Annotated in this window: 48 protein-coding genes, 5 tRNA genes and 1 riboswitch (1 of these 54 only partly in view); of the genes, 23 read left to right on the top strand and 30 right to left on the bottom strand. The window is 64.7% G+C overall.

Features of this window, described 5'->3' with window-relative positions:
• Positions 1-1,188, top strand: partial view of a polysaccharide pyruvyl transferase family protein gene (locus ACTHNR_RS26970; RefSeq protein ID WP_440551965.1) — the 3' portion only. The gene continues 39 nt to the left of window position 1, outside the view; 1,188 of the gene's 1,227 nt are visible here — the last part of the coding sequence; its start codon lies off the left edge, out of view; it ends in the stop codon at positions 1,186-1,188.
• 90 nt (positions 1,189-1,278) lie between these two features.
• Here ACTHNR_RS26970 and pdxR read toward each other — a convergent pair whose 3' ends face one another.
• Positions 1,279-2,772, bottom strand: coding sequence for a MocR-like pyridoxine biosynthesis transcription factor PdxR (pdxR, locus tag ACTHNR_RS26965; protein WP_440551963.1), 1,494 nt, complete (start codon positions 2,770-2,772; stop codon positions 1,279-1,281).
• A gap of 158 nt (positions 2,773-2,930) precedes the next feature.
• Here pdxR and ACTHNR_RS26960 point away from each other — a divergent pair, with 158 nt between their 5' ends.
• Together ACTHNR_RS26960 and ACTHNR_RS26955 are read left to right on the top strand one after the other, a co-directional pair.
• Positions 2,931-3,581, top strand: a complete 651-nt coding sequence (locus tag ACTHNR_RS26960; protein ID WP_440551961.1) for an FMN-binding negative transcriptional regulator — start codon at positions 2,931-2,933, stop codon at positions 3,579-3,581.
• Between the two features lie 149 nt (positions 3,582-3,730).
• A complete protein-coding gene (locus ACTHNR_RS26955; protein ID WP_440551959.1) occupies positions 3,731-4,366 on the top strand; it encodes a LysE family translocator in 636 nt (211 codons plus the stop codon).
• Positions 4,367-4,426: 60 nt separating this feature from the next.
• Here ACTHNR_RS26955 and ACTHNR_RS26950 read toward each other — a convergent pair.
• The 4 genes from ACTHNR_RS26950 to ACTHNR_RS26935 form a co-directional block, all read right to left on the bottom strand.
• Positions 4,427-4,500, bottom strand: a tRNA-Cys gene (locus ACTHNR_RS26950).
• A 111-nt stretch (positions 4,501-4,611) separates the two neighbouring features.
• Positions 4,612-4,687, bottom strand: a tRNA-Gly gene (locus ACTHNR_RS26945).
• 61 nt (positions 4,688-4,748) lie between these two features.
• Positions 4,749-4,824 (bottom strand) — tRNA-Gly (locus ACTHNR_RS26940).
• 104 nt (positions 4,825-4,928) lie between these two features.
• Positions 4,929-6,164, bottom strand: a complete 1,236-nt coding sequence (locus ACTHNR_RS26935; RefSeq protein WP_440551956.1) for a gamma-glutamyl-gamma-aminobutyrate hydrolase family protein — start codon at positions 6,162-6,164, stop codon at positions 4,929-4,931.
• A gap of 246 nt (positions 6,165-6,410) precedes the next feature.
• Between ACTHNR_RS26935 and ACTHNR_RS26930 the strand changes: the two genes are divergently transcribed.
• From ACTHNR_RS26930 to guaD, 7 genes are all read left to right on the top strand, one after another.
• Positions 6,411-7,790, top strand: a complete 1,380-nt coding sequence (locus ACTHNR_RS26930) for an amidase (protein WP_440551954.1) — start codon at positions 6,411-6,413, stop codon at positions 7,788-7,790.
• Positions 7,791-7,918: 128 nt separating this feature from the next.
• Positions 7,919-8,437: a disulfide bond formation protein B gene (locus ACTHNR_RS26925; protein WP_440551951.1), complete on the top strand. Its 519-nt coding sequence runs from the start codon at positions 7,919-7,921 to the stop codon at positions 8,435-8,437.
• Between the two features lie 291 nt (positions 8,438-8,728).
• Positions 8,729-10,270 carry a xanthine dehydrogenase small subunit gene (xdhA, locus tag ACTHNR_RS26920; protein ID WP_440551949.1) on the top strand — a complete coding sequence of 514 codons (1,542 nt, stop codon included), beginning with the start codon at positions 8,729-8,731 and terminating at the stop codon, positions 10,268-10,270.
• A complete protein-coding gene (gene xdhB / locus ACTHNR_RS26915; RefSeq protein WP_440551947.1) occupies positions 10,267-12,744 on the top strand; it encodes a xanthine dehydrogenase molybdopterin binding subunit in 2,478 nt (825 codons plus the stop codon). Before xdhA ends, xdhB begins: the two co-directional genes overlap by 4 nt.
• A gap of 18 nt (positions 12,745-12,762) precedes the next feature.
• The gene (gene xdhC / locus ACTHNR_RS26910; RefSeq protein WP_440551945.1) at positions 12,763-13,833 is read left to right on the top strand and encodes a xanthine dehydrogenase accessory protein XdhC; all 1,071 of its coding nucleotides are present in this window, start codon (positions 12,763-12,765) and stop codon (positions 13,831-13,833) included.
• Entirely contained in the window at positions 13,814-14,854 is a 1,041-nt protein-coding gene (locus ACTHNR_RS26905) for an adenosine deaminase (RefSeq protein ID WP_440551943.1), read from the top strand. Before xdhC ends, ACTHNR_RS26905 begins: the two co-directional genes overlap by 20 nt.
• 135 nt (positions 14,855-14,989) lie before the next feature.
• Positions 14,990-16,297 carry a guanine deaminase gene (gene guaD, locus ACTHNR_RS26900; protein WP_440551941.1) on the top strand — a complete coding sequence of 436 codons (1,308 nt, stop codon included), beginning with the start codon at positions 14,990-14,992 and terminating at the stop codon, positions 16,295-16,297.
• A gap of 7 nt (positions 16,298-16,304) precedes the next feature.
• Here guaD and ACTHNR_RS26895 read toward each other — a convergent pair whose 3' ends face one another.
• On the bottom strand, positions 16,305-17,555 hold the full coding sequence (locus tag ACTHNR_RS26895) for an NAD(P)/FAD-dependent oxidoreductase (RefSeq protein ID WP_440551939.1): 1,251 nt from the start codon (positions 17,553-17,555) through the stop codon (positions 16,305-16,307).
• Between the two features lie 141 nt (positions 17,556-17,696).
• On the opposite strand from ACTHNR_RS26895, the gene ACTHNR_RS26890 reads away from it, so the two are divergent.
• Positions 17,697-18,434, top strand: a complete 738-nt coding sequence (locus tag ACTHNR_RS26890) for a class I SAM-dependent methyltransferase (RefSeq protein WP_440551936.1) — start codon at positions 17,697-17,699, stop codon at positions 18,432-18,434.
• Positions 18,435-18,467: 33 nt separating this feature from the next.
• Here the strand turns inward: ACTHNR_RS26890 and ACTHNR_RS26885 are convergent, their stop codons facing one another.
• From ACTHNR_RS26885 to ACTHNR_RS26805, 17 genes are read right to left on the bottom strand one after another with little or no spacing between them, the layout of a single operon-like run.
• On the bottom strand, positions 18,468-18,899 hold the full coding sequence (locus ACTHNR_RS26885) for a hypothetical protein (protein WP_440551935.1): 432 nt from the start codon (positions 18,897-18,899) through the stop codon (positions 18,468-18,470).
• A gap of 59 nt (positions 18,900-18,958) precedes the next feature.
• Entirely contained in the window at positions 18,959-20,200 is a 1,242-nt protein-coding gene (locus ACTHNR_RS26880; RefSeq protein ID WP_440551933.1) for a beta-ketoacyl-[acyl-carrier-protein] synthase family protein, read from the bottom strand.
• The gene (locus tag ACTHNR_RS26875; RefSeq protein WP_440551931.1) at positions 20,197-21,423 is read right to left on the bottom strand and encodes a beta-ketoacyl-ACP synthase; all 1,227 of its coding nucleotides are present in this window, start codon (positions 21,421-21,423) and stop codon (positions 20,197-20,199) included. The genes ACTHNR_RS26880 and ACTHNR_RS26875 overlap by 4 nt, the downstream gene beginning before the upstream one ends.
• Positions 21,423-22,154 carry a 3-ketoacyl-ACP reductase FabG2 gene (locus ACTHNR_RS26870; protein WP_440551929.1) on the bottom strand — a complete coding sequence of 244 codons (732 nt, stop codon included), beginning with the start codon at positions 22,152-22,154 and terminating at the stop codon, positions 21,423-21,425. Before ACTHNR_RS26870 ends, ACTHNR_RS26875 begins: the two co-directional genes overlap by 1 nt.
• Complete coding sequence (locus ACTHNR_RS26865; protein ID WP_440551927.1) at positions 22,151-22,681, bottom strand: hotdog family protein; 531 nt, start codon at positions 22,679-22,681, stop codon at positions 22,151-22,153. The genes ACTHNR_RS26870 and ACTHNR_RS26865 overlap by 4 nt, the downstream gene beginning before the upstream one ends.
• 37 nt (positions 22,682-22,718) lie before the next feature.
• Positions 22,719-23,897 (bottom strand): beta-ketoacyl-[acyl-carrier-protein] synthase family protein, encoded by a 1,179-nt coding sequence (locus ACTHNR_RS26860; RefSeq protein ID WP_440551925.1) that lies wholly within the window; start codon positions 23,895-23,897, stop codon positions 22,719-22,721.
• Positions 23,894-26,350: an MMPL family transporter gene (locus ACTHNR_RS26855; RefSeq protein WP_440551923.1), complete on the bottom strand. Its 2,457-nt coding sequence runs from the start codon at positions 26,348-26,350 to the stop codon at positions 23,894-23,896. Before ACTHNR_RS26855 ends, ACTHNR_RS26860 begins: the two co-directional genes overlap by 4 nt.
• Positions 26,350-27,057, bottom strand: coding sequence for an outer membrane lipoprotein carrier protein LolA (locus ACTHNR_RS26850; RefSeq protein WP_440551921.1), 708 nt, complete (start codon positions 27,055-27,057; stop codon positions 26,350-26,352). The genes ACTHNR_RS26855 and ACTHNR_RS26850 overlap by 1 nt, the downstream gene beginning before the upstream one ends.
• Positions 27,045-27,476 carry an acyl-CoA thioesterase gene (locus ACTHNR_RS26845; RefSeq protein ID WP_440551919.1) on the bottom strand — a complete coding sequence of 144 codons (432 nt, stop codon included), beginning with the start codon at positions 27,474-27,476 and terminating at the stop codon, positions 27,045-27,047. The genes ACTHNR_RS26850 and ACTHNR_RS26845 overlap by 13 nt, the downstream gene beginning before the upstream one ends.
• Positions 27,477-29,090, bottom strand: coding sequence for an HAL/PAL/TAL family ammonia-lyase (locus tag ACTHNR_RS26840; protein WP_440551917.1), 1,614 nt, complete (start codon positions 29,088-29,090; stop codon positions 27,477-27,479).
• Positions 29,077-30,795 carry a glycosyltransferase family 2 protein gene (locus tag ACTHNR_RS26835; protein ID WP_440551916.1) on the bottom strand — a complete coding sequence of 573 codons (1,719 nt, stop codon included), beginning with the start codon at positions 30,793-30,795 and terminating at the stop codon, positions 29,077-29,079. The genes ACTHNR_RS26840 and ACTHNR_RS26835 overlap by 14 nt, the downstream gene beginning before the upstream one ends.
• Positions 30,792-32,486 carry an AMP-binding protein gene (locus ACTHNR_RS26830; RefSeq protein ID WP_440551913.1) on the bottom strand — a complete coding sequence of 565 codons (1,695 nt, stop codon included), beginning with the start codon at positions 32,484-32,486 and terminating at the stop codon, positions 30,792-30,794. The genes ACTHNR_RS26835 and ACTHNR_RS26830 overlap by 4 nt, the downstream gene beginning before the upstream one ends.
• A complete protein-coding gene (locus ACTHNR_RS26825; protein WP_440551911.1) occupies positions 32,483-33,112 on the bottom strand; it encodes a hypothetical protein in 630 nt (209 codons plus the stop codon). The genes ACTHNR_RS26830 and ACTHNR_RS26825 overlap by 4 nt, the downstream gene beginning before the upstream one ends.
• Positions 33,113-33,116: 4 nt before the next feature.
• The gene (locus ACTHNR_RS26820; protein ID WP_440551909.1) at positions 33,117-33,362 is read right to left on the bottom strand and encodes an acyl carrier protein; all 246 of its coding nucleotides are present in this window, start codon (positions 33,360-33,362) and stop codon (positions 33,117-33,119) included.
• Positions 33,363-33,364: 2 nt separating this feature from the next.
• Complete coding sequence (locus tag ACTHNR_RS26815) at positions 33,365-33,664, bottom strand: phosphopantetheine-binding protein (protein WP_440551907.1); 300 nt, start codon at positions 33,662-33,664, stop codon at positions 33,365-33,367.
• Positions 33,639-34,445: a lysophospholipid acyltransferase family protein gene (locus ACTHNR_RS26810; RefSeq protein WP_440551906.1), complete on the bottom strand. Its 807-nt coding sequence runs from the start codon at positions 34,443-34,445 to the stop codon at positions 33,639-33,641. The genes ACTHNR_RS26815 and ACTHNR_RS26810 overlap by 26 nt, the downstream gene beginning before the upstream one ends.
• Entirely contained in the window at positions 34,442-35,146 is a 705-nt protein-coding gene (locus ACTHNR_RS26805) for a beta-ketoacyl synthase chain length factor (RefSeq protein ID WP_440551905.1), read from the bottom strand. The genes ACTHNR_RS26810 and ACTHNR_RS26805 overlap by 4 nt, the downstream gene beginning before the upstream one ends.
• Positions 35,147-35,537: 391 nt before the next feature.
• A riboswitch (yybP-ykoY riboswitch) is annotated at positions 35,538-35,796 on the top strand.
• A gap of 3 nt (positions 35,797-35,799) precedes the next feature.
• On the opposite strand from ACTHNR_RS26805, the gene ACTHNR_RS26800 reads away from it, so the two are divergent.
• Entirely contained in the window at positions 35,800-36,369 is a 570-nt protein-coding gene (locus tag ACTHNR_RS26800; RefSeq protein WP_440551902.1) for a TMEM165/GDT1 family protein, read from the top strand.
• Between the two features lie 48 nt (positions 36,370-36,417).
• On the opposite strand, the gene ACTHNR_RS26795 is transcribed toward ACTHNR_RS26800, so the two are convergent.
• Positions 36,418-37,125: a DUF4136 domain-containing protein gene (locus tag ACTHNR_RS26795; RefSeq protein WP_440551901.1), complete on the bottom strand. Its 708-nt coding sequence runs from the start codon at positions 37,123-37,125 to the stop codon at positions 36,418-36,420.
• 202 nt (positions 37,126-37,327) lie between these two features.
• Here ACTHNR_RS26795 and pepN point away from each other — a divergent pair, with 202 nt between their 5' ends.
• The 4 genes from pepN (at position 37,328) to ACTHNR_RS26775 (ending at position 42,409) form a co-directional block, all read left to right on the top strand.
• On the top strand, positions 37,328-40,030 hold the full coding sequence (gene pepN / locus ACTHNR_RS26790) for an aminopeptidase N (RefSeq protein WP_440551899.1): 2,703 nt from the start codon (positions 37,328-37,330) through the stop codon (positions 40,028-40,030).
• A 189-nt stretch (positions 40,031-40,219) separates the two neighbouring features.
• The gene (locus tag ACTHNR_RS26785) at positions 40,220-41,236 is read left to right on the top strand and encodes a class 1 fructose-bisphosphatase (protein WP_440551897.1); all 1,017 of its coding nucleotides are present in this window, start codon (positions 40,220-40,222) and stop codon (positions 41,234-41,236) included.
• 60 nt (positions 41,237-41,296) lie between these two features.
• A tRNA-Thr gene (locus tag ACTHNR_RS26780) sits at positions 41,297-41,372 on the top strand.
• 314 nt (positions 41,373-41,686) lie between these two features.
• Complete coding sequence (locus ACTHNR_RS26775) at positions 41,687-42,409, top strand: DUF3800 domain-containing protein (protein WP_440551894.1); 723 nt, start codon at positions 41,687-41,689, stop codon at positions 42,407-42,409.
• A gap of 400 nt (positions 42,410-42,809) precedes the next feature.
• Here the strand turns inward: ACTHNR_RS26775 and ACTHNR_RS26770 are convergent, their stop codons facing one another.
• The gene (locus tag ACTHNR_RS26770) at positions 42,810-45,044 is read right to left on the bottom strand and encodes a two-partner secretion domain-containing protein (RefSeq protein WP_440551892.1); all 2,235 of its coding nucleotides are present in this window, start codon (positions 45,042-45,044) and stop codon (positions 42,810-42,812) included.
• Positions 45,045-45,223: 179 nt separating this feature from the next.
• On the bottom strand, positions 45,224-46,165 hold the full coding sequence (locus ACTHNR_RS26765; RefSeq protein WP_440551890.1) for a LysR substrate-binding domain-containing protein: 942 nt from the start codon (positions 46,163-46,165) through the stop codon (positions 45,224-45,226).
• Between the two features lie 129 nt (positions 46,166-46,294).
• Here ACTHNR_RS26765 and ACTHNR_RS26760 point away from each other — a divergent pair, with 129 nt between their 5' ends.
• Positions 46,295-47,419, top strand: a complete 1,125-nt coding sequence (locus ACTHNR_RS26760) for an aldo/keto reductase (RefSeq protein ID WP_440551888.1) — start codon at positions 46,295-46,297, stop codon at positions 47,417-47,419.
• 65 nt (positions 47,420-47,484) lie between these two features.
• On the opposite strand, the gene metE is transcribed toward ACTHNR_RS26760, so the two are convergent.
• On the bottom strand, positions 47,485-49,761 hold the full coding sequence (gene metE / locus ACTHNR_RS26755) for a 5-methyltetrahydropteroyltriglutamate--homocysteine S-methyltransferase (RefSeq protein WP_440551886.1): 2,277 nt from the start codon (positions 49,759-49,761) through the stop codon (positions 47,485-47,487).
• A 124-nt stretch (positions 49,762-49,885) separates the two neighbouring features.
• On the opposite strand from metE, the gene ACTHNR_RS26750 reads away from it, so the two are divergent.
• The 3 genes from ACTHNR_RS26750 to ACTHNR_RS26740 all read left to right on the top strand — a co-directional run bounded on the left by ACTHNR_RS26750 (position 49,886) and on the right by ACTHNR_RS26740 (position 51,862).
• Positions 49,886-50,809: a LysR family transcriptional regulator gene (locus ACTHNR_RS26750; protein WP_440551883.1), complete on the top strand. Its 924-nt coding sequence runs from the start codon at positions 49,886-49,888 to the stop codon at positions 50,807-50,809.
• Between the two features lie 269 nt (positions 50,810-51,078).
• A complete protein-coding gene (locus ACTHNR_RS26745) occupies positions 51,079-51,228 on the top strand; it encodes a hypothetical protein (RefSeq protein WP_440551880.1) in 150 nt (49 codons plus the stop codon).
• 40 nt (positions 51,229-51,268) lie between these two features.
• Entirely contained in the window at positions 51,269-51,862 is a 594-nt protein-coding gene (locus tag ACTHNR_RS26740) for a chorismate mutase (protein ID WP_440551879.1), read from the top strand.
• A gap of 70 nt (positions 51,863-51,932) precedes the next feature.
• Here ACTHNR_RS26740 and ACTHNR_RS26735 read toward each other — a convergent pair whose 3' ends face one another.
• Together ACTHNR_RS26735 and ACTHNR_RS26730 are read right to left on the bottom strand one after the other, a co-directional pair.
• Positions 51,933-53,090 (bottom strand): exonuclease domain-containing protein, encoded by a 1,158-nt coding sequence (locus ACTHNR_RS26735; RefSeq protein ID WP_440551877.1) that lies wholly within the window; start codon positions 53,088-53,090, stop codon positions 51,933-51,935.
• Positions 53,091-53,218: 128 nt separating this feature from the next.
• The gene (locus ACTHNR_RS26730) at positions 53,219-53,422 is read right to left on the bottom strand and encodes a cold-shock protein (protein ID WP_115536799.1); all 204 of its coding nucleotides are present in this window, start codon (positions 53,420-53,422) and stop codon (positions 53,219-53,221) included.
• A gap of 379 nt (positions 53,423-53,801) precedes the next feature.
• Between ACTHNR_RS26730 and ACTHNR_RS26725 the strand changes: the two genes are divergently transcribed.
• Together ACTHNR_RS26725 and ACTHNR_RS26720 are read left to right on the top strand one after the other, a co-directional pair.
• Positions 53,802-54,071, top strand: a complete 270-nt coding sequence (locus ACTHNR_RS26725) for a hypothetical protein (protein WP_440551875.1) — start codon at positions 53,802-53,804, stop codon at positions 54,069-54,071.
• A gap of 515 nt (positions 54,072-54,586) precedes the next feature.
• Positions 54,587-55,732, top strand: coding sequence for a porin (locus ACTHNR_RS26720; protein ID WP_440551873.1), 1,146 nt, complete (start codon positions 54,587-54,589; stop codon positions 55,730-55,732).
• Positions 55,733-55,846: 114 nt separating this feature from the next.
• Here ACTHNR_RS26720 and greB read toward each other — a convergent pair whose 3' ends face one another.
• Positions 55,847-56,407: a transcription elongation factor GreB gene (gene greB / locus ACTHNR_RS26715; RefSeq protein ID WP_440551872.1), complete on the bottom strand. Its 561-nt coding sequence runs from the start codon at positions 56,405-56,407 to the stop codon at positions 55,847-55,849.
• Positions 56,408-56,533: 126 nt separating this feature from the next.
• On the opposite strand from greB, the gene ACTHNR_RS26710 reads away from it, so the two are divergent.
• Positions 56,534-56,610 (top strand) — tRNA-Arg (locus tag ACTHNR_RS26710).
• Positions 56,611-56,670: the final 60 nt, after the last annotated feature.

Here is a 56,670-nt window from a genome sequence, read left to right as displayed (position 1 = left end):
GGCGCGTTCGATCGTCACAACTTCGGCGATATGCTTTTCGCGCACATCGTCGCGCGCATGTTGCCGGGGCGTCGGCTGCGCTTCGCCGGATTGGCCGAGCGAGACCTGCGCACATACGGCGGCCATGTCGTCGAATCGATCTCGACGCTGGCGTCGGCGTGCCGGGAGCGAACCGTCGACATCGTTCACGTCGGCGGCGAACTGCTCACCTGCGACGCCTGGGAGGCAGCCGTCATGCTGTCGTCCGCTCAACACGCGAAATCGATCATCGGCGAGCAAGCCGCATGGCAAAAGAAGCCGGTCGAATGGGCGGAAGCACATCTCGGTTTGTCGACTCGCGCGCCCTACGTGTTATCGCGAACGTTGTTCCCACAGGCTCGCCGGGTACTGTTCAATGCGATCGGCGGTGTCGATCTCGATCGCCGAGACAACGCGATGCGCGCGCAAGTCATCGAGGCGCTTCGTCTCGCGAACGATGTCACCGTGCGCGACTCCTTGACCCGCGATACGCTCGACGCCGCGGGCATTGCGACGCAACTTCTGCCCGATCCCGCCGTCATGGTGGCGGCGCTTTTCGGCGACGACGTTCGCCGCCGCGCCGAGGCAGAGCTTGTATCATCGATCCGCCATACCTGCCCTAACGGCTATATCGCCGTTCAGTTCAGCGCGGATTTCGGCGACGACCGCACCCTGAGCGACATCGCGGCCCAACTGGATATCGCGGCCCAATCGCACGGCTTGGGCATCGCCTTCTTCGCCGCGGGCACGGCACCGTGGCACGACGATCTCGCGGTCTACGAACGCACGCGGCAACGGATGCGAACCTCGTCGGTGCACTGCATGTATTCGGCAGATATCTGGGACATCTGCGCGCTCATCGCAAGCAGCCGAGTCTATTGCGGCAGCAGTTTGCACGGCCGGATCGTAGCAGCCGCGTTCGGGTTGCCGCGCGTCAACGTGCGTCATCCGGCACGCACCGAACCGCGCGGCAAACAAAGCGCGTTCGCCCTAACTTGGGACGACCCGACTATACCGGCCGAAGTGGACGTCGGTCAGGTAGCACGAGGCATCGACGACGCACTGCGTGTCGAGCGTGCGCAGTTGCGGCGACTGGCCCGAACGCTCGTGCACACGTATCAAACGGGATTTGCACGCGTGCCGGCGATACTAGCCGGGCCCGATGATTGATCGGGCGCTATCGACGAGGCCATGGCTGGGAGCGGCGAATGCGCGCTTTCATTCGCTCGACAGGACCAGGGCGACAACCACGCACTTTACTTAAGAGCGCGTAGACACATCGTCGATCACGGCCGCCAAACGCCGCGCCGCCGCCTTCATTTGCGCGTGGCCAAATCCGCCGAAACCCAAAACGAGACCAGGCCGCGCAGTCCGCTGCGCGAACATCGGCGAAACGGGGCGCACGGAAACGCCCTCACGCGCCGCCAGCTCGGCCACCTTACGGTCGTCGATGCCCCTCGCCAGCCACAGAACGAGATGCATGCCCTGATCGCCTGGTTCCACCCACGCCACGTCGTCGGACAGCAACGCACCGATCGTTTCGATCAATCGAGCCCGGTAATCCGCGTAGACGTTGCGAATTTTGCGGACGTGCCGTTCCAAGTGCCCCTGCGCCATGAATTCCGCCAACACGTATTGATCGGCGTTGGGCGGATGACGATCCATCAACACGCGCGCCCCGCAAAATGCGTCGACCAGATCGTCGGGAACCACCGCATACCCCAGCCGCAGCGAAGGAAACAAAATTTTGCTGAACGTGCCGAGATACACCACATGGTCCGGATCCACCCCTTGGAGCGAAGGAAATGGGTGGCCTTGATATCGGAGTTCGCTGTCGTAGTCATCCTCGACGATCCACGCTTGGTTGGCGCGCGCCCACGCCAGCAACGCGGTTCGTCGCGCCATGCTCAGGGGCATGCCCAAAGGATACTGATGCGACGGGGTGACGAATGCGGCCCGAGCGTGCGGGGCCATCCTGATACCGGCATCGACATCGATACCCTCTGCATCCACCGGCACGCGAACCATCGTTTCGCTATGTCCCGTGCGCTCGAGAACAGCCGTGACGCCCCGGTAGGCGGGATTCTCCACCCACACCTCATCGCGGGACGCCAGCAACACCTGACTCGCCAGAAAGAGCCCTTGCTGCGTGCCGCTCGTGACGATCACTTGGTCGGGCTCGCAGCGCACGGAACGTGATTTGCGCACGTATCCAGCAATCGCATCGCGCAGCGGCAAGGCGCCTAGCGGATCGGCGTAGCCGGCGGGCGCGCCCGGCCCTTTGGCGCGAACGCGGTTCCCGAGCCTGCGCCAAATGTCGGCGGGCGCGGTCAGCCCGACCGGGACGGAAACTGCAAACGGCACGGGAGGAAGCGGTCGGAATTCCCGCGCGATTTGCGCGAATGCCGCCGCGGGTTCGGGTAGGCGCCGCTTCGCCGGGCGCTGTTGGGGCGCGCGCGGCTCGACGGCCTGCCCCGCCTCGGTCAACGCCGGCGCGACGCGCGTGCCGGCGCCGGCGCTCGCCTCCAGAAAGCCTTCGGCGATCAACTGCTCATAGGCATCGATCACCGTGCCGCGCGAGACGCCCAGCGATGCCGCCAGGAGCCGCGTGGAGGGCAGCGTATCGCCAGGCTCGACTTCGCGTTTGCGCACCGCTTCGCGCAACGCCTGCGCAACTTGGCGGCTCAAGCCGCCAGCCGCTCGGTCCAGTTTGCCGATCGCCGGAATCTGGGCGACGCGTGCCGTTCTAGCCATGATTCTGGTCCTGCGCAAATGAGTGAAATTGGACCTGTAGCATAGGCCAGATTTTATTCACAATGCTTTATCGGCATGGCAGCAGGATGATCACGGATCGAATGGAGCCAGCCGGATTTCCCCGCCATTCGAGTCATTCACCTACTTGTGAAACAGCCATGTATGTACCCGCCGATTTCAACGAATCTCGCACCGAGGTCCTGCACTCGCACATCGTCGAGCACCCTTTCGGCACGCTGATTACCCACGGCAAGAGCGGACTCGACGCGAATCACATTCCGTTCGAACTGGCCGCGCAAGAAGGTGGACATGGCGTATTGCGTGCACACGTTGCACGGGCCAATCCGGTCTGGCAGGACGTCGAAAGCGGCAACGAGGTGCTCGTCGTGTTTCGCGCGGCCGACGCCTACATCTCGCCGAATTGGTATCCAAGCAAGCACGAGCTTCATCGGCAAGTGCCGACTTGGAACTACATCGTCGTCCACGCGCACGGTCGCATTACGATTCGGGACGACGAAAAGTACGTGCGCGGCGTGGTGGCGCGTCTCACCCGCACGCATGAAGCGGCGCAGCCGCGGCCCTGGAAGATGAGCGACGCGCCGGCCGACTATATCGACACGTTGCTCAAGTCGATCGTTGGGTTGGAGATCGAGATCACGCGGCTGGTCGGCAAGAGCAAACTAGGTCAGAACAAAGAGGTCCGCGACATTAAGGGCGCCGGCGAAGCGTTGCGGGCACGCGGGCAGTTTCAAATCGGCGATGCGATGCTGAACGAGGCCGCGCTCAAGGAAAGGGGAAACGCCGAGTAGCGTCGTCCGTCTGCACGATCGGCACGCAATTCACACACAATCGACATGCCATCGACGCACGACTGGCCTGGCCAAATGCCGGGCAACTGACTCTGTCCTCCGGCCTACAACCGGCGAAAATTGAGCGGCGCTGCTTTTTCCGAGGCCCCATGTCGATCCACACTTTCTTTTCCGCCAATCTGATGCTGGCCTACTTGGCCTATTTCGTCGGCACCGCGAGCCCGGGGCCGAGCAATCTCGCGATCATGTCGATCGCGGCCAATGACGGTCGCAAAGCCGCATTGGCGTTTGCACTGGGCGTCATCTCCGGGTCGATGTTTTGGGCGACGGTCGCGACCGTGGGCATTTCCGCGGCGCTGATCGCTTATTCTCGCTTCATCGTCGCCATCAAGATTTTCGGCGGCCTGTACTTGCTGTGGCTCGCCTATAAATCCGGGCGCACCGCGCTTTCGACCCGTGTCGCGGCGGCATCGAAGCCGAACCGCCCGGCATCGTTCAAGGCCCTCTACCTGAAAGGCGCGTTGCTGCATTTGACCAATCCGAAGGCCGTCCTCGTCTGGGTGTCGATCGTCGCGCTCTCGTCCAATAGCGAGGGCTCGACGCACGGCGCCGTCATTCCGGGTTGCGCGCTCATCGGCTGCTCGGTCTTCAGCGGCTATGCATTCCTCTTTTCCATGGAGTCGGCTCGCCGTTTCTACACGCGCACTCGTCGCGCCTTGGAAGGATGTCTTGCCGTCGTGTTCGGCGTGGCCGGCATCCGGCTGCTCGCGTGGTCGTCAAGATAAGGCCAGCAACCGACAAAGAAAAAACCCCTGACGAGCCGAAGCTGGTCAGGGGTTTTTACTTGGAGGCGCGAGCCGGAGTCGAACCGGCCTACACGGCTTTGCAGGCCGCTGCATAACCGCTTTGCTATCGCGCCGAAAGCGGATTTGCCCGAGCATCCGCAACCGCGCGGCTGCGCAACATCCGGGTTTCAGTTCAGCCGGCCTAAGCCGCTAAACAAAAAGGGAAGCTTAGCTTCCCCTATACCTGGAGCGGGAGACGAGTCTCGAACTCGCGACCTCAACCTTGGCAAGGTTGCGCTCTACCAACTGAGCTACTCCCGCGTATTCCCTTCTACTGCACCGGACATCGCCCAATCACACCTGCGATGCACCGTATCGAAACTGGAGCGGGAGACGAGTCTCGAACTCGCGACCTCAACCTTGGCAAGGTTGCGCTCTACCAACTGAGCTACTCCCGCAGTGTGCTGCCCTGATGCACTTGCCAACTCGTGTGCACCGGAGAAGCGAGATTATGTATAAACCGCTGAATCGTGTCAACACTTTTTGCAGCGAAACGCCGTCTTCAAAACCTCGTCTCGCGCGACGCACGCAGGAACGTATCGAGCAGCGGCGTGCAATCGAGCAACTCCGGGCCGCCCGCGCGATGAAATTCGGGGTGCCATTGAACGCCCACGACGAACGGCGCGCGCCGGTACCGAACGGCCTCGATCAAGCCGTCCCCCGCCGACACCGCCTCGACGTTCAGTTCGCGTCCGAGCGTCTTCACGGCCTGGTGGTGGATGGAATTGACCAAGGCCTCGCGACGCCCGGGGAACATGCTCGCCAACGACGAACCGTCGGGAAAGCGCACCGAGTGGCGATGCTGGTCGTAGAACTCATTGACGTGAACGCCGGCCGTCGGCACTTCGGTGGCGATGTCTTGATAAAGCGTGCCGCCGAACGCGACGTTGATGAGTTGGCATCCGCGGCAGATGCCGAGCACAGGCTTGCCCGATTCGATGAATTCGTACAGCAGCTCGAGCTCGTACATGTCTCGCACGCGGTCGCCTGGCCACTCGGCCCGCATGTCGGTCGCCGCGTAAGTTTGCGGCGAGACATCGGCGCCGCCTTGCAAGAGCAGGCCGTCCAGATGCTTGGCGTAGTCGCGCAAGCGAATATTGCTCGGGTGCAGCATCCCTTGATGGCCGACCGTAGGGATCATGAACACCATCACGTCGCGCGACATCACCCAGTGCGCGACCGATTCCTCGAGGTACTGCAGTGTCTTGCCGCGCAGGCCGCGGGCGCCCGGCTCTGGATGGAAGATCCGCGCCGACACGCCGATGCGCAGCGTGCGCTGGGTAATGCGCTGCCCCGCCCGATCGAAGAGCTGGCGCGCGCGAGCCGCGATCGTCCGGCCAAGTACGGTCCACGCCGAATCGGATTGCCGCAGGTACGCCGGTTGAGTTTGCGAGACGGCGCCTGCCGGCGGCGGCCTGGGCGTATCGAAATCGGGCGGCGCGCCGAAGCCGGGCGGCGGTGAGCCGGGCGCGCCGGCGCCCGAGGCAACGTGAGCCAAGCGCTCCTGGGCCTCGGTTTCCTTGGCGGCCGACTGGCGCGCCTGCTCGGCGTCGACATCGTGCGCCGACGGATTTACGGCCACCGGCTCCACCGACGAGGCGGATTCGAGCGCGTCGCTGGATGCCAGCGACGTAGCGGTCGGTTGATCGGAAGAACTCGGCGGGACAGCCGGAGACGAAGCGGAAGGCGAAGATTCCAAGCCGGGGCGGCCGGCGTTCGGCGGCGTGTTTTCGCTCATGACGATGGCAAGCGCGTTTCGCACGCGAAGCGATGAAAGGACTTCATTATCCGTCAGGCCGTCGATCCGCCGCAAATCGCCGTCCTGTCCGCAAAAAATGGGGCCAACGGCTACAATGGCCCGATCGACGATGCCCGCGGCTCGCCTCGGACTCGCGCACCGCATCATGCCGCGCGCGCGACGCGTTTCGCTTCGCTTCGCACGCATATCGCGCCGCCCCCCCGCGGTGCTTCCTTTCGATATCACATGGCTACCGATTTCGCTCCGTTCCCTCCGCTCGCCCAGCTCGCCGCCGATCTGGCCGCCGGCCGCACGACGAGCCGCGCCTTGGTCGAGACCGCGCTCGAACGCATCGCCGACCCAGCCGGACAAGGCTCGACCGTCTTCCTCGAAGTGGATGCGCAGCAGGCACGCACCAGCGCGGATGCCCTCGATCGTCTGCGTGGCGCGGGCGCCGTGCTGTCGCCGCTCGCGGGCATCCCCATCTCGGTGAAGGATTTGTTCGACGTGCAAGGACAGGTCACGCGCGCGGGCTCGCGCGTGCTGGCCGATGCCGCCCCGGCGAGCGCCGACGCCCCCGCCGTGGCGCGGCTGCGTCGCGCGGGCGCCGTGATCGTCGGGCGCACGAATATGACGGAGTTCGCCTACTCCGGGCTCGGTCTCAATCCGCATTACGGAACGCCGCTTTCGCCTTATCGCCGCACGGAGCCGGGCGAGGCGCGCGTAGCGGGCGGGTCGTCTTCGGGGGCGGCCGCGTCGGTGGCCGACGGCATGGCGGCCGTCGCGCTCGGCAGCGACACGGGCGGCTCGCTGCGCATTCCGGCGGCAATGTGCGCATTGACCGGGTTCAAGCCGACCGCCAGCCGCATCCCGCGACAGGGGGCGGTACCGCTGTCGACGACGCTCGACTCGTTCGGTCCGATCGGCGTATCGGTGTCGTGCTGCGCGCTCGTCGACCGCCTCCTAGCGGGCCTGGAGCCGCAGGTGCCCGAAGCCCGACCGCTCGAAGGCCTTCGGCTCGGCGTACTGACGCATTACGTCACGGACGAACTCGACCCCGAAGTGGCCGCCGCCGTCGACGCGGCGACGAAGCATCTCGAAGCGGCCGGCGCAATTTTGTCGGATGTGCGCTTCGCGCCGCTCGACCAGTTAGCCACGATCAATCGGTTCGGCTTTTCCGGGATGGAAGCCTACGCTTGGCATCGTTCGCTCGTCGACACGCATGCCGAGCGCTACGACCCTCGCGTGCTCGTGCGCATCAAGAAAGGCCAAGCGGCCCTTGCCGCCGATTACATCGAATTGCTCGAGGCGCGCGCGGCGTTGATGGAGGCGGCCCAGCGCACGCTGTGGCGGCGCTTCGACGCGATCGTCGCCCCGACGGTGCCGATCGTGCCGCCGCGCGTCGCCGATTGCGATGCCGACGATGCCGCCTACGCCCGCATCAACGCGCTCGTCCTGCGCAATCCGAGCGTCTTCAACCTACTCGATGCATGCGCGATTTCGTTGCCCTGCCATCCTCGCGGCCAAGCGCCGGTTGGCCTGATGCTGGCTGGCGCGCCGCACGCGGACGATGCGCTGCTCGCCACGGCGGTGGCGGTCGAGCGCGTACTCGAATCGATCCGGTGACGATCGAGCGAAGCCGGCGCGGCGCCCCAATCGGCGCCGCGCGCGATCGACTTTTCGAAAGCACACTAGAATTCAACGATTTTCGTCGGCCTCAATAACGGTTTGCCCATCCGGAACGTCCGCATCTCATGAACGATACGTCTTCGCTGCGCCGCGAGCGCAGCCTGCTCGTGCTGCTCGGCCTGATCTGCCTTGGCCTCGTCGGCGGCGCCCTTTATCTGCAATACGCGAAGCACGAAGACCCCTGCCCGCTGTGCATCATCCAGCGCTACTTGTTCCTGCTCATCGCGCTGTTCGCCTTCGTCGGCGCCGCGCGCAAAGGCTGGCGCGGCATCGCGCTCTTCGAGACGCTGATCGCCATCACGTCCGCGGCCGGCATCGCCGGGGCGGCGCGGCACTTGTACATCCAGCTGAACCCCGGTTTCAGCTGCGGCTTCGATGCGCTGCAGCCGGTCGTGGACAGCCTGCCGCCCGCCCATTGGCTGCCCAGCGTCTTCAAGGTCGCCGGCCTATGCGAAACGGTCTATCCGCCGATTCTCGGCATCCTGCTGCCGGGTTGGGCGCTCATCGCGTTCGTTTTGATTTTCTTCCCCGTAGTCGCCAGTCTGCGGCGCCGACGCGGACAACGCCGGTTTCGCACGATCTGAGCCTCTCGCGGCCGATGGGAAGGGGTTTGCATCGCCCAGACTAGGGTTAACGCTTACTTTCGTACACTAGGTCGCCGCCCCCTTTTTTTTCGCCCCCCGCGGCCGCGCTCGCCGATACCCCGCATCGGACGTGTCGTCATGGCGGCCCGCTGATAGCGCCCATCAGCCCGAAGCGATGTCTTCCCGCCGCGACGGTGCTATCTTCGGTCATGGATGGCGATCCACGTGCGCACGGCTTCCTCGGGGGCCGTCGCGTAACGCGCGCCTGATCCCATCATTCAGGATTCGGCTATGACGACGCATCCCATCCGCTTCTATTATCGCGGCGCCGTCCGCGAAGTCTCGGGGCTCCCCGTCACGCGCACCGTGCTGCAGCACCTGCGCGAGGATTTGCGCTGCACGGGCGCCAAGGAAGGCTGCGCGGAAGGCGATTGCGGCGCGTGCACGGTCGTCGTCGGCGAATTGGACGCGCGCGGTTCGCTCTCGCTGAAGGCCGTCAACGCGTGTATCCGATTCTTGCCGACGCTGGATGGCTGCGCCCTATTCACCGTCGAAGACTTGCGCGCCGCCGACGGTGCGCTGCATCCGGTTCAGCAAGCGCTCGTCGACTGTCACGGCTCGCAATGCGGCTTTTGCACGCCGGGCTTCGCGATGTCGATGTGGGCGCTCTATGAAAACCATCCGGCCGGCGCCGGCCTGCCCACGCGCGAGGACATTGCCACCGCACTGTCGGGCAACTTGTGCCGCTGTACCGGGTATCGTCCGATCATCGACGCGGCCCAGCAGATGCTCGATACCCAGTGCCATGCGCGCATCGCGCTCGATCGCGAAAGCGTCGTGCGCGCCTTGCGGGGGATACGGCGTACGCCCGGGGAAACGTTCGCCTACGCGGGCGCCGATGTGCGCGGCAGCGCGTTCGGTCCGTCGCGGTTTTGGGCGCCCACTTCGATCGAATCCTTCGCGACGCTGCGCACCGAGCATCCGGATGCGCTCGTGCTGGCCGGAAGCACCGACGTCGGCCTTTGGGCGACTAAACAACTGCGCAATCTGGGCGATCTGCTTTACGTTGGGCGTGTGGCCGAGTTGTCGACGATCGAGCGCGATGCAGCAACGCTGACGATCGGTGCGGCCGTCACGCTCGAGCAGGCGTACGCGGCGCTCGTCGTCGACTATCCCGAACTCGCCGAACTCGGCAAGCGCTTCGCGTCGTTGCCCGTGCGCAATGCCGGCACGCTCGGCGGCAATGTCGCCAACGGTTCGCCGATCGGCGATTCGATGCCGGCGCTCATCGCCCTCGATACGCGGATCGTGCTAAGACGCGGGCAGGACACGCGCGAGCTGCCGCTCGACGCGTTTTACCTCGGTTATCAGAAAACGGCGCTCGAAGCGGGCGAATTCGTCGTTGCGCTGCGCGTGCCGCGCCCTGGGCCCATCTTGCGTTTTCGCATGTACAAGGTGGCCAAGCGCTACGACCAGGATATTTCCGCTGTCTGCGCGGCGTTCGCGCTCGAGGTGGCCGAGGGCGGCATCGTCCGCGCGCGGGTGGCGTTCGGCGGGATGGCGGCCACGCCCAAGCGGGCCGCGCATGCGGAAACGGCGCTCGCCGGCTGCGCATGGAGCGAGGAAACGGTACTGCGCGCCATGGACGCGCTCGCGCTCGACTATCAGCCGCTGACGGACCTGCGCGCATCGAGCGGCTATCGCATGACCGTCGCGCGCAACCTCCTTTGGCGGTTCTGGCTCGAAACGCGCGACGATGCGCCGCTTGCCCTCGCCGAAGTGGATGCGTTCGCGTTCAACGATGCCTACGTACAGGGCAAGGAAGCGCCATGAACCTTGACAGGGATGCGGATACCCCCGCGCACCGCAGGTCGCCCGAGATCGAGATCGACAGGCCGGCCGTCGACGCCCATGCCGATGCGGCTATCGGGGCGCCGTTGCCGCATGAATCGGCCGCACTGCACGTAAGCGGCGAGGCGTACTACACCGACGATCTGCCCGAACTCGCGGGAACGCTCCATGTCGCACTCGGGCTCTCGCGCCATGCGCACGCGCGCATCGTCTCGCTCGATTTGACCGCGGTGCGCGACGCGCCCGGCGTCGTCGCCGTACTGAGCGCGGCCGACATCCCAGGCGAAAACAACTATGGCCCCGTCGTACACGACGATCCGATTCTTGCCGACGAACTCGTTCAATATCTCGGCCAGCCGGTCTTCGCCGTGGTCGCCACGTCATATGAACTCGCGCGACGCGCCGCCGCGCTCGCCACGCGCGACGATGTCGTGCGCTACGAGCCGCTCGAGCCTGTGTTGACCGTAGCCGACGCGCGCGCTCGGCAACACTATGTGCTGCCGCCGCTTAGGCTGACACGGGGTTCGCCCGCGGCGCGCATCGCCGGGGCGCCCCACCGCATCGCCGGCGAATTCGAAGTGGGCGGGCAAGAACAGTTCTATCTGGAAGGACAAGTCGCCTACGCGATTCCGACGGAAGGCGACGGGGTGCGCGTGTTCAGCTCGACGCAACACCCGAGCGAAATGCAATCGGTGGTCGCGCACATGCTGGGCTGGCCCGCGCACAGCGTCGTATGCGAATGCCGGCGTATGGGCGGCGGTTTCGGCGGCAAGGAATCGCAGTCGGCACTGTTCGCTTGCGTCGCGGCGCTCGCCTGCGCGCGGTTGCGCCGCCCGGTCAAACTGCGGGCCGACCGGGACGACGACTTCATGATTACCGGCAAGCGGCACGATGCGCTATACCGCTATGAAGCCGGCTACGACGACAATGGACGCATTCTCGGCGCACGCGTCGAAATCGCGCTACGGGCAGGATATTCCGCCGACCTCTCGGGGGCCGTCGCCACACGCGCCGTTTGCCACGTCGACAATGCCTACTTCCTGTCGGACGTGGAAATCGTCGCGCTCTCGTGCAAGACGAACACGCAATCGAACACGGCCTTTCGCGGCTTCGGCGGTCCGCAAGGCGCGCTCGTCACCGAGGTCATGCTCGACGGCATCGCGCGGGCGCTCGGCCGCGATCCGCTCGATGTCCGCGTCGCCAATTTCTACGGGGTCGGGACGCACGATGTGACGCCGTACGGCCAACGCGTCGAAGACAACGTTCTCTCGCCGCTAGCGGCGCGCCTCGTCGAAACGAGCCAGTATCGCGCTCGTCGCGATGCGATCGCCGCGTTCAACGCGACGAGCCCCGTGCTCAAGCGTGGCCTCGCGTTTTCGCCGGTCAAGTTCGGCATCTCGTTCAACGTGGAATTCCTCAATCAGGCCGGCGCGCTCGTGCATGTCTATCGCGACGGCTCGGTGCTGGTCAATCACGGCGGCACGGAGATGGGCCAAGGCGTCAACACGAAAGTCGCGCAAGTCGTCGCGCACGTGTTCGGCCTCGCACTCGCGCAAGTGCGCGTCACCGCCGCCGATACCTCGAAGGTAGCCAACACGTCGGCCACGGCCGCATCGACAGGGAGCGATCTCAACGGCAAAGCCGCCGAAGCCGCGGCGTTGAAGATACGCGAACGGCTTGCCGAGGCGGCGGCGCGCATACTCGGCGGTCCCGCCTCCGAGGTTCGGTTCGAACACGGCAACGTCATGGCGCAAGGCGGCACGATCGCGTTCGCCCAGCTCGTCAACGCCGCCTATCTCGCTCGCGTGCAATTGTGGTCCGACGGCTTCTACGCGACGCCCAAGATCCATTGGGACGCCGGCACGATGACGGGGCATCCCTTCTACTACTTCGCCTACGGCGCGGCCGTCTCCGAGGTCGTCGTCAACACACTGACGGGCGAAAGCAAGCTGCTGCGCGCGGACCTGCTGTACGACGTCGGCCGCTCGATCAATCCGGCCATCGACATCGGCCAAATAGAAGGCGGCTTCATCCAAGGCATGGGCTGGCTCACGACCGAGACGCTCTGGTGGAACCGCGAGGGACGCTTGATGACGCACGCCCCGTCGACCTACAAGATTCCCGCGATTAGCGATACGCCGGCCGCTTTCGACGTGCGCCTTTACGCCAACGAGAACGTCGAGCCGACTATCTTCCGATCGAAGGCCGTCGGTGAGCCGCCATTGCTGCTCGCGTTCTCCGTCTTTCTCGCGCTGCGCGATGCGATCGCCGCCGCCGCGCCGCAGGCACGGCGCGCGCCGCCGCTCGATGCGCCGGCCACGCCCGAGGCTATCCTTGCAGCGCTCGCAAGGTTCGTCGGCCCGCACGACGATGGCACGAACCATGCACCCACTATCGATACAGCCGATACCGCCGAACGCGCGCCCACCGCGGCGGGCGTCTCGGGCACGGCTTGAACGGAGTACGACGAACGCATGCAATCCTGGCTGACCGAACTGCAGCAATTGCTTACCCACGGCGACGCCGTCGTGCTCGTGACGGTCGCGCGCGTCGAAGGCTCGACGCCGCGAGAGGCCGGCGCCAAGATGATCGTTACGCGGGAAAGTGCGCGGCACACGATCGGCGGCGGGCACCTCGAATGGCGCGCGATCGAAATCGCGCGAGAAGTACTGCGCGACGGCATGCGCTCACCGCATATGCGCCGCCTGGAGCGTCTCTCGCTGGGCCCGAGTCTAGGCCAATGCTGCGGCGGCGCCGTCGTGCTCGCGTTCGAGCGGCTCGATATCGGCGATCTCGATTGGGTCGCCGCGCTGGCCAAGCGTCTACATGCCGGCAAAGCGACGCAGCGCAGCGTATCGTTCGGACCCTCGCGCGAAGCCGTTCGGCTGGCCGACGCCGATGCCGGCATCCAGGCGCCGGATTGCCTGCTGTGGGACGGCGCGGGATTTGACGAAGGCAACGCGTTGCTCACCGAAACGATCGTCTCGCGCGAGTTTCCGGTCGTGTTGTTCGGCGCCGGTCACGTGGGCGCGGCGCTCGCGCGGGTGCTCACCACGCTGCCGTGCCGCGTGCGTTGGGTCGACGAACGCGACGCGCCATTTCCGCCGTCATTCGTTGGGGCGCCATCCTCGAACGTGACGATCGACGCGAACGACGCGCCCGATGAAGCTGTCGATGAGGCGACTCCCGGCACGGCCTTCATCGTGATGACGCACAACCACACGCGCGACCTCGCCTTGGCCGAACGTATCTTGCGGCGCGACGATTTTCTGTTCTTCGGGATGATCGGCTCGCGCACGAAACGCAGGCAATTCGAGCACCGTCTGGCGGCATACGGAATCGATCCGGTGCGCATTGCGCGTATGGTCTGCCCGATCGGCGTGGAAGGCATCGTCGACAAGTCGCCCGAAGTCATCGCCATTTCCGCCGCCGCGCAATTGCTGCAAGCCGTCGAAGCCGCACGAGCGTCCAGCTCCGCTCCCAAGGCCGACACACCGTTTTCCATGCCTGAACCGCTGACCGACCATGACACCAATACTCGCTGAAAAAATCGCCGGCGCGCCGAAAGCCGAGCTCCATATCCATATCGAAGGCTCGCTCGAGCCCGAAGTGATCTTCGCCCTCGCCAAGCGTAACGGCGTCAAGCTTTCATACGAATCGATCGAGGCGCTGAAGAAGGCGTACGAGTTCACCGACCTCCAATCGTTTCTCGACATCTACTACGCCGGCGCCAGCGTGCTGCTGACGGAAGACGATTTCTACACGATGACGAACGCGTACGTCGAACGCGCGCTCGCCGACAATGTCGTGCACGCCGAAATCTTCTTCGATCCGCAAACGCACACCGAGCGCGGCGTCGCCATCAGCACCGCGGTGGCCGGCATCGAGCGCGCCTTGGCGGAAGGCGAGCAGCGCGGCCTCACGAGCAAGCTGATTCTCTGCTTTCTGCGACACCTTTCCGAAGACGATGCGCTTGCAACCTACGAAGCGGCATTGCCGCTGTTCGACACCTACGCGCACCGCCTCATCGGCGTCGGCCTCGATTCGTCGGAGCGGGGCCATCCGCCTTCGAAATTCGAGCGAGTCTTCGCCAAGGCCAAAGCCCGCGGCCTGAAGCTCGTCGCGCACGCGGGCGAGGAAGGGCCGCCTTCGTACATACACGAGGCGCTCGATTTGCTGAGGGTCGATCGCGTCGACCATGGCGTGCGCAGCATCGAAGATCCGGCGCTCGTCGCGCGCTTGGCCGATTCGCGCGTCGCGTTGACGGTCTGTCCGCTCTCGAACATCAAGCTGAAAGTATTCGACGACATGAAACAGCACACGCTCAAGCAATTGCTTGCGCAGGGCGTGGCCGTAACCGTGAATTCCGACGATCCCGCTTACTTCGGCGGATATGTAAACGCCAATTATTTCGCCACGGTGGAGGCGCTCGATCTGAGCGAGCACGACGTTTATACCGTGATCCGCAACGGCTTCGAGGCATCGTTCGTTACGCCGGCCGAGCGGCAAGCGCTCATCGACAAGCTCGACGCCTACTGGGGGCGGCCAAGCTCGACGGCGCATTGATTTTCCGACGCTGACCGCGTCAAGCGGGCCGCCTTCGCCGCACCGCGCGAGCTTTCGTTGCGTAGGCAACGAAGGCGTCGCTCGGCCGGGCGTTGGCCGATCCGCCATTTTCACCGCAAAGAGAGACGTTTGACCATGAATCAAGACGATAAGCGCACCGCGTTCCGCGCAAAACTACTGACCTTCGTCGGCGACCCGGCCATCCGCGCGGGCGGCACGTGTTTCGAGGAAGACGGGCTGCTCATCGTCGAAGGCGAACGCGTCGTCGCCGCGGGCGCTTATCACGCGCTGCGCGCGCAGCTCACACCCGACACGACGCTCGTCGAATGGCCGGGCAAGCTGATCGCGCCGGGGTTCATCGATACGCACGTGCATTATCCGCAAACGGAGATGATCGCGTCGCCGGCGGCGGGCCTGCTGCCCTGGCTCGACACCTACACGTTTCCAACCGAACGCGGCTTCGCGGACCCGGAGCATGCCTCGAACGTCGCGGAATTCTTTCTCGATCAGTTGCTCGCCTCCGGCACGACGACGGCGCTCGTCTATTGCACGGTCCACAAGGGTTCCGCCGATGCCTTGTTCCAAGCGAGCGAAGCGCGCAACCTGCGCATGGTGGCCGGCAAAGTGCTGATGGATCGCAATTGCCCCGAGTTCTTGCGCGACACGGCCCAATCGGGATACGACGACAGCGCCGCGCTCATCGAGCGTTGGCATAAGCGCGGGCGGCAACTCTACGCGCTCACGCCGCGATTCGCCCCGACTTCCACGCCCGCGCAGCTCGAAGCGTGCGGTACGCTCGCGCGGCTGCATCCGGACGTCTTCATTCAAAGCCACGTGTCGGAAAACACCGACGAAGTGAAATGGGTGGCCGATCTGTTTCCGGGGCGCCGCAGCTACCTCGACGTCTACGAGCACTACGGCCTGCTGCGCCGGCGCGCCGTCTACGGACACTGCATCTATCTCGACGACGAAGATCGCGCCCGAATGGCGCAGACGGGCGCGGTCGCCTCGCACTGCCCAACGTCGAACCTGTTTCTCGGCAGCGGCCTGTTCGATTTCGAGAAGGCGGGGCGATCGGGCATGCCCGTCACGCTCGGCACCGATGTCGGCGGCGGCACGTCGTTCTCGATGCTTCAGACGATGAACGAAGCCCATAAGGTCGCGCGCATGACGGGCCATCACTTGACAGCGGCCCGCATGTTCTGGCTCGCGACGGCTGGCGCCGCCCAAGCGCTCGGGCTGGAGGAGACGATCGGCACGCTGCGCCCCGGCTCGGAAGCCGACTTCATCGTGCTCGATCCCGAAGCAACGCCGCTCCTCGCTCGGCGCACGGCGCTGGCTCAATCGCCCGAGGAGTGGCTGTTCGCATTCGCGATGCTCGGCGACGATCGCGCCATTGCCGCCACCTACGCCGCGGGCCAATGCGTGCATCGGCGTCAGTGACGCGCCACTACGCCGGTGCGCCCGAGCAGACCTCATGCAGCGCCGTCAATCGACGCACGGGATCCGCGACGTACGGATTGGTTTCATCCCACGCATACCCGGCCAGGATTGCGCTGATCATGCGGCGAATCTTCGGCGTTTGCTGCGCGTAAAAGATGATGTCCTGCAATTCGCCCGTGTACCAGCGCTCCACGAACGCTCGGAACGTGTCGATGCCTTTGCGTAGCGGTGCGTCGTAATCGGCGGCCCAGTCGACGCGCTCGCCGCCGAGCTGCCGAAGCAGCGTCTGAGCCGCCAGATGCGCGGAACGCAACGCGATCGTGACGCCCGACGAGAATACCGGGTCGAGAAACTCGCCCGCGTTGCCGAGCAATGCGAAGCCCGGCCCATGCAGCCGCTCCACGTTGGCCGAATAGCCGGCGATGCGATTGACGGGCATGAGGAACGGCGCATCGCCGAGCAGTCGACCGATCGTCGGTTCGGCGCGGATCAGTTCTCTTAGCTTCGCTTCGCGCCGCGCTTCCGGCACGTCGAGAAAATCGGCTTCGGCGACGCAACCGACGGACGTGCGGCCGCCCGCCAGCGGGATCATCCAATACCAGACGTCGCGCCGCTCGGGGTGCACGGCCACGCAGATCTTGTCGCGATCGGTGCTGCCGGCAGGCAGCGCATCTTGCACATGCGAAAAGAGCGCCGCTCGCGCAGGCATGCGCGACGGCGTCTCGAGACCGAGCATACGCGGCAGCACGCGGCCGAACCCGCTCGCATCGAGTACGAATCGTGCGGCTACACGGTAGGCGTTGCCCTTTTCGTCTTCCACCTCGAGCACCGGTTCATCGCCCGTGCGCATCGATCGCACGGTATGGCCGAAGCGCACTCGCACGCCTTGATCGGCCGCGCGGCGTATCAGCAATTGATCGAACACGGCGCGCTCGACTTGATAGGTCGTGCCCCAGCCTTCGGAATGCTTATCGCGGAAATCGTACGACGCGGCTTTTTCGCCGTGCACGAAGGAGGCGCCGTTCTTGTATTGGAAACCGGCTTCCACCACGGCTTGAAGCATGCCCGCCTCTTCGAGATAGGCCATGCTCTGCGGCAGCAAACTTTCACCGATCGAAAAGCGCGGAAAGTGCTGACGCTCGAGCACGAGCACCGATCTTCCCGCGCGCGCCAACAGGGCGGCGGCGACGGCCCCCGCCGGTCCCGCTCCGATGACTGCGACATCGGTCTGCTCGAGTTCCCCGAATTCTGTACCCATCGCTGTATTCCTTTTTTAGCGTCTACTTCAACTATGCAACCCACCGTGAACACGTCATCCGTCGTTTTCGATGCACGCCTCGATGCGTTGCCATTACAATCCGCGGCATCACAACGAAAAATCCGCTGCGGGGAAGCCGACGTGCCATCCAATTCGCTACCTACCTTGCGCCCCATTCCGACGTTCGTTCCCGAAACGGCCTTCGGCGTCTGGTTCTTGCGCACCCACACGTGGGAGCACCATGTGCTGCGCGTCGCCATCAACGATCTGAAGCGGCTCATCGACGCGCCGGTACCGCGCTCGCCCGTGATCGTCGACGTCGGCTGCGGCCAAGGCATCTCGTTCAAGCTGCTTGCCCAGGCGTTCGCGCCGAGCCGGATCGTCGGCATCGATTGCCACGAACCTTCGCTCGCGCTCGCCAGAGAGGCCGCTGGGCGCTTGCCCGTCGACATCGAGGTGATGCAAGGCGACTGCGCCGCGTTGCCGCTTCCCGACGCAAGCGCCGACATCGTCTTTTGCCATCAGACGTTTCATCATCTCGTCGAGCAAGAGCGCGCCCTCGAAGCGTTCCACCGCGTGCTGAAACCCGGGGGCCTGCTGCTCTTCGCCGAATCCACCGACGCCTACATCAAATCGTGGGTCATCCGCCTCTTGTTCCGGCATCCGATGCACGTGCAAAAGAGCGCTGAGGGCTATCTCGGCATGCTGCGCGCGGGCGGCTTTCACTTCACCGAACGCAACGTGTCGCTGCCTTATCTCTGGTGGAGCCGCGCGAAGGATTTCGGCCTGTTCGAACGGCTCGGGCTTCATCATCCGAAGCCGGGCAAGCGACGCGAGACCCTCGTCAACGTCGCCGCCCGCAAGCCCCTTACCTCTTGAGCTTGACGATCGCGCCCTTGAGCGCGATGCCGCTCACTTCGCTTCCAGCGTGGCGAGCTTGCCCCGCACCTTGATTGAAGCTGCGCTGATACTCGTTGCGCAAACGAAATCGGTGGACGACGAGCTGTGCGTGCCATGAAAGCTCGTCTCGATGTCGATCACCGCGTTCGCACCGTGGCCGAGCGCATCGTCCCTAAGCGAGGCGAGCGCGGCCTTCAGCGCCGCATTGCAGGATACGGTCTCGCCGTCGAGCTTGCGCGCGACGCGAATCGACGCGCTCGCATCGCCCTTCGACGCGACAACGACCGGATGCGCCGCATCGCCGAAATAAAAGGCGACTTGGTTGTCCGCAGGCTGTCCGACGAGCGCTCCCTTGATGGGATACGTCGTGGTGTGCGTGTGGGCGAAGGCGCCATGCGCCATCGTGGCCATGGCCGACAGGGCGATCAACTGCTTCACTTTCATCGGACTGCTCCTCTTGTTGTTGTCGCGTCAAAAAAAGAACCGGGTACCGCGTTGCATCGTCATGCGCCCTCGCAGGCGCCGAACGTCAAACTCGCACAACTGCCGCCGAAGCCGAACGACACGGACATTGCGGCAGCGATCGAAGCCGCGCGCGTGGAACGCACGAGCGGCCGACCTTCGGCGCACGGATCGAGCGACTCGATGCCCGCGCTGCCCGCGATAAAACCTTCACGCATCATCAAAAGCGTGTAGATCGCCTCGTGCACGCCGGCGACCGCGAGCGGGTGCCCCGTCAGCGCCTTCGTCGACGAAAACGGCGGCATGTCCTCGCCGAAGACGGCCGCGAGCGCATCGAGCTCCTGCGCATCGCCGAGCGGCGTTGAAGGCGCGTGCGTGTTGACGTAGTCGGGACGCGTGCCGGCTTCGAGCAGCGCGGCGCGTATCGCACGCGCCATGCCGATCGGGCCGGGCGCCACCATCGACTGGGCTTCGGTCGCCTGACCGAAGCCGGTCAGCTCCGCATGGATCGTCGCACCGCGCGCTCGCGCATGCTCGAGCGACTCGAGCACCAGCACGCCGGCGCCCGAGCCGAGCACGAAGCCGTCACGCGCCACGTCGTACGGACGGGACGCGCGCTTGGGCGTAGCGTTGAACGCTCTAGAGAGCACGCCCATCGCATCGAACATGAGCGCCGTGTTCTCGTGCAGCGCTTCGCTGCCGCCGGCCAGCACGATCGATTGCCGCCCGGCGCGAATCAACTCCATCGCCTGGCCGATCGCGAGCGCCGATGTCGTGCATGCCGACGAAGGCGAGTAGCACACGCCTTCCAAGCCGAATACGTGAGCGACATTCGCGGACGCGGTGCTGCTCATGGCCTGCGGCACGACGAACGGAGGCGCGCGCTCGATGCCGCGCGCGGCGACGAGTTCGATCGCGGCGTCGTAAGACGACAACGCCCCGGAGCCGGAGCCGATCACCGCCCCGACGCGCGGCGAGCGTAGCGCAGACGATGCCAGGCCCGCATCGTCGATCGCCAAGCGCGCCGCGTGGCAGGCAAAGCGCGCCGTATCGCCCATGAAGCGCTCGAACTTGCGCGGAAAGACGGGTTCGCCCTCGAGCGTGGCGGCGCCTGCGACTTGACTCGCGAAGCCGCGCTCGGCCCATGCATCGATCCGTGCGAGCCCCGATCGGCCGGTGCGCAAAGCGTCGGCCACGGCATCGAGCGTATTGCCGAGGCACGACACGATGCCCATGCCGGTGACGACGACGCGCTGTGCGTCGGAGCGCGCAGTCGCGATCATCGCCACCGCTTGAAGATCAGCGACGTGTTGATGCCGCCGAACGCGAAGTTGTTGCTCATGACGTACTCGGCGTCGATCGCGCGGCCTTCGTGCACGATGTAGTCTAGCGGCGCGCAAGCCGGATCGACCGTCGTCAAGTTCAACGTCGGCGCGTACCAATTGCGTTTCATCATTTCGATGGTCCACCAGGCCTCGAGCGCGCCGCATGCCCCGAGCGTGTGACCGACGTAGCTCTTGAGCGAACTGATCGGCATCGCGTTGCCGAACACGTCGGCGGTCGCGGCGCTTTCGGCCACGTCGCCGCGATCGGTCGATGTGCCGTGCGCATTTACGTAGGCGATCGCCTCGGGCCGCAGCCGCGCATCGTCGAGCGCCAAACGCATCGCCTGCGCCATCGTCCCCGCGGTCGGCTGGGTCATATGCGCGCCATCCGAGTTGCAGCCGAAGCCGACGACTTCCGCATGGATCGTGGCGCCGCGCGCCCGCGCATGGTCGTACTCCTCCAGCACGAGCGTGGCTGCTCCCTCCCCGACCACGAGCCCGTCCCGTTGAGCGTCGAATGGCCTAGGCGTGAGCTCCGGCGTTTCATTGCGCGTACTCGTCGCGTACAGCGTGTCGAAAACGGCGACGGCCGGTCCCGACAATTCCTCCGCGCCGCCGGCCAGCATCAGCGCTTGCTTGCCCGTCGCGATCGCCTCGTAGGCGTAGCCGATCGCTTGGCTGCCCGAGGCGCAGGCGCACGACGTCGGAATGATGCGGCCCTTCAGATCCCAGAACAGGCTGACGTTGACGGCCGCGGTATGCGGCATCATCTGGACGTAGCTGTTGGACGTCACATCCTGCATGGACCCCGTCTGGAGCATCGTGCCGAACGCGCGGATCGGCTGCACGGAGCCCGAAGACGAGCCGTAGGCAACGCCCATGCGACCATCCGCAATGGACGGATCGCCGGCCAGCCCCGCGTCGAGTAACGCGAGTTCGCTCGCGCGCACCGCGTACATCGACACCGGGCCCATCGACCGCGTTTTCTTGCGCGGATACTCGGGCGGCGCCGTGAATTCAGGCAGCGGACACGCAAGGCGCGTATGAAGGGAAGAGAAATAGTCCCACTCGGGCATGCGGCGCACGGCGTTGCGTCCGCTGTGCAGTGCCGCCTCGATCTCGCTCCAGAGCGTGCCCAAGGCTGTCACGCCGCCCATTCCGGTGATGACGACGCGCTTCATCAGATCATCCCGCCGTTCACGCCGATGACTTGGCGCGTGATGTACGACGCCGCATCCGACATTAGAAAACCGACGGCCGCCGCCACTTCGTCGGGACGTCCCACGCGGCCCATCGGCACTGTTTGCAGCGCCTGGTCGAGATGTTCGAGCTGCGCGATCATCTCCGTATCGACGAGTCCCGGCGCCACGCAGTTGACCGTGATGCGGCGCGAAGCGAGTTCGACCGCGAGCGCTTTCGTCGCGCCGATCAAACCGGCCTTGGCCGCGCTGTAGTTCACCTGGCCGCGATTGCCCATCACCCCCGAGACCGAGGCGATCGTCACGATGCGGCCGCCCTGCTTGGCGCGCACCATCGGCATCGTCAGCGGATGCACGACGTTGTAAAACCCGTCCAGGCCCGTTTCGATGACGGCGTCCCAATCGTCGTCGGTCAGCGCCGGAAAGGCCGCATCGCGCGTCAATCCCGCGCACAGCACGATGCCGTAGTACGCGCCATCGCGTGCGACATCGGCTTCGAGCGCGGCGCGGCACGCGGCCCGCTCGCGCACATCGAATCGCAGCAGGCTCGCCCGGCCGCCTTGCGCGGCAATCGCGTCGACGACCGCCTGCGCCTCGTTCACACCGCTCCGGCAATGCACGGTGACGGCGAACCCGTCCGCGGCGAGGCGATACGCAATCGCGCGGCCGATGCCGCGGCTTGCGCCGGTAACGAGAACGCGCCGGCTGGTCATGACGAGAAACTCCCTTCGATGAATGCTTGAAAATCGGTCGGTTGGTACACCTTGACGACGGCTTGCGCGACGCAGCGCTCCCCTGCCGCGATCGTGCATTCGTAAGCGCCGTGGCCCTGCTCGCTCTTGAGCAGTTCTTTCGCCTCGATGCGCAGCCGCGCGCCGCGCTCGAACGAAGGCGCATGGGCTTCGTAGCGGCTCGCGCCGAGCAGCACGCCCGGGCGCGCGCGGCCGCCCGCGCGCATGGCGATGAGGCCGACGTGCGCGGCAATCGCTTGCGCCATGAGTTCGATGCCGATCCAAGACGGCATCGCGCCGTGCGCATCGGCGTACCACGCTTGCGAATCCACGCTCGCGAGCACGGTCACGGCGTCGTCGCTGCAAGCGACGATCTCGTCGACGAGGCGCATCGTGCCGCGATGCGGCAGCACATCGTCGACCGCCGGAAAGACGGCGCCGTCCGAGACGGCCTGCGTCGTCGCCGATGCGTGCGACGCGTAATGGAAAGTGCCTTGCTGTTCGTTCATCGTTCGTCGTTTGGATTCGTCGTTCGCGTTGTGTCCTTCAGCGGGCGAGTACGAGGCTCACGTTGCTTCCGCCAAATGCGAACGAATTGCTCATGACGCCCTGCCCGGGCGCGAGGCGCCGGTCCTGCTCGACCAAGTCGAGCGCCGGCAGCGCGGGGTCGGCCGCCCCATCCCACACATGACGCGGGAGCACGGCACCCTCGCGCACGAGCGAAAGCCAAGCGAAGCCGAGTTCCGTCGCGCCCGCGGCGCCAAGCGTATGCCCCGTCAGCGGCTTCGTGCCGCTTGCGGCCACCCCGTGCGGAAATACGCGCGACATCAATCGCGCCTCCATTTCGTCATTCTTGCGCGTGGCCGTCGCGTGCAAATTCACGTAGCCGATCTCGCTCGCCGCCATGCCGGCGTCGGCCAGCGCGGCCCGAAGCGCTTGCTCGCCACCCGCGCCCGACGGGTCCGGCGCCGAAATGTGGTGCGCATCGCTCGACTCCCCGACGCCCGCCAGCCTCGCCGGCCCTTCCTCGCGGCTCATGAGAAAGACGGCCGCGCCTTCGCCGATATTGATGCCGGCCCGATTCGCGCTCATCGGATTCGTGCGATCGAGGCTCGTCGATTCGAGCGCCGCAAAACCCCGTACCGTCAATTCGCAAAGCGAGTCGACACCGCCGACGACGAGCGCATCGCAAAGACCGATCTGCAGCAGTCGACGCGCGGCGGCAAACGCTTTCGCGCTCGACGTGCATGCCGTCGAGATCGTGAAAGCCGGCCCCTGCAATCCGAGCGTCGCGGCCGCGAACGGGGCGCCGCTGCCGATTTCCATCTGTACGTAATCGAACGGGGCGTGACCGGCTTCCATGCCGCTCGCGATACCCGCCGCCGCCTCGCCCGCGCCGACGCCGGACGTGCTCGTTCCGAGGACGACGCCGACACGCCCCGCGCCGTAGCGCGCGCACGCGGCCTGCACGGCCGGCTCGATCTGGGCCAGCGCCGCCAGCATGAGGCGGTTGTTGCGGCAGTCGTAGCGTGCGAGCGACGACGGCGGGGCAAGCTCGAGCGGCGCCAGCACGCGGCCGGTATAGGCGCCATGCTCTCCGCCGAATGCGACGCGCCCCATGCCTGGCGAAACCCCGACCGCCAGCGCGGAGGCAATCGCGTCGGTGTCGGCCCCGAGCGCGTTGATCATCCCCAGCGCATGCAAGTAGACGTGAGGCAATTTCATCGACGATCCTTTTCATCCGGCAGGCCGATCGGCGCCAATAATGCGGAAACGGCGATGCCGAGCGCGAGCGTTGCGCCGAACGCTTTCAAAACCGGCATCGCACTCATGGCCAGCAGCCCGAACGAGAGCAACGTCGTCGCGGCCGACAACGCAACGCCCGTCCATACCGCGCCGAGATCGGCGTCCTCGCGCATGCAGCCCTCTCGCAAGAACACGGCGTAGTTGACGCCGACGCCGAGCACGAGCATCAGCGCAAGCCAATTGAACAGCGTGAGCGGCACGCCGGCGTAGCCGAACGCACCCAAGGCAACCGCGATCGCAAGCACGACCGGCATGAACACGCGAATGCCCCCGCGGGCGCGATAGCGCGCCACCAGCAAGGCGAGCACGAGCACGAGCGCGCCGGCAAGCCACATTCCGCTGTCCCTGCGGTACGCGCCGAACAGCCGCGACACGCTTGCGGCCTTGTCGACGAAAACGACGCCCGGCAACGTATTCGCCAAGGCCGCGAGCGCGGGCGCCTGCGCGGCCGTCGCGCCTGTCGGCATCACGATGGCCGCGTATTCCGGTGCGCTCGACGCTGCGGAGCCGCCATCGCTCCCTGCGGTTGCGTCTCGAACGGCGCCCAGCCAAAGATGTCGATAAGGCTGTGACCACGGAGTGGAAAGCCAACTGTCGAGCGTGAGCGGCGCTGTCGCGCCCTGCGTCCATGCATCCACGTATGCCCCGGCCACGGCCTCGCGAAAACCGGCGCCGACCAACGTCGCGCGCAGGACATCGGGCGAGCGCAGCGCCGTCGAGGCAAGCAAGACGCGATCGGCCGCTTGCCTGCGCGCCGACGGCACGAACTGCGATACCGACTGCCACCCGGCCAGCCGCCGGCCGGCCAGCGGCATGTCGAGCCGATCGCCGAGCGCTTCGCAGCGTTCGAGCACCGCTTCGGGCGACGGGCCTTTGACGACGAATAGGCGCGCGCCGTCGTCGACGCCGACCGCGGCGCGCACATCGCGCTCTTGCGCCACGAGTTCCGGATCTCGGTGTACGAGCAAATGAATGTCGTCATCGCTGTGCAGACGCAGCCATCCGGGCAGCGTCACGGCCAGAATCAGCACACCCGCGAACCAGGCTCGGCGACCCGCGAACAGAGACTGCCAGCGCGACAGCAAGCGCGCCGCGCCGGCGAACAAATAGGCCGGCGTGCGTCGCGGCGCTTGCTCGAGCATCGCGGGCAACAGCGAGACGACGGATGCGAACGCCATCGAAATACCGACCATCGCGAAGCAAGCGATTTGCTTGAGCGCCGGAAACGGCGCCCAGGCCAGAATCGCGTAGCCGAGCAAGCTCGTCGCCAGCGCGACGAGCAGCGCGGGACGCACCTCGCGCAGTCCGCGCCGCGCATTCCAACGTTGCCCCTTGCTCAGATAGAGCACGAAGTATTGAATCGAATAGTCGACGGCTTCGCCGATCAAACTCGCGCCGAATACGAGCGTGAGCAGGTGCAGTTGACCGAACACGGCCATCGTCAGGGCAAGCGCGCAAGCCACCCCGATCGCCGTCGACAGGAAGCCCAGCGCAATCAATCGCGGCGACCGGAAGATCCAAAGCATCAACAATGCAATACCACCCGCCGACCAGATACCGATGCGATGGACATCGCCCTCGGAAGCACGACGCGCCGCATCGGCGTAAAACACGGCGCCGGTGCGGGCGATTCGAACGTCCGGGTAGGCACGCGCCGTCGCGCCTTCGGCGTCGCGGGTCGCTTCGCGTACGGCCGCCTGAACCGACGATTCGTAAGCCGAACCGGGCAAGGTCGCTGTCACGAGCACGCTCGTCGCCACGCCGCGATGGGCCACGAGCATGCCGTCCTCGATGCCGAGGTTCGACGTTGCGAGCGGCAGCGCGCTTAGCCAGCGACTGAGCCAGCCGAAGGGATCGTCCGCGAGCGGCGCGGCGAGGCCCGTGCGCAATGGATCGAACAGCCGTTGCGCGATGAGCTCCGGCAACGCAACCGAACCCGACGTCAATGCCGCACGATCCTGCGCCACGAGCAAGCCAAATCGGTACGGCAAATAAAAACGCGCCACTTGTGTCGCATCGAAAGGCGGCAATTGCGCCACGACGCCACGAAAGGCGCCGCTCGCCGATAGCGTTCGCGCCAGCGCGCGAGCCGCGGCTTTTGCATGCGCCGCGTCGTCGCTCGTGACGAGGTAGACCGCCCTCTCGCCCATGGCGTCGGCCAGCTTGTCGAGCGCCTGCTCGGCAGCGGGATCGGCTTCCGTCTTCGGCAACAGTGCGAGCAGATTGGTTTGCAGGGCAGGCGCGAACGTGTGTCCGCCCAACGCCGGCTGCGCAAAGCGCCACGCGCAATATGCGATTGCCACGCACATCAGCGCCAGCCACGCGAGGAGCACCCCTCGCTTGCGTCTAGCCAACGTGTGCACGGCATCCATCAGCGCGCTCCGAACAAGGCGAGTTCGGCCGGCGACAACGCGTCGATCGCTTCGCTCGCCGAAAAATCGATACGCGTCGTGTCGCCGTTGGCGGCCGTGATCTCGAGGGTCTGCAGGAAAGCGCCGCCCTCCATGCGCAGTGCTTTCACGAACTGCGCGAGCTGCGGCTGATTCGGCGTCAGCCGCATATGCCATCGCGCCGTCGTCCCGTCGGCCGCGACATCGAATTGCGAATAGAGGGCCGATAGATCGCCGCCGAGCATCGCGCGCATCATCCGCGAGACTTGCGCCATGCCGCCGCGCGAGGCGCCGCTCGTCGAACGTTGTCCGCGCGCGTCGATTTTAGTCACGCTGGCATCGCCGATCACGTAGGTGACGCGGTAAGGCGTATCGGTATGCCAGATCACGCCCCGGTCCCGAACGAATACGAGCGAACCCGTGCTCACGAGCGGGGCGGCCATCGCGGCGAGCGTCTGGGTCTGCTTGAACTGCGCCCGCACGCCGACCTTTTCAGCCAACTGCGCCGCGATGCGCGCAACGAGGCCTGCATCGGCCGCGGCCCCAGGCGCGAGCGCGTGATTCGCCGCCGGCATCCCCTCTGCCGCCAGCACCGGCAAGGGCCGAGCGCAAGCGAGGACGCACGCGAGACACGCGCCGAGCAGCGCGACATCCGACCGGCGCGAGCGCCGCTGACTTAGCGTGCCCATCGCCGCTCCAATTTTTCGACAACGACCGCAGGCGATACGAACTGCAATTCGCGCGTGGCCGCACAGATAGCCACCTGAATCGTGTAGCCCTTCGTCAATCGTTCGCCCGAGGCCACATCGACGATTTCGTAGCCGATCTTGAGCCGGTTCTCGAACTCGAGCAATTCGGTGCGCACCTCGAGCGCCTGACCGTAGTGCGCGGGCCGTACGTACTTCAGGTGCGCTTCGACGATCGGCCACACATAGCCGGATGCCTGCATCTCGGGGTAGTCGTAGTCGAACGCGCGCAATAGCGCCGCCCGCCCGATCTCGAAGTACTTCAAATAGTGGCCGTGCCAGCAGACGTTCATCGCATCGACGTCGTGAAACGGCACTTCGACGCGTGCGGCCGCGGTGAGAGAGAAGCGCGCCCGATCCATTTATCGCGACGCCTCGCTCATCGCCCCGGCCGGCGGGCATGCGCCGACGAGCCCGCCGTCGGCGATACATTGCGTCAGCTCGCGCAGGTCGCGCTCGAGCGGGCGGTCGTCGCCGACGAATGCCGACAGCTCACCCACACGTTCGACGAATCGCGCGAGCGGCGCCGTCAGCTCGGCGCCCGCCGTGACCGACAACCGCAACCGCGCGGCTTGCACGGCTGCAAGCGTATGCGCGGCCGCGACCTGCTCCGTCAATTCGATGACGCGCAGGCAGTCGCGCGCCGCAATCGTACCCATGCTGACCTTGTCCTGGTTATGCGCCTCGGTCGAGCGGGAAAACACACTGGCCGGCATCGTCAGCTTCAGCGCTTCGGCCGTCCATGCCGACGAGGAAATCTGCACCGCTTTGAACCCATGACTGATCGGCGCGCGCGCCGCACTCGCGCCGGAAAGATTGCGCGGCAGTCCGTTGTTGAACTTGTCGTCGACGATGAGCGCGAATTGTCGGTCCATGAGATCGGCGAGGTTGGCCACCGCCGTCTTCAAGGAATCCATCGCGAATGCGATATGGCCGCCGTAGAAATTCCCCCCGTGCAACACGCGCTCTCCGTCCACGTCGATGAGCGGGTTGTCGTTCGCGCTGTTGAGTTCGTTCTCGACGTCGCGGCGCACCCAGGAGAGCGCGTCTTGCGCGACGCCGATGACGTGCGGCGCACAGCGAATCGAGTAGCGATCCTGCAGCCGCTGCCCGGCCGTGTCCTCTCGACCCGCCAGATCTTCTCGAATCCAAGCCGCGGCCTGCGCCTGCCCGGCGTGCGGTTTGACATCGAAAATCATCGCGTCGAAGTGCGCGGCACGGCCATCGAGCGCGACCGTCGACAATGCGGTCAACCGCGCGGCCAGCCGCGTCAATTGCGCGGCCCGCGCGAAGGCGAGACACGCGAGCCCCGTCATCACCGCCGTGCCGTTCATCAGCGCGAGCCCTTCCTTCGGCGCAAGCTGCAGCGGCGTGCGGTTCAGTTCGGCCCAGACGCCGGCGGCCGGCCGCACTCGCGCGTCGAATTGAACGTCGCGCTCGCCCACCAGGGCGGCGGCGACATACGAAAGCGGCGTCAGATCGCCGCTCGCGCCGACCGACCCCTCCGCCGGAATGCGCGGCAGGATGTCGAAGTTGATGAGATCGGCGAGCCGTTCGAGCAGGACGACGCGCACCCCCGAATACCCGTAGGCCAACGAGTTCAGACGCGCCGCGATGACCGCGCGCGTTTCGGCCGAATCGAGCAGCCTGCCCATGCCGCAACCGTGGTAGCGCGTGAGTTGCAACGGTAATGCTTCGACGAGCTCCGGCGGCACGTTCACGACGCAGGCGTCGCCGTAACCGGTGTTGACGCCGTAGACGGTCGCTCCCGCGGCAAGCCGCTCACGCAAAAATGCCGCCCCGCGTTCGATGCGTGCGCGCCAATCGGCGTCGGCGTTCAGCGCGACGCCGGCCCGAGCGCAGGCAATGGCCACGACGTCCTCGATGCTCATGCGGCGAGCGCCGACTTCGACCGTTGCGCAAGCCGGGGCTGCTTCGGACGCCGCGCGATGCGCGGTCAAATCATCTTCGGCCATCGGCCCCTCCATTCTGGCGCGCCCAGAAATCGAAAAAATTGAACCATTGAAACGGCGCCTTGCGGCAGTAGTATTCGAGCCGCTGTGCATAGCGCCGCGCGTGTGCGGCCAGATGGGTCGACCGCTCGCGGCGGGGCAGGTGGATGCGCTCGGCGAACGGCTCGAAGTAGAGCCGATAGCGGCCCCGCTCCTTCAGGCAAAAGAGCAAATAGACGGGACAGCCAAGCGCATGCGCCAGCACGTACGGCCCTTGGGCGAACGATGCATCGGCGCCGAGGAAAGGCGCCTGCGTGACGCGGCCCGCCTCGTGCGCCGGCACTCGGTCGCCGACGATTACGAGCAGTTCGCCCGCGTCGATGCGCTGCTGCATCAACATGGCCGCCTCGGGACCGAAATCGGCGACCTCCACCATCCGGCTCGCGAAATCGCGATGCGCGCCGGCCAAGACACTGTTGAAGCGCCGCGCGTGCTCGGTGTAGACGACCGCCGTCACTTTGGCGTGCGCACCGCGGACCGCCAACGCGCGCGACATCTCGAGATTGCCGAGATGCGCGCCGATGACGAGCGCGCCTTTCCCGCTCGCCGCGAGCGCGTCGAATGCGGACGGATCGTCGAATGCCACATCGTCTTGCGCGACCCGACCGGTCCATGCGGCGAGCTTATCGAGGCCGGCCTCCGCAAAGGCCAGCATGTGCCGATACGCCGTGCGCCAATTCGGCGATGGCGTCGTCCCCGCGGGCGACACCTCCTGCAACCTGGCGAAGTAGCGATGCGATTCGAGCCGCGCCGCCCTGCCCGTCACCAAGAAGTAAGCGACGATCGGATGCAGCCACAAGCGGGTCGCCCGCATGCCGAACAGGCGGCAGCTCAACGCAAGCAAACGCATGCCCGTGCGGCTGCCGCGCTCGGCGATGCGCCACCAGCGCCCGGCAGTGACCGAGCCCGACGCGGCCTCGCTCCCGCGAGGCAAAACCTTGCGCGCCAGCAGGATCGGCAAACGCGCGAGCATCCCGGCCACCAGCCGCGTATGGCTCTTGCTGATGCGTACGTTGTCGCGCACGACGTCGAAATGGGACAGACCGCCCGGTGCGTACGTCACGCGCGTGGGAATCGTCACGAAGCGCAACGCGCGCCACGACAAGCGAACGAGGATTTCGATATCGAAGTCCATCCGAGTAGGCAACGCCACCGCATCGATGAGCGCGCAAGCGGGTTCGAGCGGATAGAGTCGAAAGCCGCACATCGAATCGGGAATGGCGAACGACAGCGTTTCGATCCACACCCAGACGTGCGTCAGATAGCGGCCATAGAGCCGCGCCTTCGGCACGCTTTCATCGTAGACGGGCCTGCCGAGCACTATCGCATCGGGCGCCGCCCGCGCGGCGTCGAGGAAGCGCGGCACGTCGGCCGCATCGTGCTGTCCGTCCGCGTCGATCTGAAGCGCATGCGTGAAACCGGCCCCGTGAGCGGCCTTGAGCCCCGCCATCACGGCGGCGCCCTTGCCGCCATTCACGGGAAGCCGCAACAGCGATACCAAGGTTGACGAGCGCGCGGCCAACTCGGCAAGCACCGCTTGCGTGGCCTCGTCGCTGCCGTCGTCGACGATGAAGATCGGCAACCCGTGGGGCGTCAGCCGTGCGACCGTCGCACCGATTTCGTCCTTGTGGTTGTAGATCGGGATAACGATCGCGACACGCACGGTCATGCGCTCTCCCGATACACGATCACGCCCGACGCGCTGTCGCGCTGCCCCAAACGAAACGCGAAACGCATTCTGCGGCGCTCGGCGTCGTGCGCGAGCGTCAGGCGCAGGATCGCGCCCGGCGGCACGGGCGCCATGAATTTGAGGCGATCGACCGAAGCGATCTCCCGCACTTCGGGCCATTCTTGCGCACCGAGCTCGATAGCCCAGTCGATCTGCACGACGCCGGGCAGGATCGGCAAGCCCGGGAAATGCCCAGCGAAATGCACGAGCGTCGCAGGTACGCGCAGGTCGTAGTGCATCGCGTCGCCGTGGAGAAACTGCGCGAGCACTTCCATCCCTTTGGGACGCGCGTGGAACGCAGCGGCCACGGCGGCGGCCGGCAGCTTGCCCCGCGCATCGAACGGCAAGGCTGTGCAAAAGCGCCAGCGGCGCGGCAGCACGACGGCCTCGACATAGTCGGCCAGGTGCGCACGCAGCGCTTTGGCCAGCTCGATGCGCCCATCGGCGGCCAAGGCCGATCCGCCCTCGCGCGTCAGCGCAACGAGCACGCCGAGCCGCTCGCGCGCCGCGCCCGGCAGCACGACCGCGGCAGCCTGCGCGACATACGGATGGCGGGCGAGGTGCGTTTCGATTTCGGGCAACGACACGCGCTTGCCGTCCAGCTTCACGACGCGATCGAGTCGCCCTTTGAGCGTAAATCGGCCAGCTTCGTCGAACGCGACCGCATCGTCGGTTCGATGCCAAAGGTCATGCCCGAGATGGGGGGAGCGCACGAGCAACGCGCCGTCGTCGTCCGCTCTGAGCGCCGCGCCCGGCACGGCTTGCCAGGTCTCGCCGAGATGACGCTGGCGCCATGCGATGCCGCCCGTTTCGGTGCTGCCGTAAATCTCGAAGGGGGCGCCGCCGAAGCGCTGCGCGTAGCGCGTCGCGGCCTCTTCCCCGAGCGGCCCGCCCGAGGAAAAGAATGCGCACGGCGCCGGCGACAGCGTGTCGAAACCCGGCAATTCGATCCAGCGCGCGAGCTGCGCCGGACTGGACACCACCGCCGCCTTGCCCACGCGCGCGAGCCTCGCCTGCAGTTGCAGCGGCTCGGCGCAATTCGATCGATCGAATGGCCGCCCGGCCGCCAGCGGCCAGAACACGCGAAACAGCAAACCGTAGATGTGCCGATGCGGCACACTCGCAAGAACCGTCGCCCCCCCGAGCAACGCTCCCCACTGCGTCTCGAGCGTCCGCACTTCCGCGTCGAACTGCGCAAGCGTCTTGCGCACGGCTTTGGGCGTTCCGCTGCTGCCGGACGTATAAAGCGTGAGCGGTGCATCGGCATCGATACGCGGCGCCGGCATTTCCGAAGCGGCATAGACGTCGACTTCGGTCGTCTCGGCCGGCGTCAGCAAGATGTCGTAGCACTCGCCCAGCGCCGCCAGGTACGCGGGGGCCGACGTCGACGGGATGACCGGCTCCTTGCCGCACGCGAGTACGGCAAACAGGGCGCACGCGAAATCGAACGGATCGTCGAGGCACACGGCCACACGTTGCCCGCGCTGCAGCTCGAGCCACACCGCATAGGCGGCCGTACGTGTCTTGAAGGCGCCGAAATCGAGCACGACCGTGTCGTCGACACAGACCGGCGCGGCGTCTTCCCGCGGCGCCGAGAGCAGTTCGCGCAGCGCAACGAATGTGGCGTTCACCGCGACTTCCCTCGCAAAACGAAGGCATGTCGCCAAGCGATCTCGCCCACGATCAACATGCCGATCAACACGTAGGTCACGACGCCGTTATAAAGCGCCCACTGCGCACGCGAGCCCCATAGCGCGATGCCGGCCGATACCGCACCGTTCAACGCGAAAAACCCGCACCAGATCTGCGTCACACATCGCGTATAGCGCACGGCGCTCGCATCGAGATCGGGCCGGCGCACGCGCGCGAATTTTTCGACCATCGACGGGCCGCCGTTGCACAGCGTGGCCCCAAAGGCGACGAGCATGCCGACGTTGACGACGATCGGGTATGCGCGCAGCAACGTTTCGCTGTCCGTCACGGCGATCGCCGCCGATAACGCGCTCATGACGAGCGCCGCCCCCCATTCAAGACGCGTAAACCGCGCCAGCAGCGCCTTGACGCTGCCGGCGCCGAGCCAGCGCTGCAACCAGAGCAGCGCCAGCAACGCGACGCCGATGAAACGCGGCGAACCGATGCGCAGGAACGCCAGGATGACGATCGGATAGGCGAGCTTGAGCGCCACGTTCGCGATCAAGCGAATGCGCCCGGCGGCGGCCCGAGACGGCGAGGCCGCGCGGGTCGAAGCGGCATGCATCGAGTCAGGCCGCCAGCAGCGATTCGACTGCGCCGATGACGTCGCCGACCGTGCGCACCGATTTGAACTCCTCCGGCTTGATGCGTCGTCCCGTCATCTCCTGAAGCTTGATCGCCAGATCGACCGCATCGATGCTGTCCAGATCGAGCTCTTCGAACAGATGCGCTTGCGGTGTGACGCGCTCCGGCTCGATCCCGAAGTTTTCGCTGAAGATAGCGCGGATGCGCTCGAGGATCTCGGTTTCGGTCACGGTTATTCCCCTTCTGTTGCGATGTCGCCGGCGGCTTGCGCGAGCGCGCTTTGGCTGTGAACGAGCGCGGCAAGCGTGTTGATGGAGCGGAAATGCTCGCGCGTGCGCTCGTCGTTGGCCGCAATGGTCAACGCATAGCGCTTGCGCAGAACGATGCCGATTTCGAGCGCGTCGATCGAATCGAGCCCGACGCCGTCGGTATCGAACAGAGGCGCGTCGTCGTCGATATCTTCGGGACGCAAGTCTTCGAGATCGAGCGCCTCGATCAACAACCGCTTAATTTCGAGTTTTAAAGAATCCATAAGCAAACAGATGCTCGGTGATATGGGCTTGAACCGCCTGTGCGACGGCACGCGCAGCGGCGGCTTGCGGCGTATCGGGAGCGGTGAAACGATCGAGCGTCAGCGGCTCGAGCACGGCGACGCGCATGTGGAACGTCCGTGACGGCACGTCGTACCAGCGCATTTGCTTGGTGAAGGCCGGCGGATTGCAGTCGATCAGGACGGGGCGCACAGGGATGCCGGCGCGCAACGCCATATGCGCGAACCCGCGCGAGAACGGATGCAGGCGGTCGCCGCCGGGGCTGCGCGTGCCCTCGGGGAAGACGATCATCGTGTAGCCGGCGGCGAGCTGACGCGCCCCTGCTTCGATCAGTTCGGCGGGATCTGCATTGCTGACGTATTGCGCCGCGCGCACGATGCCCCAAAAACATGGATTGCCCCAATGCGCGTTCTTCACGACGCAACATGCGCGCGGCGTGAGCGCGAGCAGTACGACGACGTCGAGGTAGGTCGGATGATTGGCGACCACGACAGCCGGGCCGCGCGCCATCAGCGCGCGCGCCCCGCTTACGTCGAGCTTCATGACGCCGGTTGCCTCGAGCATCGCCACGAGCGCGCGGAAGAACCAGTGAATGATCGTCACGACGACGCGTTGGCTCGACGCACGGTGCGGCCAAAGCCAGGCAAAAGGAAACACCACGACGGAAAACAAAAGGCCGCAAATGCCGAAACCGGCGAAAGCGGCGCCCGTGGCGACGAGGCGCCAGGGGCGATCGATACGGGCCATGAATCCGGCTTTCATACCGCGCCGCCATTGCGCAGCGACCAGCGCCAACGACGACCGGCGCCCTGCCACGTCACAGCGCCCGGTGCTGCCGCGCCGCGCGACAACGCGTGCAAGAGCGCGTCGCGCTGCGTGGCGAACTCGGGGGCCGGCTGCATCTCGGTGGCGCAGCCCGTCTCGCATTCGAGTTCCACGTGCGCGCCGCGATCGAGCAGCACGGCGAGTGCACAGGCCGATGCTTCGTGCTCGATCGCCCCAAAGCGCTCATCGGCGGGTTCGTCCGCATACACGACGAGCACCGGGGTGGAGGGATCGGCTGCATATTGCGCGTGCGCTTCGAGCAACGCATAGCCGAGCGTCTGCGCACCAGCCGCGATGGCGGTCGAAGGCGACCGGTCGCGGCGCGCGATGCTGTAGATACCGGCCATTGCGTTGAGCACTGAAAGGCTGAAGGCAGTGGGCGAGACCGGCTCGCCGGCGGCGATGTCGTCGAGTATGCCGGTGGTGCGGCGCAGTTCGCCGTGACGGGAAGCGAAGACGAGGCGGACGGCTTGATCTTCGGACGCGCAATCGTGAGCGACCTTCAGCGCCATTTTCGAAAGCGTGCTCAGCCGCCGCCGCATGAGCGGCTCGACAAACCCGATATCGGGCGTGGTCGTTGTGCCGGCCGGCCAGGAGGACCACCGGGCAACTGGGATGGTCCAGCGCAGGTCGTGCATGTCGCGTTCGCTTTTTCGAATCAAAATCGCCGGTTGCCCCGGCGCACAGATGCGAACGACGAAAGCCCTGACGGCACCCCCGCGTACCACACCCCGAATTGGTCGATATTCTTGGTCTCACCGGGGAATAACCGCAGTCGCATTACGCGACGGCGAAGCTTTCAATTATTTTTCAATTCGAATGCAGACGGCCCGGTTCCGCAGGGCGGAATATTACTGAAAATTCCGTCTTAAAAACAGCACCGGCGCTAGACGTAGCATTCGCGCGACGCTCGAAAGTGCGCTTATTCGCCGATTCGCACGCGCATCGGGGCTGAACCGTTTTCTTGACCGCCGCAAGGGCGCCGACGGGCGAGAGAGGCGAGCCAAAACCGGCCGCCTATGCTAGAATCCGCCGCTCATTGGGGAGTAGCCGCCCCGCTGCGTCCGTTGCATGCGGCGATCCAAGATCGCCGCCATGGTTCGAGCTTTCGTCCCATGCGGCATCCGAGACGCACCGCGGGGGCGTCCGTCAACACACTTGGCTCCGAGCGGGCCATGGCGGGCACAGCCTTTGGCCTGGCGAGACCGATGATTCCCACGCATGCCGCTTTCAGGGCCCGGCCGCGTGGTGGATCGTCGCTCGTTCATATCTCGGCCCGAGGAACTATCACGTGGAACAAGCTTTTCTCATCTCGACGGGCGCGGTCGCACTCGCGGAAATCGGCGACAAGACTCAACTGCTTTCGCTCGTGCTTGCCGCACGCTATCGCAAGCCGGTGCCGATCATGCTCGGCGTGCTCGCGGCCACGCTCGCGAACCACGCCTGCGCCGGCGCGATCGGCGCCTGGCTCGGCGCGCTCGTCACGCCGAGCGTCATGCGCTGGGCGCTGGGGATCTCGTTCGTCGTCATGGGGCTGTGGGTGCTCATCCCGGACAAACTCGATCCGAGCGAAACGAATGTCGGGCGCAGCCATCTCGGCGTGTTCGGCACGACGCTCGCCACGTTCTTTCTCGCGGAGATGGGCGATAAAACGCAGATCGCCACGGTTGCGCTCGCCGCCCGCTTCCATGATTTCCTGGGCGTGGTCGGCGGAACGACGCTCGGCATGATGCTCGCGAACGTGCCGGCCATTTTGCTAGGCGAGCGCTTCGCCCATAAGCTGCCGACGAAGGCCGTCCACGCCGTCGCCGCCGTCTTGTTCATCGTCCTCGGCGCACTGGCGTTCATCCGCGCCGGCTGAACGGTCGGCACATGGCGGCGGGCGAATCGCCCGCGGCCGCCGTTCCGTTCACTTGGGCGCAGCTCCCGTTCCTGCACCCGATGCCGCGGCCGGCGCCCCCGCGCCCGGTCGCGCAACGGGCACTTCGTTCGTCAGCACGGCGCCGTGCTTATCGTAGCGAAGACGCACCGTACGCACGACGCCGTTGGCGAGCGGGAAGTCGGCCAGCGCGCTGCGCACGAGGTACGGCATGGCATGCACGAGCGACGAATCCTCGTCCGTGTTGCGCGCCGTCACGTTGTAGACTTCCTTGCCCGATGCGCGCTCCGTGATTCGAATGCCTAGCGTGTGCGTGAATACGGGATAGCTCTGCGTGACGTAATCGGGCGGGAACGGCCCGAACGCGCCCCAGGGACCGATCGGCCGCCAAAACGGGCTTGGCCAGGGATTGCCGTAAAACACCGGCTGCGTCACGGTGACGGTGTCGCCGCGCGTCTCGTAACTCAAGCCGACGAGATATCGCGCGTCCGCGGCCGGTACCTGCCGAAAGGCGTACGCATCGAGCTCGTTGGCGACCCACTGTTCATAGGTAGCCTGCTCAATGCTGTTTTGCTGCGCGGCCGTGCGAGCGAACGCATAGGCGCGCGTCGCGTCGCTGCCGCTCCAGTTCGAGAAAGCGGTCACCTGCGTCGACACGTAGGTCGTGCATCCCGACAGCAACATGATCGCCGACGCCGTCACCGGTACGGCCACGCGCCGCAATCGATCCCATTTCATCCTATCGCCCTCACCCGTCTCGCCCGCGCGGGCCCATGCGCCGCGCGAATGGGCTGATGATACCGCCGACCGAGCCCCGCTTCCAAAGTCGTCGATCGTTTCGGCATATCCGCGCGCGCCTTTGTACAATGGGCGACTGCCCTCGCGCGAGGCGCCCCTGCCGGGGCACGCGAGCCGAAATCGGTTTCTTTCATCCATCGCCATGTCCGATACCGCCAATCCCGCTGTGATCCGCCGGGCCGACTATGCACCGCCCGCCTTCCTCATCGAATCGGTCGCGCTCGAATTCGATCTCGTACCCGAGCGCACGGTCGTCAAAAACACGATGCGGCTTCGGCGCAATCCGCACGCCGCAGCGAATGCGCGTCTCGAACTCATGGGCGAAGCGCTCGAATACATTGGCGCCGCGATCGACGGCAAGGCCGTACCGGCAAGCGCCGTCCGCGCCCATGAACATGGCCTGACGATCGAGAACGTGCCCGACGCTTTCGAGCTCGTCATCGAGAGCGCCTGCAATCCCGCCGAGAACACCACGCTTTCCGGCTTGTACGTCTCGAGCGGCAATTTCTTCACGCAGTGCGAAGCCGAAGGTTTTCGCCGCATCACGTACTTTTTGGATCGGCCCGACGTCATGTCGACCTTTACGGTCACGCTGCGCGCGGACAAAGCCGCCTACCCCGTGCTGCTCTCGAACGGCAATCTCATCGACGAGGGCGAACTGCCGGACGGCCGCCACTTCGCGAAATGGGAAGACCCTTTCAAGAAACCGAGCTACTTGTTCGCGCTCGTCGCGGGCAAACTCGTCGCGCTCGAAGAGCGTATCCGCACGGGCTCCGGCAAGGAGAAGCTGCTGCAGGTTTGGGTCGAGCCGCACGACTTGGACAAGACGCGGCACGCCATGGATTCGCTGATCCATTCGATTCGCTGGGATGAAGAACGCTTCGGCCTCGAACTCGATCTCGACCGCTTCATGATCGTCGCCGTCGGCGATTTCAACATGGGCGCGATGGAGAACAAGGGGCTCAACATCTTCAACACGAAGTACGTGCTCGCCAATCAGGAAACCGCCACCGATACCGACTTCAGCAATGTCGAAGCGGTCGTCGGTCACGAGTATTTCCACAACTGGACGGGCAACCGCGTCACGTGCCGCGATTGGTTCCAGCTGAGCCTCAAGGAAGGGCTCACCGTGTTTCGCGACCAGGAGTTCTCGGCGGACATGGAAGGCGGCGCAACCGATGAAACGGCACGCGCCGTCAAGCGTATCGAAGACGTGCGCGTGCTGCGTCAGATGCAGTTCGCCGAGGATGCGGGCCCGATGGCGCACCCGGTGCGCCCGGACAGCTACGTCGAGATCAACAACTTCTACACGATGACCGTCTACGAAAAAGGCGCCGAAGTCGTGCGGATGTATCAGACGCTGTTCGGCCGCGAGGGCTTCAGGCGCGGCATGGACCTGTACTTCAAGCGTCACGATGGGCAAGCCGTCACCTGCGACGACTTCCGCCATGCGATGGCCGACGCCAACGGCCGCGACTTGACGCAGTTCGAACGCTGGTACAGCCAAGCCGGCACGCCGCGCGTCTCGGTGCGCACGGCCTACGACGCGTCCACGCGGCGCTATAGCGTCACGCTGGCGCAAAGCTACGGCGACGCGGCGCCCGCGGCGCGCGAAACGCAAAAGGGCCCGCTGCTGATCCCGTTCGCGATCGGGCTCATCGACCGGCAAGGCAACGACATCGCGCTGCGGCTCGAGGGTGAAGATCAAGCGGCCGCAACGGTTACGACGCGCGTGATCGAGCTGACCGAGCAAGAGCAGACATTCACGTTCGTCGATGTGAAGGAGGCGCCGCTGCCCTCTCTGCTGCGCAATTTCTCGGCGCCCGTCATCGTCGAGTACGAATACACGAACGATGAGCTCGCGTTTCTGCTCGCGCACGACAGCGACCCATTCATTCGCTGGGAAGCCGGACAGCGGCTCGCCACGCGTGAGTTGCTCGCGCTTGCCGGCCGTGCGGCGCAAGGACAGGCGCTGTCGCTCGACGATTCGGTCATCGCCGCCTTCGCACGCGTGCTCACCGACGAATCGCTCTCGCCCGCATTTCGCGAGCTGGCCCTGATGCTGCCGTCGGAGTCGTATCTGGCGGAGCAAATGGACGAGGCCGACCCGGCAGCCGTCCATGCGGCGCGACAATTCGCGCGCCGGCGCCTCGCCACGGCGTTCAAGAACGAATGGCTCTCGATCTATGAACGCCATGCGACGCCGGGCGCCTATGAACCGACGCCGCAAGCGGCCGGACATCGCGCTCTGAAAAATCTCGCGCTTGCCTACCTTGCCGAGCTCGACGATCCGGCCGAGGCGATTCGTCTCGCGAATGCACAATACGAGGGGGCCGACAACATGACCGACCGCGCGGCTGCCCTCGGCGCCTTGCTCGCGGCCTCGGCCACTGCCGGCGCGGGTGCAGCGGAAACGGCGCTCGCCGATTTCTACCGCCGCTTCGAGCAACAGCCGCTCGTGATCGATAAGTGGTTCGCGCTGCAAGCGACGCAGCGCGGCAGCGCCGAGCGGCCCGTGATCGATGTGGTGCGTCGATTGATGGCGCATCCGGCGTTCACACTGCGCAACCCGAATCGCGCGCGCTCGCTGATCTTCAGCTTCTGCGCGGCAAATCCTTCGCAGTTTCACGCCATCGACGGCTCCGGTTACGCCTTCTGGGCCGAGCAGGTCATCGCGCTCGACGCGCTCAACCCGCAGGTCGCCGCGCGCCTTGCACGCTCGCTCGAACTGTGGCGCCGCTACACGCCGGCGCTGCGCGAGCGCATGCGCGAAGCGCTCGAGCGAGTGGCCGCGCAAGTCAAATCGCGCGACGTACGTGAGATCGTGGAGAAGGCGCTGGCATAGGCGCATCGACATCGAAGTCTTTGAAGAACCGGCGCATGCGCCGGTTTTTTTTCGGTTTTTTTGCGCGGTCGAACGGCGCCGCATCGAGCGCGGAACGCCGCTCAGCGTACGGATGCTTACAAAAACGCGAGGCCCCGCCGCGGGCCGCGGGTAAAATCGTCGCATTCCCATGGCTTTCGGAGCACCGCAATGTCTTTGCAACGACGCACCACCCTGACCAAGTACCTGATCGAGCAGCAACGCGAAACGAACAACCTGCCGGCCGACTTGCGTCTGCTGATCGAGGTCGTGGCGCGCGCCTGCAAGCTCATCAGCTATCACGTGAGCAAAGGCGCGCTGGGCGAAGCGCTCGGCACGGCGGGCACCGAGAATGTCCAAGGCGAGGTGCAAAAGAAGCTCGACGTGCTGTCCAACGAAATCTTGCTCGATGCCAACGAGTGGGGCGGCAACCTCGCCGGGATGGCGTCCGAGGAAATGGAGACGCTGTTCCCGATTCCCTCGAACTACCCGCGCGGCGAGTATCTGCTCGTGTTCGATCCGCTCGACGGCTCGTCGAACATCGACGTCAACGTCTCGATCGGCACGATCTTTTCGGTCCTGCGCTGTCCCGACGGCCAGGAAGCGACCGAGCAATCGTTCCTGCAGCCGGGCCGGCAGCAAGTGGCGGCCGGCTACGCCGTGTACGGTCCGCAAACGGTGCTCGTGCTGACGACGGGCAACGGCGTGAACTGCTTTACGCTCGATCGCGAGCTCGGCTCGTGGGTGCTCACGCACAACAACCTTCGCGTGCCGCAAGACACGCGTGAGTATGCGATCAACGCATCGAATGAGCGGCATTGGTACGAGCCTGTGCAGCGTTATGTCGGCGAGCTGCTGGCGGGCAAGGAGGGACCGCGTCAGGCCGATTTCAACACGCGCTGGGTCGCGTCGATGGTGGCCGACGTTCACCGCATCTTGAACCGCGGCGGCATCTTCATGTACCCGGCCGACAAGCGCACGCCGGACAAGCCGGGCAAGCTGCGGCTCATGTACGAAGCGAACCCGATGGCATTCATCGTCGAGCAGGCTGGCGGCGCGGCCACGAACGGCGTGGATCGCATCTTGGACATTCAACCGAAGAGTCTGCACGAACGGGTTGCCGTGTTCCTCGGGTCGAAGAACGAGGTCGATCGCGTGACGCGCTATCACCACGAAGAAAAAAAATGATCGGAGGGGCTTGCGCACCTCGGCAAAGTGTCTCTATAATCGCGTTTCTCTGATGTTGATGCCGGAATAGCTCAGACGGTAGAGCAGCGCATTCGTAATGCGAAGGTCGGGGGTTCGATTCCTCTTTCCGGCACCAGGAATTCCTGTGAAAGGCCCAGCCCGCAAGGCTGGGCCTTTTCATTTTAGAGTTGACCCAGCGCGGCGATTGGTGCGCGCTGCTTCATGCCTAGTCCGACGCGGCAGCCATTTTGTTGGCAGTGACCACTGCCGGCGACCGCCGCCTCACAGAAACGTCTCCCCTTCGCACCAAGCGCCAACCGACGTACCTTGCTCGGACTGGTCTGGAAAAACTGACCCAACGCTAAGCACCGACAGCCATGTCGCTAATATGGCGGCATTCGCGACAACGGGATTGTCGCCTCGATATGCCTTCCGCCCCAATCACGCCGCATGCCAAGCAGCTTCCGTGTCTATATCGATGAATCCGGAGACGAAGGGTTTAAATTCTTGCCCGGCGAACAAGGAAGCTCACGATGGTTTGTTTTATCGGCGGTCGTGACTAGAAGGGAGCGCGATCTCCAACTTGTTCGACTAGCGAAGGAGGTGCGCGTCCTTTTAAAGAAGGGACCAAAGCAAGCGCTACACTTTCGCCATCTCAAGCACGAACAGCGCGTGCCGTTCGTTCGTCGGATCGGCGAGTCGCCGCTTCGGCATATCCACGTCCTCGTGCATAAGCCGTCGATCGTCGATCCCGAAAATTTCCAGCAGGAAAAGTTCTCGTTGTATCGCTACGCGAGCCGTCTGCTGATCGAGCGCGTCAGTTGGCTGTGCCGTGACTACTATCGGCCCGGCGACACGGGCAATGGTCTAGCGGAATTGATTTTCTCGAATCGATCAGCGATGTCGTATGAGGATCTGCGCGACTACTTGCGACGCCTGCGCAGTCTTTCGGAGGTGCGTATCCATTGGGGCAGCGTAGAACCGGATGCAGTCGGCGCCGTCGCACACGACCAACTCGCTGGACTACAAATCGCGGACGCGGTGGCCACTGGGGCGTTCTATGCGGTGCACCGTTCCGTATACGGAGAGACAGAAGATGGGTACCTGCGGCTCCTTGCACGCAATATCTACCGGAATCGCGGAATCGCGGAATCGCCAATGGCTACGGACTGAAGTTATGGTGTGCCGATTCGGGGGAGAAAAAACGCGTGCTGGCAGTAGTCGCCAACTGAGGGAAAGAGAGAGGGAGGACTGTTGCAGGCCCCGGATTCGAGGATCCCACCCATCTGGGCTGCCGTCTTGCGACGACCTCTACAGGTTCCGCGCTTGCCTGCAACACTGGCAAGTATATTCGGCTTCCCCACCACAAACAAGTCGTCAGGGGCCGTCACTTTCCTGGTCGTCGCGTGCATCGGCACCGTCAAGACGCAAGCATAAAGCCCGGTTCGCGCGACTGGGCTTTATGCTTTCTGGCCATCGCTTTCGCCGCTTGCACCAGAACCAAGCGAAGCGACTTCGCAACGTCGCACGACTCAGCGACGAGCAGCGTCAAGCGCTGCTCATACGGCAAACATCACGGATGCGAGACCTGCCAGGCAAGCACGGGATGCGTCGCCCCAACCGGCATCGCCCAGACGCCGTTCGGGCTGAAGTCCCAACCGACGAAGCTGGCCGGGTTTTGCATTTGGGCTGCGGTCAGCGCATTCGCCGCAGGCAAATTCGGGTCGCCGCTCGTCGTCTGTCCCTGCAGTTCGGGGCTCCAATACACGTCACTCGCCAGCCCCGTACAACCGCCGCATATACCTCCCCACCCGTGGAAGGAACTGGGCGTCTCGACATAACCGGATGCGTACGACTGGGTAATCGTCGCGCCAGGCCCGTTTCCAACCACAAGCCCCCCAGCCGCCCCGTGCGTCGAGAGCCCCGAGACCGAGCCCGTTGCGTAGGACTGCGTGATCGTTCCTTCGTTGTCCGCGACAAGCCCCGCGGCGCCGCTGTCCGCTTCCACTGCCGCGCTGCTGCCGGACCGGGCGATCAACCCGTAGTTCGTTCCGACGAGCCCTCCCAGCGTCGCGCCGTCATCGCTGTACGGATCGACGATCGTTCCAGAGGTAAACGCGTTGACGATCGTCCCGTAGTTGTTGTTCACCAGGATGCCCCCGCTGGTCGAGCCCACCCCGGTACTGGCATTGACGTTGACGTCCCGCACGACGGCGCCCGCGGCGATGGTCCCGAATACGCCGTTGTAGCTGGGCGAGAGATGCGAGATCGTGTGCCACAGACCGTCGAACTGGCCCGTGAACGCCGTTCCCGAAGCCGCTAGCGTGGTGAATGCAGCGCCGCTCGCGTCGATGTCTCTTCCGAGCGCATAGGCGCCCGCCAGAAAACCTTGAATGTTCTGCAGGTCCGCGACCGAATTGACGAGCTGATATCCCGTGATTTGCGTGACGAGGCCGCTATAAAGCGGCGACGACCATTTCGCATTCGTGATCAGCGCCCCGGGACTGTAGCCACCGTTCATATCGAAAAGCAGGCTGGCGACTCCCGTGCTGCCCGACCAATCGATGGCGCCGTTGTTGCGCACGCCGCCGCCGTTGTCGATGCCCGTGGTATCGGCGCGCAATGTCAGACTGCCGCTGCCCTTATTCGAGACGAGCACCCCGTAATCGACGGCCACCGATCGGTAAGCACCTAGCGTAAGCGAAGCATTGCCGTTCCAATTGAGCTTGGATGCAACGTCGATGTCGCCGGTGCTGCTCGCGCCGCCCGTCGTCTCGAGGTCGACCGATGTCCCGGCATTCAGACTTCGAACGAGCGAAGCGGCAGCGCTGTCGTCGACCGCGAACTGCCGCGACGATAGATTCCACTGGCCCGCCTTGACCAACGGGGTGATGCCGGTGGAGCCCAGTTGCAACTGCGCGCCGTCGGTATCCACCGTCCCGCCGGCGCCGTCCTCATTGCGCGCCTCGATCGTGCCGCCCAGCGCCACCGCTCCTGCATCGGCTACCAGCCAGACATGCCCGTTGCGCTGCGCGGTGCCCGTCGCGCGAATCGTTGTGTGATCCCCCGCCAGTGCGAAGATGTTGCCGTCGGCGGCCTGCAAATTTACTTGCGCGGCGCTGATCGGGCCGGCATTTTTGATGACGCCGTGGCTGCCGGTTTCGACGAAGACCTGCTGCCCCGTCGACGAATCCTGCAAGAGGACCTTCTTCCCGGCGCCGATTTCAGCCGTGCCCTTTGGCGCACTGATGCTGCCTGTGTTGTCGACTTCATCGGCCGAGATCAAGAAGACATCGCCGTTGGTCGAGCCAATCTTGCCCAGATTCACGACGCGCCGCGTAGACGAACCCGATAGAGCCAACGGGCCGCCGTTCATGAACGAATCGTTGTCGGTATCGAGCGTCGAGGCGACAAAGCGGCCGCCCGTCGCGACGACTCCGCTCGACCCGACTACGACACCCTGCGGGTTGATCAAATAAACGCTGCCGGTCGCCGAGAGCGTGCCGAGAATTGTCGACGTGTTGCCGCCCGTGACACGATTGAGCGTTGCGCCGTTTCCATTGTCGAATGTCACCCGGTTGCCGCTGCCGATCGAAAAGCCGTTCCAATCGATTACGCCGCGCGCCGAAGTTTGATTGATCGTGAGCGCCCCGCTCGATCCCGCGATCGAACCGCTGCCGGCCACGAAATGACCACCGTCAGGCAGAGCGCCCGCATGCGCTGTTGGCGCCACGCCGTATAACGCGGCTAGTGCGATGGCCATAAGCTTGGGCTTGAGTCGAGCGCCCCGTTCGTCGTTGCATCTCATCCGTCCCTCCACATCGATTCGGTTGCACAAAAGGTGCTTGCGAAACGTTTCGTCAGAGCATTGAGTTGGGACGGTCATTATTGGATCGATTTACGAATTGGGAGTCGTCTATTTATGCCAAATTCTCGTCCTTTATCGCCAGATGACTTGGAGGGCGGTGACAATTGTGCCTGCAGCGTTCAGCCGTGCACCGGATCTCTTCGGAGACGAACTTTCTCCTTCAAAAAATCCACGAACACCCGTAGTTTCGACGGCATTTGCGTGCGGCTCGGCATGTAGAGCGAAAACCCGTCGAATGTCAGCGCCCAATCGTCGAGCACGCGCACGAGCCGTCCGTCGGCTAATTGCGGCCGAATAAAATCTTCGATGACGTGCAGCAACCCGACACCCTGCTCCGCCGCCGTCACCATCGTACGCAGATCGTTCGTCACGAAAGAGCCGTTCGGCTCCACCTCGAATACGCGGCGCGATGTTCCTCCGCCTGCACCCGATTCAGCGAACTCCCACCGATAAATGCCGCGGCTCGTCGAAAAGCGATAGCGCAGGCAGTCATGGCGAATCAAATCGTCGGGCGTCTTAGGTTTGGGGTAGCGCGAAAAATACGCGAGCGAACCGGCCACGGCGATTCGCAGCGGCCCGGACAACGGCACCGCCACCATGTCGCGCGCGAGCCGCTCACCCAACCGAATGCCCGCATCGAAGCCCTCGGCGATCAAATCGGTCAGCCCGTCATCTAGCGTCAACTCCACGACGACGCGCGGATAGCGCTGCGCGAATTCAGCCAGATGCGGCATCACGAGCAAATCGCTGGCAATGCGAGGAAGGTTGACGCGCAACGTGCCCGTGGGTTCGCCTCGAGTTTCGTCGAGCGATTCGTACGCCGCCTCGAGCATCGACAACGCCGGACGCACGCGCTCGAGAAACTGCCCGCCCGCCTCCGTCAGCGCGACCCGCCGCGTGGTGCGGTTGAACAACCGCACATTCAACTGGGCCTCGAGCGCGCGAATGGTCTGCGACAACGCCGATGCCGATACGCCGCCCTCCGCCGCGGCGCGCGTAAAGCTCCCATGACGGGCGACGCTCGCGAATGCCACGAGCGCCGGCAACTGGGTAGGATCCACAGCGCCCTCCTTCGATGAGTTTTATGAAGCACAGCTTCACAATTCATTCAGTTCGACGCTATTTTTCCACAAGATCAAATGGCGCACGATACGCCCATCGACCCTTCTTTCCGACCGAGGAGCACTGACATGACGATGGACCGCTACACCCTGCTAGGCCGCTCGGGCCTGCGCGTTTCGCCGATCTCGCTGGGCACGATGACGTTCGGCGACGAATGGGGCTGGGGCGCCGACGAGGCAACGGCGCAGCGCCTGTTCGACCTTTACGTGGACGAAGGCGGCAACTTCATCGATACGGCGGATCTGTATACAGAGGGCACGAGCGAACGCTTCGTCGGCAAGTTCGTCGCGGCCCGCGGCCTGCGCGACCGCGTCGTCATCGCGACGAAGTACAGCTACAGCGCGCAAGCGGGCAACCCGAATGCGGGCGGCAATCACCGCAAGAATCTGATGCGCTCGCTCGAGGGCTCGCTCAAGCGTCTGAACACCGACTACATCGATCTGTACTACTTGCACACCTGGGATCGCATGACGCCCGTCGACGAGGTCATGCGCACGATGGACGACGCGGTTCGAGCCGGGAAAATTCGCTACGTCGGGTTGTCGGATACGCCGGCGTGGTTCGCGGCGCGCGCCCAGACGCTCGCGCAGTGGCGCGGCTTCGAACCCGTCGCCGCGATGCAGCTCGAGTATTCGATGGTCGAGCGCAACGCCGAGCTCGAGTTCGCGGATCTGGCCTCCGAACTGGGCATGGGCCTCGTACCGTGGAGCCCGCTCGCCATGGGCGTGCTCTCCGGCAAATACAAGCCGTCGCAAGGCAGCTTCACGGGCAGCGGCCGGCTTGAAACGGTGCTCGCGCAAAACCCCGGCGCGAAACCGCCGCCGGGCTTCGACAAGCTGACCGAGCGCAATTTCCGTATCGTCGCCGAACTCGAAGCGGTGGCGCGCGAGGCGAATCGGCCGATGGCGCAAGTCGCGCTGAACTGGCTTCATCAAAAACGCGGCGTCTCGAGCATCATCGTGGGCGCCACGAAGCCCGAGCAATTGCGCGACTCGCTGGCCTCGCTCGAGTTCACGCTCGATCCCGCGCTCGTCGTGCGTTTGGACGCCGCCTCCGAGCCCGCGCGACCGTTCCCGTACTACATGTTCGAGGACGGCCATCAGGCGCGCATCCATGGCCACGTCGACGTGCGCAGCAAGCCCGACACGTACGACCGGCCCGTCAGGGTGCCGGCGCCTGGTGCGAACGCGTAACAGCGACTTGGCGCCGGCTGCCAATCGCCACCGGCGCCAAGATGACGCGGAAAAGCTCGTGCAAACTAGACCGTAGCCGCCAAGCGCGCCCTCAACGTCTTCGCCGCCCGGACCATATTGGCGAGCGCCGCTTCGGTCTCGGGCCAGCCGCGCGTCTTCAGCCCGCAGTCGGGGTTGACCCAAAGACGCTCGGCCGGCACCACTTCGCAGGCGCGCTCGAGCAACCGCTCGATCGCCTCCGCGGTCGGCACGCGCGGCGAATGGATGTCGTAGACACCCGGCCCGATCTCGTTCGGATAGGAGAAGGCGCCGAAGCCGTCGAGCAGCTCCATCGCCGAGCGCGACGTTTCGATCGTGATGACGTCGGCGTCCATCGCGGCGATCGACGGCAGAATGTCGTTGAACTCCGAATAGCACATGTGCGTATGGATCTGCGTCTCATCGGCCACGCCGGCCGCCGAAATGCGGAACGCGCGAGCTGCCCAGTCGAGGTACGCGGGCCAATCGCCCCGGCGTAGCGGAAGTCCCTCGCGGAACGCGGGCTCGTCGATCTGGATGATGCGGATACCGGCCTTTTCCAGGTCGACAACCTCGTCCCTGATGGCCAGCGCCAACTGCAACGCCGTCGTGGCGCGCGGCTGGTCGTCGCGCACGAAGGACCACTGCAGCATCGTCACGGGGCCCGTCAGCATGCCTTTGACGGGGCGGCTCGTCAGCGACTGCGCATACTTGGCCGTCTCGACCGTCATCGGCTCGGGGCGATAGACATCGCCGTAGATGATCGGCGGCTTGACGCAACGCGACCCGTAGCTTTGCACCCACCCGTTCTCGGTGAACGCATAGCCCCAGAGTTGCTCGCCGAAATATTCGACCATGTCGTTGCGCTCGGCTTCGCCATGCACGAGCACGTCGATGTCCAGCGCCTCCTGGCGGCGCACGGCCACCTCGATTTCCGCGCGCATGCGCTCGAGATAGTCGAGTGCGCCCAGTTCGCCGCGCTTATAGGCCGCGCGCGCTTGGCGGATGGCCGGCGTCTGCGGGAAGGAGCCGATCGTCGTCGTCGGCAAAAGCGGCAGCCGCAACGCCTCGCGCTGAAGGCGATTACGCTCGGCGAAGCTCAGCTTGCGGTTAGCCATCGCCTCGGTCACGGCGGCCACGCGCTTTTGCACGAGCGCATTGACGACGGCGCCCGATTGCCGGCGCGAGGCCAGCGCGGCATCCGCTTGCGCCAAAGCCGGTTCGGCGGCTTGCGCATCGTCGAGCGCCAGCGCGATCGTGCCCACCTCGTCGAGCTTTTCGGTGGCGAAGGCCAGCCATGATTTCAACTGCGCGTCGAGCTTGCGCTCGCCTTCGAGCGAGACCGGCACGTGCAGCAGCGAGCACGACGGCGCGATCCACAGCCGCTCGCCGAATTCGGCGCGCAGCGTGGCGAGCGATCGCACGACAGCGCGCAGGTCCGTGCGCCAGATGTTGCGCCCGTCGACGACGCCGGCCGACAGCACCATGCTTTTGGGCAAGACGGTCCGCCACGCGTCGAGTTGAGCGGGCGCGCGAACGAGGTCCACGTGCACGCCCTGAATCGGCAGCTTCGCGATGCGTGCGGCGTGATCGGCCGCCGTTTCGAAGTAGGTCGCGAGCAGCACCTTCACCCCGCAGGCGCCGATCGCCTCGTAGGCCGCGCTCAGCGCATCGAGCCACTCCCCTTCGAGGTCCACGCAAAGCGCGGGTTCGTCCAACTGGATCCATTCGACGCCGCGCGCTTTCAACGCGTCGACGATTCGCACGTACCGGTTGACGAGCCGCGGCAGCAGGCTCAAGCGGTCGAATCCGGCCACATGCGTCTTGGCCAGCCGCAGATAGGTGATGGGTCCAATCAGCACGGGCTTGACTGGCGTGCCCAAGGCAAGCGCTTCGTCGACCTCGTCGAAAAACCAGTCGACGCCGCCGTCGAACTTGGTGTCCGGCCCGAGTTCAGGCACCAGATAGTGATAGTTGGTGTCGAACCACTTCGTCATTTCCATCGCCGGCTGCGCCGCGTTGCCGCGCGCCAGCTCGTAGTACTGAGCGAGCGTCAACGTGGCCGGGTCGAAGCCGAAGCGATGCGGCAGCGCCCCGAGCAATGCGCTCATGCCGAGCATTTGGTCGTAGTAGGCAAAGTCGCCGACTGCGATGTAGTCGAGTCCAGCGGCGCGCTGCAGTTGCCAATGCCGCAGCCGCAGCGTCGATGCGACCTCGCGCAGATGCGCCTCGTCGGCTTCTGCGCGCCAGAACGCTTCCTGCGCGAACTTCAGTTCGCGCTGCGCGCCGACGCGCGGGAAACCAAGTATATGAGTCCGTGCCATAGCCACCTCGGAAATTGGGATGGCCGCCAGTCTGAGACGCACGCTATCATTCATCAAGCGACATGTTTTCATCAATGTATGAATTCCACTCATATCTCAATTTTTTCAACTCCGCTGGGGCTCCATGCTTGAGATTCGCCATCTGCGCTCCCTGATTGCGATCGCCGAATCGGGCAAACTGGTCGCGGCCGCCGAGCGCGTTCACCTGAGCCAATCGGCGCTGTCGCACCAGATTCGCGACATCGAATCGCATTACCAGGTCTCGCTGTTCGAGCGCACGAAACAGGGGCTGCGCTTTACGTCGGCCGGCGAACGGCTGCTGGCGCTCGCCCGCGAGACGGTTGCCGCGCTGGCCGCTGCCGAACGCGACCTGCTCCGGCTGAAAGGCGACATGACCGGAGAGCTGAGAATCGTGCTCGAATGCCATACGTGCTTCGATTGGCTCATGCCTGTCATGGACGAATTCCGCCGGCGCTGGCCGGAGGTCGAAGTCGACTTGGTCGCGGGCTTTCACGCGGACCCGTTGCGGCTGCTGAGCGACGGCAAGGCGGACGTCGTCATCGGCTCGATGCCGGCGGGCAAACGCGGGCTGCACGTCGCGCCGCTCTTTCGCTTCGAAATCCTCGTCGTCCTGGCCAACGAGCATCGCTTGCGCAACAAGCGCCGCGTGGGTGCGCACGATCTGGACGGCGAAACGCTGATCACCTATCCCGTGCCGGAATCGCGCATCGATCTCATTCGCGAGGTGTTGGAGCCGGCCGGCATCAAGCTCGAGCGCCGTACGGCGGAACTGACGATTGCGATCATGCAGCTCGTCGCCAGCCGCCGAGGCATCGCCGCCCTGCCGAACTGGGGCGTGAAGAATTACGTCGACCACGACTACGTACTGGCCAAACGCGTCGAACCGAAAGGACTTTGGAGCGAGTTGTACGCCATTGCCGGCGAGGCCTTCGCGCATCGCCCCTACTTCGACGATTTCGTCACGATCGTTCGCGATACTTGCGCCGCCCAGCTCGAAGGCATCGAGTTGCTGCCCACGGCGCGCTGACCCGGTTCGGAACAGCGCCTCGTGCAAGACGACACGCACCGACACGTGCGCCTCGACACGGACATTCGGCGAAAAGCGCCACAAGCTTGCGCAAGATGCGAAGCGCCTCGATACGCGTGAGTTTTTTTGATTTTCGTCAATGGATGTTCACGCGATCTTCAAAGCGCCCACAAGTGTGCCGTTAATGCAACAAAGCGTTAAAAATAGATTCGGCGCTGGCAAGGAAAGGGGACCGCGTCGGATAATCGTTTCGTGCTAGGAGATAAATCATGGAAGCCAAGCCCACCTACATTCCGACCCCCGACAAAGTGTCCAGCCCGGATCCGGAACCGGTAGGCGTTGAATTTTTGGCGACTGAGTTGCCCGAGCACGTGCGCGCGTTTTTCGACGAGCAACGCAAGTCGTGCGAGCAAAAGTGACGATGGCGGGCCATCGGGCCCGCATCGCACGAGCGTTCGCATGAGCGTTCGCATGCGCCGCGCGGCGCTGCCCGCGCTCGCGCTCTGCCTTGCGCTCTCGTTCGCTGCGCAGAGCGCACGCGCCGACGGCGACGAAACCGCCATGACCAACCTGATCGCGCTCGTCTCGCAGCGCTTGGCGTTGGCCGTCCCGGTCGCCCGGTGGAAGTGGGCCAACCATCGCCCCATCACGGATGCACCGCGCGAAGCGGTGTTGCTGGCCGACGTCGATAAGCGCGCCGAAGCGGCGGGTGTCGAGCCTACGTTCGCGCACGCCTTCTTTCAGGATCAAATCGAAGCGAGCAAGCAGGTGCAGTCCGCGCTGTTCGAGCGCTGGCGCGCGTCGCCGCCGTCCGAGCCGGCGCCCGACCTTGCCACGAGCACGCGCCCGCAACTGGACCGGCTCACGGCAGCGCTCGTTCCGGCGCTTGCCCGCGTGCAACCGTGGCGCGAAGCCGCCGACTGTCCGGCACGGCTCGGGCGCGCAATCAAAAGCTGGAAAATGTTGACGCGCTACGACGCCGTCGATGCCGGCGCGCTCAATACCGCGCTGTCTCACGTCTGCCGGGCCGGCGGCGCGGGCGACGTCGGCTAATTTCGCATTTGTTCGGCTGTCGTTGAGCGCGCTTGCCAGCGCACCGTGGGGCCAGAGCTCAAGCGCTCCCCTAAGCCAAGCCCGCTGCGACAGTTTCGGCCGGCAATACTGCGCTTTCCAACGGCATGACGCGCAACCCTCGGGCGAGATGCGTCTGCAGAATTCGAAACGTTGCGGGTTCGAACACCGGCGCGCGCTCGACGGCGAGCGATCGCGCCGCCTCGAGCCACGGTGCTGCGCCAAGATAGCACCACCGGTCGACGACATGAAATACGCGCGACGCGGCGTCAACCTCCTGCTCCTCAAATACGATCGCCGATTCGAACGGCCAAGGCGCGTCGTTCGGTTCGCCGCGTACGGAACGCGGCTGTCGGTTGTGCGCCGGGCGCAGCGTCCCGACCCACTGTGCCTCGGTCAGCAGCGCACCGATCTCGCCGCCGGTCGCCAGCCATTGCACGCGCCGCACCTGCTCGGCAATCCGCAGTTCGCGCGCCGACCGCCGCTCCCCCGTTAAATGGGCGCGAACGCGCTGTCGCAGGCGCACGCTCCGAGCGACGTAGAGAGGCAAATCCGCCTCGTCGAAGAAGGCATACACCCCATGCCCGGCCGGCGCCGAATCGAGCATGTCTTCGGTGATGTCGCCGGCGATCCGATAGCGCCGTACCGTGCGGTCGATATGCCCGCGCAGCACATCGAGCGGCCACGCCGCATGCAGCCGACGCCAGAATTGCCAGAGCAAATCGGCGTCCGCCAGCGCGCGGTGACGAGCGAGCGGTTCCAGCGCGTGGCGCTCGATCAGCGCATCGAGCCCGTGCCGCTTCTCGTTGGGCCATAAGGCGCGGGACAGTTTGACCGTGCAAAGCACATCCGGATTGAACGCCAACCCCGCACGCTGGAACTCGCCGCGCAGGAAGCCGCGGTCGAAACTGGCGTTATGCGCCACGAATAGACTGCCCTCGAGGCGGTCGAGCAAATCGGCGGCAAGCGAGGCGAACGTCGGCGCGTCGCGCACCATGGCGTCGGTAATGCCGGTCAGCGACTGAATAAATGGGGGAATATGCTGCTGCGGATTGACGAGCGTGCTCCAGCGCGACACGCCGGACGGCCCGATTTGCACGACGCCGATTTCGGTGATTCGGTGCTCCGCGACCGACCCGCCTGTGGTTTCGAGATCGACGAAAGCGATGGGCGTATCGATTGCCGGAACCGGAGGAAGTAAATCTGACATGAATAAGGGCGCTCGGGTGCTTCGTTGCACGAAGTATGCACCACCCGAGCGCCCTTGTAAGGATGCGGGCCGCGCCGGCTTGCGTCATGACGACGACGGCCGGGCACGGCGTACCCCGGACAAACGTATTACAGCGGGCGAATGTTCGCCGCTTGCTTGCCCTTCGGGCCGGTCTTCACATCAAACTGAACGCGTTGATTTTCTTTCAGAGACTTGAAGCCATCAGCTTGAATCTCGGAGAAATGCGCAAACACGTCCTCGTTGCCCTTGTCGGTCGTGATGAAGCCAAAGCCTTTAGCATCGTTGAACCATTTGACGACACCGGTTTCCATAGTACTGATTCCCTCGAAATTTTAATAGACGGGCAGCGCCCTCCGCCTGAAGCCCAGCCTCGGATGAGCAACGCCTCGGTCTCTCTGCCCGTGGGCGCCGCTCACTGGGTGATTCCGGCGCTGCTTTTATAAATGGTCAGTTAAGTGCTCGTCAAGAAATTTTTCATTAAGTGGGGTACCGATGCGTTTCATATGCATCTCGCACGAGAAAATGTCCGAGCTGCCGTCATAATTACCTGCAACGAACAAACAAAAACAAGTAATCAGGAAAAACTTTCACTATTTGCAACAAGATATTTCTACTGTCAGTATTTTTCCGGGGTTGCTGTATAGCCGGGCCGGCCTGATCATCGAGTTAGACGATTTGCAGGAGACCGCCATGCGAGCCATCCCCATCAAGCGCTTCGTCTCTTGGCTCATACGCGTGCCCCATCTCGCGACGGCATCGATTGGTCAGACGAAAAGCGCAACCACGTTACTCGAGGTCGATCCGTTTTGGCACGGCGACCACTGGCAGAACCTCCTGGCTTCGCCCATGGACGCGCGACACTACGTGATGGAAGACTGGGCCCTGCCGCTCGAAAACGACGAGGTGGACGAGCGCGCTTCGGAAGCCAAACGCGGACGCGCCCGGCGCCGCGTCGAGTAAACCGAGAAAACGAAAAAAAACGCGGCTGAAAGGCCGCGTCGACAAAGGTTTGGAGACGTCTTTTCTTGACGAAAAGTCTGCTTGGGCAAGCAGAACCGGCAGTATAGCGAGGCGGGCACAACGTATTAAGTTCGCATTCCGCAATCTTCTCTTTCAAAAACGTCAATAATCATACGTAACACCGACGACCGTATTTAAAGCATAAAGTTTCGCGTGTCGTAAACGCAACGACGCCGGTTTTCCTTTATGCTTCGGACCCCCTATCAAGTCGAAACAAATGCTTACGTATCAATGACTTACGTAAGATGCACGGCCATTTCCGATCGATCAATACTTTATTGCCGTTTTCGAAAGGCACGCCGGAGCGAAGGGCTCCTTACACTCGACCCAGTTCGGAGAAACGGACCTGTTGCATCGATTTTCCGCATGTCATGCCGAAGCGGGCGTGCAGATGTTCCGCTTCGGTCGATGCCTCTCGCGACAGCCCAAGGACATTCCTGATTCTGGAGAGAAAGATGAAAAAGACGCTTTTAGTCGGCGCCCTGACCGGTGCATTCGCGACGATGGCGCACGCGCAGAGCAGCGTGACGCTGTACGGCCTCATCGACGCCGGCATCACCTATACGAACAATCAAGGCGGCCATAGCGCCTGGCAGCAAACGACAGGATCGGTCAACGGTAGCCGCTGGGGCTTGCGCGGCAGCGAGGACCTGGGCGGCGGCCTGAAAGCCATCTTCACGTTGGAAAACGGCTTCGGCATCAACAACGGCACGCTCAAGCAGAACGGCCGCGAATTCGGCCGGCAAGCCTGGGTTGGCCTGAAAAGCGACCAATTCGGCACGGTCACGCTCGGCCGCCAGTACGACGACGTCGTCCAGTACCTCGGGCCGCTGGCGCTCACGGGTACGCAGTACGGCGGTACGTATTTCGCCCACCCGTTTGACAACGATAACCTCGACAACTCGTTCCGCGTCAACAATTCGGTCCATTTCCAAAGCGCGGACTACGGCGGCTTCAAGCTCGGCGCCATGTACGGCTTCTCGAACACGGCCGGCCAGTTCTCGAACAACCGCGCTTACAGCGTCGGCGCTTCGTACACATGGAGCGGGCTGAACGTTGCGGCCGCCTATATGCAGTTGAACAACGACATCAACAATCTGGCGCAAACCGCGGCATCGCCCGGAGCCGTCGCGGGCGACGCCGCGTTCGTCGCGAGTCGCCAGCGCACTTGGGGCGGCGGCCTGAACTATACGTTCGGCCCGGCCACGGCCGGCTTCGTCTTCACCCAGACGCGTCTGGACAACGCCCTCGGCGTGAACGCGGCCAACGCCGGCACGGCTTCGACGCTGGCCCTGCCCGGTGGCGGCGCCCGCTTTAACAACTATGAACTGAACGCCCGCTACGCGCTGACCCCGGCCGTGAGCCTGGCCGGCGCCTACACGTACACCGACAGCACGATCGGCGGCGTGCATCCGAAGTGGAATCAGTTCAACTTGCAAGCCGACTACGCGCTTTCCAAGCGGACCGACGTCTATCTCGTCGGCGAATTCCAGCACGTCGTGAACAAGGGCACGGGTATCGGCGCCGTCATCAACGGCTTGAACATGTCGTCGACCGACAAGCAAGTCGCCGTGACAGCCGGCCTGCGTCATCGCTTCTAAGCATTCGCGTCCCGGCGTGTCGCCACGCCGGTCCACGACAAAGCGCCGCGCTATTGCGGCGCTTTTTTCTTGGCGTCGACGCCCGCGGGATGTACCGCCTCAGCCTGATCCGTCCTAGCCGGCCGGCGGATACCGGACATCGAGCACGTCGATCTGCTCGGGCCCGGCAGGCGTGTGCAGCGTGACGGCGTCGCCGATGCGCGCCTTCAAGAGCGCCCGGGCGACCGGAGAAATCCAGCTTACGTGACCGCGATCGAGATCCACCTCGTCGACCCCCACGATCGTGACCGTGCGCACGTCGCCGTCCTGCCCCGCGTAATCGACCGTTGCGCCGAAAAACACTTGGTCGATGTTCTCTTGCTTGCTGGCGTCGACAACTTCCGCCAGATCGAGGCGTTTGGTCAAAAATCGAATACGCCGATCGATCTCGCGCAGGCGGCGCTTGCCGTAGATGTAATCGCCGTTCTCCGAACGATCCCCGTTCGAAGCGGCCCATGAGACGAGTTTGACGACTTCCGGCCGCTCTTCGTCGATGAGATGAAGCAATTCGTCGCGCAAACGCTTGTGGCCGGCGGGCGTCATGTAGTTCTTGGCGCCGGCGGGCACCTCCGGCTGGCCGATGTCGAGATCGTCGTCGTCGCCGTCGCTCGACTCTTTCACAAATGCCTTGTTCATGGTGCGGATCACTACGTGAGTCAATCTTCAAGCGTACACGATCGGACGCGCGGGAAGAAACATCGAAGAAACCGCCCACGATGTCTTCCCTTTTCCCAGAAGTTTGCTATAATTTCGCTTCTGCGTGCGGCTGTAGCTCAGTTGGATAGAGTACTTGGCTACGAACCAAGGGGTCGTGGGTTCGAATCCTGCCAGCCGCGCCACCTATGAAGGGCCTTCCATTCGGAAGGCCCTTTGTTTTTGCGGCCTCCCTTTGCGATGTC

It is taken from the genome of Trinickia sp. (assembly GCF_051954495.1).
GTDB lineage: Bacteria > Pseudomonadota > Gammaproteobacteria > Burkholderiales > Burkholderiaceae > Trinickia.
The sequence above is the reverse complement of the archived record's forward strand: the minus strand, read 5'-3'. Positions and strand labels throughout refer to the sequence as shown.

What these genes read in the sequence shown, in the direction of transcription:
- pdxR (WP_440551963.1), bottom strand. Translation starts at nt 2,772, where the DNA reads ATGGCTAGAACGGCACGCGTCGCCCAGATTCCGGCGATCGGCAAACTG.
- ACTHNR_RS26960 (WP_440551961.1), top strand. Translation starts at nt 2,931, where the DNA reads ATGTATGTACCCGCCGATTTCAACGAATCTCGCACCGAGGTCCTGCAC.
- ACTHNR_RS26955 (WP_440551959.1), top strand. Translation starts at nt 3,731, where the DNA reads ATGTCGATCCACACTTTCTTTTCCGCCAATCTGATGCTGGCCTACTTG.
- ACTHNR_RS26935 (WP_440551956.1), bottom strand. Translation starts at nt 6,164, where the DNA reads ATGAGCGAAAACACGCCGCCGAACGCCGGCCGCCCCGGCTTGGAATCT.
- ACTHNR_RS26930 (WP_440551954.1), top strand. Translation starts at nt 6,411, where the DNA reads ATGGCTACCGATTTCGCTCCGTTCCCTCCGCTCGCCCAGCTCGCCGCC.
- ACTHNR_RS26925 (WP_440551951.1), top strand. Translation starts at nt 7,919, where the DNA reads ATGAACGATACGTCTTCGCTGCGCCGCGAGCGCAGCCTGCTCGTGCTG.
- xdhA (WP_440551949.1), top strand. Translation starts at nt 8,729, where the DNA reads ATGACGACGCATCCCATCCGCTTCTATTATCGCGGCGCCGTCCGCGAA.
- xdhB (WP_440551947.1), top strand. Translation starts at nt 10,267, where the DNA reads ATGAACCTTGACAGGGATGCGGATACCCCCGCGCACCGCAGGTCGCCC.
- xdhC (WP_440551945.1), top strand. Translation starts at nt 12,763, where the DNA reads ATGCAATCCTGGCTGACCGAACTGCAGCAATTGCTTACCCACGGCGAC.
- ACTHNR_RS26905 (WP_440551943.1), top strand. Translation starts at nt 13,814, where the DNA reads ATGACACCAATACTCGCTGAAAAAATCGCCGGCGCGCCGAAAGCCGAG.
- guaD (WP_440551941.1), top strand. Translation starts at nt 14,990, where the DNA reads ATGAATCAAGACGATAAGCGCACCGCGTTCCGCGCAAAACTACTGACC.
- ACTHNR_RS26895 (WP_440551939.1), bottom strand. Translation starts at nt 17,555, where the DNA reads ATGGGTACAGAATTCGGGGAACTCGAGCAGACCGATGTCGCAGTCATC.
- ACTHNR_RS26885 (WP_440551935.1), bottom strand. Translation starts at nt 18,899, where the DNA reads ATGAAAGTGAAGCAGTTGATCGCCCTGTCGGCCATGGCCACGATGGCG.
- ACTHNR_RS26880 (WP_440551933.1), bottom strand. Translation starts at nt 20,200, where the DNA reads ATGATCGCGACTGCGCGCTCCGACGCACAGCGCGTCGTCGTCACCGGC.
- ACTHNR_RS26875 (WP_440551931.1), bottom strand. Translation starts at nt 21,423, where the DNA reads ATGAAGCGCGTCGTCATCACCGGAATGGGCGGCGTGACAGCCTTGGGC.
- ACTHNR_RS26870 (WP_440551929.1), bottom strand. Translation starts at nt 22,154, where the DNA reads ATGACCAGCCGGCGCGTTCTCGTTACCGGCGCAAGCCGCGGCATCGGC.
- ACTHNR_RS26865 (WP_440551927.1), bottom strand. Translation starts at nt 22,681, where the DNA reads ATGAACGAACAGCAAGGCACTTTCCATTACGCGTCGCACGCATCGGCG.
- ACTHNR_RS26860 (WP_440551925.1), bottom strand. Translation starts at nt 23,897, where the DNA reads ATGAAATTGCCTCACGTCTACTTGCATGCGCTGGGGATGATCAACGCG.
- ACTHNR_RS26855 (WP_440551923.1), bottom strand. Translation starts at nt 26,350, where the DNA reads ATGGATGCCGTGCACACGTTGGCTAGACGCAAGCGAGGGGTGCTCCTC.
- ACTHNR_RS26850 (WP_440551921.1), bottom strand. Translation starts at nt 27,057, where the DNA reads ATGGGCACGCTAAGTCAGCGGCGCTCGCGCCGGTCGGATGTCGCGCTG.
- ACTHNR_RS26845 (WP_440551919.1), bottom strand. Translation starts at nt 27,476, where the DNA reads ATGGATCGGGCGCGCTTCTCTCTCACCGCGGCCGCACGCGTCGAAGTG.
- ACTHNR_RS26840 (WP_440551917.1), bottom strand. Translation starts at nt 29,090, where the DNA reads ATGGCCGAAGATGATTTGACCGCGCATCGCGCGGCGTCCGAAGCAGCC.
- ACTHNR_RS26835 (WP_440551916.1), bottom strand. Translation starts at nt 30,795, where the DNA reads ATGACCGTGCGTGTCGCGATCGTTATCCCGATCTACAACCACAAGGAC.
- ACTHNR_RS26825 (WP_440551911.1), bottom strand. Translation starts at nt 33,112, where the DNA reads ATGCATGCCGCTTCGACCCGCGCGGCCTCGCCGTCTCGGGCCGCCGCC.
- ACTHNR_RS26815 (WP_440551907.1), bottom strand. Translation starts at nt 33,664, where the DNA reads ATGGATTCTTTAAAACTCGAAATTAAGCGGTTGTTGATCGAGGCGCTC.
- ACTHNR_RS26810 (WP_440551906.1), bottom strand. Translation starts at nt 34,445, where the DNA reads ATGAAAGCCGGATTCATGGCCCGTATCGATCGCCCCTGGCGCCTCGTC.
- ACTHNR_RS26805 (WP_440551905.1), bottom strand. Translation starts at nt 35,146, where the DNA reads ATGCACGACCTGCGCTGGACCATCCCAGTTGCCCGGTGGTCCTCCTGG.
- ACTHNR_RS26795 (WP_440551901.1), bottom strand. Translation starts at nt 37,125, where the DNA reads ATGAAATGGGATCGATTGCGGCGCGTGGCCGTACCGGTGACGGCGTCG.
- pepN (WP_440551899.1), top strand. Translation starts at nt 37,328, where the DNA reads ATGTCCGATACCGCCAATCCCGCTGTGATCCGCCGGGCCGACTATGCA.
- ACTHNR_RS26785 (WP_440551897.1), top strand. Translation starts at nt 40,220, where the DNA reads ATGTCTTTGCAACGACGCACCACCCTGACCAAGTACCTGATCGAGCAG.
- ACTHNR_RS26775 (WP_440551894.1), top strand. Translation starts at nt 41,687, where the DNA reads ATGCCAAGCAGCTTCCGTGTCTATATCGATGAATCCGGAGACGAAGGG.
- ACTHNR_RS26770 (WP_440551892.1), bottom strand. Translation starts at nt 45,044, where the DNA reads ATGAGATGCAACGACGAACGGGGCGCTCGACTCAAGCCCAAGCTTATG.
- ACTHNR_RS26760 (WP_440551888.1), top strand. Translation starts at nt 46,295, where the DNA reads ATGACGATGGACCGCTACACCCTGCTAGGCCGCTCGGGCCTGCGCGTT.
- metE (WP_440551886.1), bottom strand. Translation starts at nt 49,761, where the DNA reads ATGGCACGGACTCATATACTTGGTTTCCCGCGCGTCGGCGCGCAGCGC.
- ACTHNR_RS26750 (WP_440551883.1), top strand. Translation starts at nt 49,886, where the DNA reads ATGCTTGAGATTCGCCATCTGCGCTCCCTGATTGCGATCGCCGAATCG.
- ACTHNR_RS26745 (WP_440551880.1), top strand. Translation starts at nt 51,079, where the DNA reads ATGGAAGCCAAGCCCACCTACATTCCGACCCCCGACAAAGTGTCCAGC.
- ACTHNR_RS26740 (WP_440551879.1), top strand. Translation starts at nt 51,269, where the DNA reads ATGAGCGTTCGCATGCGCCGCGCGGCGCTGCCCGCGCTCGCGCTCTGC.
- ACTHNR_RS26735 (WP_440551877.1), bottom strand. Translation starts at nt 53,090, where the DNA reads ATGTCAGATTTACTTCCTCCGGTTCCGGCAATCGATACGCCCATCGCT.
- ACTHNR_RS26730 (WP_115536799.1), bottom strand. Translation starts at nt 53,422, where the DNA reads ATGGAAACCGGTGTCGTCAAATGGTTCAACGATGCTAAAGGCTTTGGC.
- ACTHNR_RS26725 (WP_440551875.1), top strand. Translation starts at nt 53,802, where the DNA reads ATGCGAGCCATCCCCATCAAGCGCTTCGTCTCTTGGCTCATACGCGTG.
- ACTHNR_RS26720 (WP_440551873.1), top strand. Translation starts at nt 54,587, where the DNA reads ATGAAAAAGACGCTTTTAGTCGGCGCCCTGACCGGTGCATTCGCGACG.
- greB (WP_440551872.1), bottom strand. Translation starts at nt 56,407, where the DNA reads ATGAACAAGGCATTTGTGAAAGAGTCGAGCGACGGCGACGACGACGAT.